The sequence below is a fragment of the Paraburkholderia sp. Tr-20389 genome, from assembly GCF_017104565.1.
Classification (GTDB): Bacteria; Pseudomonadota; Gammaproteobacteria; order Burkholderiales; family Burkholderiaceae; genus Paraburkholderia.
Window position 1 is genome coordinate 56206 of record NZ_JAAGPD010000038.1, and the last position, 57671, is coordinate 113876.

Sequence of the window (57671 nt, forward strand, 5' to 3'; positions counted from 1 at the left end):
AACGCGTTTGTGCGATCACCGGAACGAGATTCGAAGGTACCGAACGGAAGGGGAAAGTTCGATTCGGCCGAATGGCCAAAAAAAAGCCCGGCTGCGTGAGCCGGGCAAAGTCTGCGTAGAAAGGGAAAGAAGCCGCGTCAGTTCCCGCTGCCGCGCGCAACGCGCCGCTGCTTGACGGCATCCGCGAGACCTTCGAGCACGGCGACGCTGTCGTCCCAGCCGATGCACGCATCGGTGATGCTCTGGCCGTACGTCAGCGCGCAGCCGTCCTGGAGATCCTGGCGGCCCGCGACGAGGTGCGACTCGACCATCACGCCAACGATGCGTTCGTCACCGGCCGCGATCTGGCGGCCGATGTCGGCGCACACGGGAATCTGATTTTCGTGCTTCTTCGAGCTGTTCGCGTGGCTCGCGTCGATCATCAGGCGCGCGGCGAGGCCCGCCTTGCCGATGTCGCTGCACGCGGCGTTGACGCTGTCCGCGTCGTAGTTCGGGGTTTTGCCGCCGCGCAGGATGATGTGGCAATCCTCGTTGCCCGCCGTCGAGACGATGGCCGAATGGCCGCCCTTCGTCACCGACAGGAAATGGTGCGGCTGCGAGGCGGCCTTGATGGCGTCGACGGCGATCTTCACATTGCCGTCCGTGCCGTTCTTGAAGCCGACGGGGCACGACAGGCCCGACGCGAGTTCGCGATGCACCTGCGATTCAGTCGTGCGCGCGCCGATCGCACCCCACGAGATCAGATCGGCGATGTATTGCGGGCTGATCATGTCGAGGTACTCGGTGCCCGCGGGGAGCCCCAGCTCGTTGATCTTCATGAGCAGCTCGCGCGCAGTGCGCAGGCCGTCGTTGATCTTGAAGCTGTTGTCCATGTACGGGTCGTTGATGAGGCCTTTCCAGCCCACCGTCGTGCGCGGTTTCTCGAAGTACACGCGCATCACGATTTCCAGTTCGCCCGCGAAGCGCTTGCGCTGCTCGATCAGGCGACCCGCGTATTCCAGCGCGGCCTTCGTGTCGTGAATCGAGCACGGTCCGACGATGACGATCAGCCGGTCGTCCATGCCGTGCAGAATCCGATGCATCGATTGACGCGCGTTGAAGATCAGGTCCGACACCTTCTCGTCGCAGGGGAATTCACGGATCAGGTGCGCGGGCGGCGTCAGTTCTTTCAGTTCGCGGATACGGACATCGTCGGTGTTGTGCGGGGGCATGGTTTTCTCCTCGATTCTTTGTGCGGTTCGGGCGGTTTGCTGCGATTCAACGACGGCGCCGCGGCGAACAGGTCAACAGGCTAAAAAGGTCAAAATCAAAGTTGTCAGGGGCGAAAAAAAACCGCCAGACTCGCTGGCGGTTTTTTCGGGAATTTCAGGTGCCTATGTACGTTCACACCCCTCTCGATCCGCCAGCGGTCTGAGATGCCCAAAAGAAATAAAAATAAAACTTGGCGGACATGGCGAAAAAGGGATGGCTCGTCAAAAAGGTTGATTGGCTTTATAACCCGAGGTTTGCTCGGCTGGCAAGCTGGAGGCGCCAAAAATGCGGAAAATCCGCACGAATCGACGTTGTCATGCGCGATTCGTGCGTGTGGTGCGAAATCACACCGTGCCGCCGACCGTCATTTTGTCGATGCGCAGCGTCGGCTGGCCGACACCGACGGGCACGCTCTGGCCTTCCTTGCCGCACACGCCGACACCCGTATCCAGCGACATGTCGTTGCCGATCATGCTCACGAACTTGAGCGATTCGGGGCCGCTGCCGATCAGCGTCGCGCCCTTGACGGGATACGTGATCTTGCCGTTTTCGATCATGTACGCCTCCGACGCCGAAAACACGAACTTGCCGTTCGTGATGTCGACCTGGCCGCCGCCGAAGTTCACCGCATACAGACCATTCTTCACCGATTCGATGATTTCCTGCGGATCCTTGTCGCCGTTGAGCATGTACGTGTTGGTCATGCGCGGCATCGGCAGCGCGGCGTACGATTCGCGGCGCGCGTTGCCCGTCACGGGCATCTTCATCAGGCGTGCGTTCAGCGTGTCCTGGATATAACCCTTCAGGATGCCGTCTTCGATCAGCGTCGTGCACTGCGTCGGGTTGCCTTCGTCGTCGATGTTCAGCGATCCGCGGCGGTTCGGCAGCGTGCCGTCGTCGACCACCGTCACGCCCTTGGCAGCGACCTGCTCGCCGATGCGCCCCGCGAATGCCGACGAGCCCTTGCGGTTGAAGTCGCCTTCGAGGCCGTGGCCGATCGCTTCGTGCAGCAGCACGCCGGGCCAGCCCGGTCCGAGCACGACGGTCATCGCGCCGGCGGGCGCCGGACGAGCGTCGAGATTGACGAGCGCCGCGTGCACCGCGTCATCGACGTATTTCGACAGGATGTCGTCAGTGAAATAGCCGTAGTCGAAGCGTCCGCCGCCGCCGCCGCTGCCGATTTCGCGGCGGCCGTTCTGCTCGGCGATCACCGTCACGGACACGCGCACGAGCGGCCGGATGTCCGCGGCCAGCGCACCGTCGCTGCGCGCGACCAGCACGACGTCGTATTCGCCCGCGAGGCCCGCCATCACCTGCGTGATGCGCGGATCGCGGCTGCGCGCCATCTGCTCGATGCGTTCCAGCAGCTTGACCTTGGCGGTCGCGTCGAGCGAATGCAGCGGATCGGACGGCAGATACAGATCGCGCCCGGACACGCCCGTCAGCGTCGAAGCCGCCTTGATCTTCTGCTTGCCGCCGCCCGCCTTCGCGATGGCGCGCGTGGCGATGGCCGCCTGGCGGATCGCTTCGGGCGACAGGTCGTCCGAATACGCGAACGCCGTGCGGTCGCCCGACACGGCGCGCACGCCGACGCCCTGGTCGATGCTGAAGCTGCCCGACTTGACGATGCCTTCCTCGAGGCTCCACGCTTCGCTGCGCGTGGTCTGGAAGTAGAGGTCGGCGTAATCGACGCGATGCGTAAAGATTTCGGCGAGCGTGCGGGTCAGCACGGCTTCGTCGAGGCCATAGGGCGTGAGCAGCACGTCTTTGGCCGTCGCGAGATTACGGATGCTGGGTTCGATGATGTTCATGCGAAGTTCGCTCGATTCAGGGTATTCGGTTGGTGCACGTCGCCTACATGGGTAGCGGCGGCGGCACTTTCAATGCGTGCGATTCAGGTCAAACGCTTTCAGCTCAGCACGCGGTGACGCCAGGCCGGCAGGCTTTGCCGGACTTCGTCGATGCGTGAGCGCTCGATATTGCCCACGACGACGCCCGCGCCTTCGTCGCGCACGTCGATGATTTCGCCCCACGGGTCGATCAGCATGCTGTGGCCCCACGTGCGCCGACCGTTCTCATGCTTGCCGCCCTGCGCCGCGGCGAGCACGTAGCACTGATTCTCGACGGCCCGCGCGCGCAGCAGCGTTTCCCAGTGCGCGCGGCCCGTCGTGTACGTGAATGCGGACGGCACGACGATCAGCGCGCAGTCGCCCATGCGCCGGTACAGCTCGGGAAAGCGTAGATCGTAGCAGACGGACAGACCCACGCGCCCGAACGGCGCATCGAACGTGCGGACCGTGTCGCCGGGGCGGATCGTGCGCGCTTCGTCGAACGATTCTTCGCCTTTCTCGAAGTTGAACAGATGGATCTTGTCGTAGCGCGCGGCCTCGTTGCCTTGCGGGTCGAACACGAGCGTCGTGTTCAGCACGCGGGTTTCTTCGGGCGCCTTCAAAGGCAGCGTGCCGCCGATGATCCAGACCCGATGGCGGCGCGCCGCATCCGCGAGAAAGCGTTGGATCGGGCCGTCGCCGTAGGTTTCGCGCACCGTGAGCTTGTCGGTGTCCTTGAAACCCATGAAGCAGAAATACTCGGGCAGCAGCACGAGCTGCGCGCCGTCGGCGGCGGCTTGTGCGATCAGGCGTTCGGCATCGGCGAGATTGCGGTCGCGATCCGGCGTGCTCACCATCTGCAGCGCGGCGACGCGGAACGGACCAGCGTGGGAAGGGGACTTCGCGGACTGCGTGTTCAGGTCGCTCATAAGCGTTCGAAAGACTCCTGCATAAGCAGTGCGGACAGCGGGTATGGAACAGCGACGGCGGACATCGGGCGCTCGATGCCGCGCTGCACGGAGCGCGCCGGTTGCCGCCCAGAGCCGAAGTGAACTCAGTTCGGCGCCGCGATGGCGGCCGGCGCGTTCATATTACCGCTATCTCCGTGGACCCGCTCGACGTGCGGTTTGGCCCACGAACCCGTGATCGAGTAATCGCGCGCGAATGCATGTTCGATCGAATGCGACAGCGCGAGATCGCCGATCAGCGCAGCGAGCCCCAGCAGCGGATTGATCACGGCCGCCACGACGACGCCCGTGCCCGCGCTGACAGTCGGCACGATATGCACGTTCAGGTTCTGCGTTTCGTGGGCCAGATCGACGGTGCCTTTCATTTCGGCGCGCGCGGGCGCCGTCACCATCTCGAAGTTGTTCGTGGAGCCGATGCCGTTCACCACCAGCGCGGTGCCCGTCACGTGCTCGAACGGCAGGCCTTCGCCGATCACGTCGCGGAAGTTCATCGATGCATAGCGCGCGAGGCTTTGCAGGCTCAGCACGCCAAGCAGCTTCGCGACGCCGGGATCGACCTTGAGGATCTGGCCGTGCCGCAGGTCGACGGCAAGATTGCCGTTGAGCGTCGGATAGTCCGGCTTGGTGGGGCCGCCGCGCCAGCCGAGCTTGCCCGACAGCGAGCCTTCGCCCGCCTTGAGCGTGCGCGGCAGGCCGGCGCGCTCGAGCAGCAGGCCGGCGTCCTTGATATCCAGCTTGAAATCGAGTTCGGTGCTGCGCTCGGCTTCGTCGTCCTGGCTCGGACCATAGTTGCGGCCCGTGCGCCAGTTCGCCGTCGCCTTCAGCACGGCGGCCGGGTTGTTGATTTCGAGCGAATCGAGTTGCCAGACGGGCGTGCCGTTGTCCTCGAAGTTGTGTGCGCTGACTTCGAGCTTGCCGAAATTGCGCTCGCGTACGATCAGTTCGTTGACGACGAGATCGATCGACGGAATGTTCTGCGCCGGCTGGTTGATCGCGGGGCCGAGCAGATCGTTTTCAGTGGCGGACGGAATCACGAGCCGCGCGAGCCGCGCCTGCAGCGTGCCCGGCGAACCCGGCTGCGCCCCAGGCAGCCACGACACGTGACCCGACACCTGGTTCGACGCGATGTTCGCCTGCCACTGCTTGTCGATGTGCGATGCGCCGACCACCACGCTTTCCCAGTGACGCTTGAGCAGCGTCAGTGTGCCGATGTGGATCGCGAAGCGGTTCGGCAGGAACTGCGCGGCCGTCGCGCTGGGCGGCACGGGCGCGACACCTTCATTGGCCTTGCGCATCTGCAGGAAGAGGGCGCGCCACGCATCGGCGTCGAGCGCATCAATGTCGACGGCGGCAATCACGCCTTCCGATGGCAGGTCGGTGGTCCGGTTCACGCCGATCGCGCCGCGCACGACTTCGGGCGGTTGGCCGGGCGTGCGCCGCAACAGATACGTCGCCGCGATCGGGCCGAAGGTGAGGTCGGCGCGTTGCAGGACGTCGCTGTTCGCGCTGTCGCCGCCGCCCGTGGTGGAGCCGCTGTTCGCGACCGCGCTGCCGCTGCTGCCGATGGTCGGTTGGAAGGTGAAAGCAAGCGGCATTGGCGTGCCGATGGGCTTGTTGAACGGCGCCGGGAAGTTGAGCGCGAGCCCCGTCAGGTCCGAATGAACGGCGACCTCCGGCAAGCCGCCCTTCGCGCCGTGCACGCTGATGTCATAGGGCGCGGTGCCGTTCATCCGCGTCAGCACCTGCGCGGGCAGGCCGCGCAGATTCAGGTCGCGCGCCGCGTCGACGGCGAAATGGCCGGACACGTCGAGCGCATAGGCGCCTTTCTGGTTCAGCCCGCCTTTGGCGTGGATGTCGCCGCCCATGAACTGTCCCGTCAGCCCGTCGATCTGCGCAGTATGGTCGGTGAAGCTGACCTTGCCGCGAAGTTGCGACAGCGGCGGCACGTTGTCCATCGCAAGCCGGTCGTTCTCGAACGCCAGCGAGCCCTCGACGGCCACGTGCGTCTTCGGCGGCGCGACGCCCGGCGGCGTGGGTGGATTGCGCGGTACCGTCAGCTTCAGCGCGAGCGCGGCGGGTCCGTCGACGTGCAGTTTTTCCGTCTGGTGTTTCGCCAGCCCGCCGAGCGCACTGTTGTTCACATAGTCGAGCATGTCGGCGAGCGGCCCATGTCCGTCGCCCGTAATCACGAGGCTCGATGCCCGGTTACCCATGTCGTCGATCTTGCCCGTCACCTTGCCGAGCGCGACGCCCTTGTAGTGCGCGCGGTCGACGTCGAAACGCAACAGCTTCTCTTTCAGCTGGAAGGTGCCGTCGATGCCGTCGAGCGCCGGCCACACGTTCGGTATGCCGTTCTTCATCGTGCGCGGCGGGTACGGCGACGGATCGAAGCGGCCGCCCTTGAACGGGGCGACGATCCTGAACACGCCCGCACTCGGGTCGCGCGAGTACGGGAATTTCTCGAGATTGCCGTGAATTTCGATCGTCGCGCCGTGCGACATGCCCGCCTGCAACCCGTGCGTCAGATAGATGCGCAGTCTTTCGCTGATGCTGGTCGGCAGGTAGCGTGTGATGCGCGTGACCTGCGCGCGCTCGAAGTCGGCTTTCAGATCGAGCGAGCCGCGCCCGCTGCCGACGTTCGAATAGCTGGCCGTCGCCCGCGCGGCCGTGTCCGCGTTCGATACCTTCAGTTCCGATACATCGACCTTGAACGCCTTGTGCCGCTGACCGGGTTCTATGGTCGACGCGATCGTCCACGCGCCCTTGCCGCTCAGGTGATCGAATGTGAGGCGCGGATCGTCGAATACGCCGGGCAGCGTGAGCGCGGCGTTGGACGTGTCGATGGCGATGGTGCCGTGTTTTTCGTCGGCATCGACGCTGCCCCACAGATTCTCCACGCCCGGAATGCCCGCGCGCGGGTGATTGCGCGCCGTCAGCCCCGGCGGCGGTTCCTGCGCGGCGACGCTGATGCCTTGCAGGTCGGCCTTGAAGCGATAGCGGACGATCGGCTCCGCGCCCGGCTCGCGATGTTCCGTGGCCGCTTCGCCCGAATCCGGCTTGCCACGTTCGACTTCGATCGTGTAGTTCGCCACGAGTCCGCGCGGGTTGAAGCGCACGAGGCCGTTGAGCAGCCGCTTCGGCAGCGGCAGCGCGCGGCTGAACTCGGCGAGGATGCCAAGATCGACGCGGTCGCCCGAGATGCTGATCAACTGGCCATGCTGCACGCTCGGCATCCGGTAGCGGCTAGACAGCGTGTGCAGCGCGAGAATGCGTGCGACGGGCGTGCCGTCGTCGAGCGGCGGCTGGCCGAGTTCGGCGCGCAGATCGTTGAGATCGAGCGTCCACTCGTCGCCGTCGTGCGCGACGGCCCACGAAAACTGCGCGACGGGCACATCCAGCTTCGGCTGCGTCGGCTTCACGCGCAGCGCGATGTTGTTGCCCGACGACTCGCCCGACGCCGAGCGCACGCGGCCTTGCGAAAACTGCAGCCAGATCTTGTTGGCGACGCGGCCCGCATAGGTTTCAATCGGGAAGTCCATGTAGCGGGCGAGCATCGGGAGATCCACGGAGCCCGTCGAGATATAGGCTTCGCCCGTCCAGTTGACCGGCTTGCCCATTGCCGCGAGGCGCGCGTGACGGAAGTACGCGCGGAAGTCGAGCGGCCCGAACAGCACCTTGCCATCGGGCGGCGCCTGCAGCGCGAGCCGGTGATCGTAGCCGTCGCTCAGAATGGCGAGGCGGATGTTCTGCAGCGCGATTTCGGGCGCGTCGCGTCGCGCGTCGTGCCAGCGCAGCGTGCCGCCGCGCAGGACCATGGCCTGCTGACGCAGCAGCCAGGTGCTGAACGTGTCGTTGCCCGAGTGGGTGGTCGGCACCATCACGCCCGCGACGGTCAGCGAGCCGTCCGTTTCGCGCTCGATCAGCAGGTCCGGCTTGTCGACGATCACGCTCGACAGGATGGGCGCGAGCTTCCAGATGGACGACCACGACACCGTTGCGCTCGCATGCGGAATGGTCAGCGCGGCCTTGCCTTCGCGGTTGGTGATGGTGACGTCGGTGACTTCGAGGCCCGGCTGGAAGCCCGTCCAGTGGGGCGCGATCTTGCCGATCCTGAGTTGTGCGTGAATTTTTTCGGAGACGGCCGACTCGATTTGCGGACGGAACGAATCGACGCGCGGCAGCACGACATAGCGCAAGCCGAGTACGGCCAGCACGACGACGAAGTACAGGAACAGCGCGATGCCGAGCAGGACGCGCAGCGTGTGACGCAGCACTGCATGATCGCTTCCGCCTACGGGCTTGACGCGTCCGGCTTCGGTCGGGTCGGCGGATGAGTTTCGCTCGGACATGCTGCGACGGGGTGGGCGTATGGTAGTTTTGCGGTCTAACGACGAAATGTATCACACGGGCCCGCCGCCACGAACCTATGGTCCGGCCTGTGTGCACAAGGCCACACGGGGTGTCGGCAGCATGCGCGAGCATCGGCTGCGATGGCCCGAAGCAGTATTCAAGCAACGAGCGAGCCAGATCTTTGATGACCGAACCATCTCTGTTGAGTTCCAGCTATTCGCACTACGCGTCCCGTGCCTATGCGGCACAGCCCGATCTGGCGTCCCGTGTGGCGGCGCTGGCGGCGGCGCCCATCACCCGCGAGCGCATCGACGAACGGCTCGATGCATTGTTGAATGCGTTGCGCGCGACGCCCGAGGCGCCCCTTTCCGAAGACGCACTGAAGAAGGCGCTGCGCCAGCTTCGCGCGGAAGTGTTCTGCGCGGTGATGGAGCGCGACCTGTCCCGTGCCGCCGACGTCGCGGAAGTGACGGGCACGATGACCGACCTGGCGGAAGCGACGGTCCAGCGCGCGATGGCCGTGGTCTCCGCCGATCTCGAAGCGCTGTATGGCGAGCCGCGCGGCTCGCAGGGCGAACGGCTGTCGCTGGGCGTGGTCGGCATGGGCAAGCTGGGCGGCCGCGAGCTGAACGTGTCGTCGGACATCGACCTGATCTTCGTCTATGAGGACGATGGCGAAACGACGGGCGGCCAGCGTTCGTCCATCGCGACACAAGATTTCTTCACGCGGCTCGGCAAGCGGCTGATCGCGGCGCTCGCCGAAGTCACGGCGGACGGCTACGTGTTTCGAGTCGACATGCGGCTGCGGCCGAACGGCGACTCGGGGCCGCTCGTGTGCAGTCTCGGCATGCTCGAAGAATATTTCTACGTGCAGGGCCGCGAGTGGGAGCGTTATGCGTGGATCAAAGGCAGGCTCGTCTCCGAGCACGCCACCGATTCGGCGCGGCGCCTGTCGAAGCAGCTCGACGCGATCGTGAAGCCGTTCATCTACCGGCGCTATCTGGACTTCGGTGTGATCAGCGCGATCCGCTCGCTGCATCTGCAGATTCGCCAGGAAGCGCAGCGGCGCGCATCGATGCGCCCGGACAAGGCCGACGACATCAAGCTCGGCCGCGGCGGCATCCGCGAGATCGAATTCAGCGCGCAGGTGTTCCAGTTGATCCGCGGCGGCCAGGACGCCGGTTTCCGCGTGCGGCCGACGCTCGCCGTACTGCGCCACGCGGCCGCGCGCGGGCTTGTTTCGCCCGGCGTGTGCGCGGATCTGACCAGCGCGTATCTGTTCCTGCGCGATCTCGAACACCGTCTGCAATATCGAAACGACGCGCAGACCCATGCGATGCCCGTCGATCCCGCCGAGCGCGCGCATCTCGCGCAGGCGATGGGCTTCGACGACTACGCGTCGCTGATGGCGAAGCTCGAAACGCACCGCGAACTCGTCGAGCAGCAGTTCGACCAGATCTTCGCCGACAAGGTGAGCGGGCAGGGCGGCTGTGGCGCGCGCGAAGACGGCGCGGCCGTGTGGGTGTGGAGCAGTGCGCTCGCCGACGACAGCGCCGACGACGCGCTGGCCGCGCGGCTCGTCGAACTGGGTGTCGAACGCCCCGCTGATCTGCTCGCGCGCCTGAAGGCCGTGTGGCACTCGTCGCGCTATGCGGGTCTCGCGGAAAGCAGCCGCCAGCGCTTCGACATCGTCGCGCAGCGCGCGCTCGAGGCCGCGCATACGCTGGAACCTGCCGAGCGGCGCGGCGATATTCTCGTGCGCCTGTTCGATCTGCTCGAAGCCATCGGGCGGCGCGGCGCCTATCTTGCACTGCTGACCGAGTACCCGCAGGCGCTGCATCGCGTGCTGTCGGTGCTCGGCGCGTCGCGCTGGGCGGCGGGTTATCTGATCCGCCATCCGCAACTGCTCGACGAACTGCTCGACGACGAAGCGATGGCCAGTCCGTTCGACTGGCCGGAGTTCAAGCGCACGCTGCGCGCGCGGCTCGCGGCGGCCGACGGCGTCGAGCATCAGATGGATCTGCTGCGGCACGCGCACCAGGCGGAAGTATTCCGCATTCTGCTGATCGACCTGGCCGGCAAGCTGAGCGTCGAGCATGTCAGCGACCGGCTGTCCGAACTCGCCGATGCCGTGCTCGACGTGACGGTCGAAGCCGTCTGGAATCAGCTCGCGAAGCGCCATCGCGAGGTGCCGCGCTTTGCGGTCATCGCGTACGGCAAGCTGGGCGGAAAGGAACTCGGCTATGCGTCGGACCTCGATCTGATCTTCCTTTACGAGGACGCCGACGACAACGCATCCGACATCTACGCAACCTTCACGCGGCGGCTGATCACGTGGCTCACGACGGCGACGGGCGCGGGCACGCTGTTCGACGTCGACCTGCGGCTGCGGCCGAACGGCGAGTCGGGCCTGCTCGTGACCGATCTCGACGCGTTTCGCCGCTACCAGTTGCGTGAGGGCGATGCGGCCAATACGGCGTGGGTCTGGGAGCATCAGGCGCTGACGCGGGCGCGCTACTGTGCCGGCGATCCCGCCATCGGCGCGCAGTTCGAGGCGATCCGCGAGCAGGTGCTGACGACGCCGCGCGAAGCGGCCACACTGTCCGCCGAGATCGTCGACATGCGCCGGCGCGTCGAAGACGGCCACCCGAACCGGACCGAACTGTTCGACCTCAAGCACGACCGCGGCGGCATGGTCGATATCGAGTTTGCCGTGCAGTACTGGGTGCTGCTGCACGCGGCGCGCGATCCTGAACTGATCCGCAACACGGGCAATATCGCGCTGCTGCGCGAGGTGTCGCGCTTCGGGCTGATGAGCGGCGAGGAGGCGGATACGGTGGGCGCAGCTTACCGGACCTATCGGAAGCTGCAGCACAAGCTGCGGCTGGACGGCATGGAGAAGGCGCGGGTCGAGCCGCAGACGGTCGAGAAAGAGCGTGAAGCCGTGCTGCGTCTGTGGCGGCGCGTGTTCGGATGACGCTGCATGAAGCGCGCGGGACGGGCTTGCTGTCCGTCCTGCGCGCTGGTTGAGCGCTTGGGCGCTACGCCGCCCTCAGCATTTCCTTCGCGTGCTTGCGCGTGGTGGCCGTGATCTCCAGGCCGCCCAGCATGCGCGCGACTTCCTCGATACGGCTCGACTTGTCCAGCGAAGTCACCGTGCTGATCGTGCCGCCCTTGCCGTTGCCGCTCTTCGCGACCTGGAAATGCTGATCGCCGCGCGCGGCGACTTGCGGCAAGTGGGTCACGCACAGCACCTGGCGTTGTTCGCCGAGTTGATGCAACAGGCGGCCGACCACTTCCGCCACCCCACCGCCGATGCCCGTGTCCACTTCGTCGAAGATGAGCGTCGGCGTCGGGCTGGCGGCGCTCGCGATCACCGAGAGCGCGAGGCTGATACGCGCGAGTTCGCCGCCCGAGGCCACTTTTGCGAGCGGCCGCAGCGGCACGCCGGCATGTCCGGCGACGCGGAATTCGATCTGCTCCATCCCGTGCGCGCCGCCTTCGGGCAGCGGGACGAGCGCGACCTCGAAGCTGCCGCCCACCATCGACAGTTCCTGCATGCCCGTCGTGACGGCCGCGCCGAGCGCTTTCGCGGCTTTCGCGCGTGCCTTGGACAGCACCTTCGCTTCGGCCGCGTAGACTTCTTTCGCTTTGGCTTCCGCGGTGCGCAATGCGTCGAGGTCGGCGGCGGCGTCGAGCTTCGCGAGCTGCTCGCGGCGCTCCTGATGTTCTTGCGGCAAGGTTTCCGGTTGCAGCCGGAACTTGCGAGCGGCCGAATGCAGCGCTTCGAGGCGTCGTTCGACCTGCGCGAGGCGGTCGGGATCGAGTTCGAGCCGCTGTGCGTAATGGCTCAGCGAATACGAGGCTTCCTGCAGCTGGATTTCGGCCGGTTCGAGTGCAGCGAGCGCGTCGTTCAGCTCGGGATCGATCTCGGCGAGGTCGCGCAGCTTCGAGATGATCGAAGACAAATGGCCGAGCATCGCCTCGTCCGATTCGGACAGCGCAGACAGCGCACCCTGCACGCCGTCGATCAGATTCGCCGAGTGCGACAGCCGCCGGTGTTCCGTGTTGACTTCTTCCCACTCGCCGGGCTGTGGCGACAGCTTGTCGAGTTCCGCCAGCTGCCACGCCAGGCGCTCGCGTTCGAGTTGCAGCTCGCGGTCCTTGCTCTGTGCGGTTTCGACCGCTTGCACGGCCTCGCGCCAGGCGCGCCAGGCGCGGTTGACGGCGGCCGTCGTGTCGAGCAGGCCGGCGTGCGTGTCGAACAGTTCGCGCTGCGCGTCAGGACGCATCAACAGCTGATGGGCGTGCTGGCCATGAATATCGACGAGCATCTCGCCGACTTCGCGCAGTTGCGTGAGCGTCGCCGCCGTGCCGTTGATGAACGCGCGCGAGCGGCCGTTGGCATCGACCACGCGGCGCAGCATCACGATGTTGCCGTGCTCCGTTTCGTCGGCGGCCAGCGCCTGTTCGTCGAGCCATGCATCGACGATCGGGTGCGTGTCGAACTCGGCCGTGATGTCGGCGCGCGCCTCGCCCGTGCGCACGATGCTCGCATCGGCGCGCGAGCCGAGCGCCAGCGCGAGCGCGTCGATGAGAATGGATTTGCCGGCGCCCGTTTCGCCGGAGAAGACCGTAAAGCCGCTGTCGAATTCGAGGTCGAGCGCGGCGACGATGACGAAGTCGCGTATCGAAAGGTGGCGGAGCATGGCTCGTGTGTCTGGCGTGGCGTGCGTGAGTTGGTCTGATCTGTTGCGGTGACGCTCGGCTTTGCCGACTGGCTGCGCCGCCTGCGTTCGGTTTGCGTTCAGTTGTCCGGGTCGTCTTCGTGCGACGGGTACTCGTTCCAGTGCAGCTTCTTGCGCAGCGTCGCGTAGTAGCTGTAGCCGACGGGATGCAGGAAAGGCACCGTATGGCGCGAGCGGCGCACGTCGATCGTGTCGTTCAGTTCCAGCGCGGTGAACGACTGCATGTCGAAGTTCACGTTGACGTCGCGGCCCGAAATGATCTGGATGCTGACCTTCGAGTCGTCGGGTATCACGATAGGCCGGTTCGACAGCGCATGCGGTGCGATCGGCACGAGCACGAGGCCCTGCAACTGCGGATGCAGGATGGGCCCTTGCGACGACAGCGAGTAGGCCGTCGAGCCCGTCGGCGTCGCGACGATCAGTCCGTCCGATCGCTGGTTGTACATGAAGCGCCCGTCCACGGATACACGCAGTTCCGCCATGCCCGAAAAACCCGAACGGTTCACGACGACGTCGTTGAACGCGAGCGCGTGGTAGATCGGCTGGCCGTCGCGCATGATCCGCGATTCCAGCAGCGAGCGCTCTTCCCGTTCGAAGCTGCCCGACAGCATCTGCGGAATGATTTCCCGCATGTCGGAGAACGGGATGTCGGTGATGAAGCCGAGCCGACCATGGTTGATGCCGATCAGCGGAGTCTTGTACGGCGCCAGTTGCCGGCCGATGCCCAGCATCGTGCCGTCGCCGCCGAGCACGATCGCCACGTCCGCGCGTGCGCCGATTTCCGCCGGCCGCAGTGCGGGCCAGCGCGAGACGCCGATTTCCTGCGCAGTTTCCGCCTCGAACGCGATCTCGAAGCCCAGCTTTTCGATGCACGTGGCGAGCGCGGTCAGCGGTTCCCCGATGCCCGGCGTATTGCTGCGCCCGACGAGCGCAACGGTCTTGAACTGGCTGTTAGCTTGCATGCCGGCATTACACCATAGGTGCGACCTGAAAAGAACCGTCGGCGGCGGCGGCGCGCCGGCCGGGGCGGATGCCCGGCTGCCGCGTGACGCCGGCCAGCCTTCGCCCGATTATCGTTAGAATGGTGAAGTCCTCATGACAGACGTGACGACTGTCTGGGTCAGGGCGATGCGGTTCGTGCGCGGGCGGGGTGCCGCGCAGGGCGCGTCGGGCGGCGAGGCCGCCTGGCAGCGCACCGCCGCGCGCTCGTCGCCATGTGGTGGTTACGCTAAAATTTTTCGCCATGCTAGATCCTCGCGCACAAACCCTCCTCAAAACGCTGATCGAGCGGTATATCGCCGAAGGTCAGCCGGTCGGCTCGCGCACGCTGTCGCGGTACTCCGGGCTCGAACTCAGCCCGGCGACGATCCGCAACGTGATGTCCGATCTGGAGGAACTGGGGCTCGTCATCAGTCCGCATACGTCGGCGGGGCGCATTCCCACGCCGCGAGGCTACCGGCTGTTCGTCGACACGATGCTGACCGTCGAGCCTTCCGCCGACGAGGACGCCGTGATGCGCGCGGTCAAAACCACGCTGCAGCCCGGCGAGCCGCAGAAGGTGGTAGCGGCGGCCGCGAGCGTGCTGTCCAACCTGTCGCAGTTCGCGGGCGTGATACTGACGCCGCGCCGCAGTCACGTGTTCAAGCAGATCGAATTCCTGCGCCTGTCCGACAAGCGCATCCTGCTGATCATCGTGACGCCGGAAGGGGATGTGCAGAACCGGATCATGGCGACGCAGCGCGACTTCACGCCGTCGCAGCTGGTCGAGGCGTCCAATTACATCAACGCGCACTTTGCGGGGCTGTCGTTCGATGAAGTGCGCCGGCGTCTGCGCGGGGAAATCGACGAACTGCGCGGCGACATGACGACGCTGATGCACGCGGCCGTCACCGCGAGCACGGACGTCACGGACACGGGCGAAACCGTGCTGATTTCCGGCGAACGCAATCTGCTCGAAGTGGCCGACCTTTCGTCGGACATGGCACGGCTGCGTAAGCTCTTCGATGTATTCGATCAAAAGACAAGCCTCCTTCAGTTGCTCGACGTGTCGAGTCACGCGCAAGGCGTGCAGATCTTCATTGGCGGCGAGTCGAACCTCGTTCCCATCGAGGAAATGAGCGTGGTGACGGCGCCGTACGAAGTGAACGGCAAGATTGTCGGCACGCTCGGCGTGATTGGCCCGACGCGCATGGCGTACAACCGCGTGATTCCCATCGTCGACATCACCGCGCGCCTGCTTTCGATGACCCTCAGCCAGCAGTAACCCAGCCGTTACCGGGAAGCTGCGCGAACGCCGCGATGACGTTCATCATGCGCGGCGTTTTTCGCCGTGCCAATTGGCCGAATGGCCAGGTATCGCCGGCAGAGCGCGCCGCTATAATGAGCTTTCAGTCCATTACGTGCCGCGCCTGTGCGCGGCTCTTGTCTTTTGCCTATGCGCTTCGATCTCGAGCGGCCCTTGCAGTCTGCTACGGCACATCGCGTCGCCGTGTTGCTGATCAACCTCGGCACGCCCGATGCGCCGACGCCTCGTGCCGTGCGGCGCTACCTCGCGGAGTTTCTGTCCGATCCGCGCGTGGTCGAGATTCCGTCGTTCGTATGGCAAGTCATCCTGCGTCTGTTCATCCTGCCGTTTCGCGGCGTGGCCTCGGCGAAGAAGTACGCGTCGGTGTGGATGCCGGAAGGCTCGCCGTTGCGCGTGCATACGCAAAAGCAGGTCGAGGGGCTGCGGCATCTGCTGCATCTGAACGACTACACGGTGATCGTCGAATACGCGATGCGCTACGGCACGCCCGACATTCCCGCCATGCTGAACCAGCTGAAGCTGGCGGGCGCCGAGCGCATCCTGCTGATGCCGATGTACCCGCAGTATTCGGCGTCGACGACGGCCACTGCGTTCGACGCGGCGTTCGTGGCGCTCAAGCGGATGCGCAATCAGCCGGAAATCCGTACCGTGCGCCAGTACGCGGATCATCCCGCGTACATTGCGGCGCTCGCGGCGCAGGTGAATCACTATTGGCATGCGCACGGCCGTCCCGACTTCGCGGCGGGCGACAAGCTCGTGTTGAGTTTTCACGGCGTGCCCAAGCGCACGCTCGACCTGGGCGATCCGTATCACGACCAATGTCAGCAGACGGCGTCGCTGTTGATGCATGCGCTCGGGCTGACGTCCGTCGAATGCCGCGTGACGTTTCAGTCGCGTTTCGGCAAGGCCGAGTGGCTTCAGCCCTATACGGCGCCGACACTCAAGGAATTGGGTGCGGCGGGCGTGCATCGCGCGGACGTGTTCTGCCCGGGCTTCACGGCGGACTGTCTGGAGACCATCGAGGAAATCGGCATGGAAGTGCGCGACGAATTCGTTCATGCCGGCGGGAAGGTTTTTCACGCGATTCCATGCCTGAACGCGGCGCCCGCATGGATCGCGGCGCTTGGCGAAATCGTCGCGCAGCATCTGCAGGGCTGGCCGGTTCAGGCAGCGACGCCGCAAAGCGCGTCTGTGGCTTGAATTCGCGTATCCGGCATGCAATCTGCATCCGTGTGACGGCGCGTGTCATGGCTCAAGGCTTCTGGGAACAGTTGAAGAAGGACTGATGAACTACAAGATTTCTACCGAACCGGGCGCTCGCTTGCGCATCGACAAATGGCTGTGGGCGGCGCGCTTTTTCAAAACACGTTCGCTGGCAGCGGATGCCGTCGAGAAGGGCCGCGTGCGGATCGGCGGTGCGACGATGAAGCCGGCCAAGGAAGTGCGGGTCGGCGATCTCGTCGAGATCGACATCGAGCGGATCGTGTGGCAGGTCGAGGTGCTCGGCGTGTGCGACGTGCGCGGGCCGGCGAGCGTCGCGCAGACCCTTTACGCGGAAACGGACGAAGGCAGGCAGAAGCGCCTAATGGAGAACGAGCGGCGCAAGACCCATCGCGAGCCGGCCGCCAGCATGCATGGACGGCCGACAAAACGCGACAGGCGCGTTATCGACAAAATTTCCAGTGGGGGTTGAACAGCTCTTCAATGGTCGCGTGAACGCCGCCGTATTCGGTCGTGTGTTCGTTGACTACCCCGGACATGCAGATGGTCGTGGTGCCCGCGACGAGTACCAAGGCGACCACCGATATAGCGAAGGTCAGTTTCACGGTACTCCCCTCGGAGATGACAAGCGGAAACGGGCTATTAAGCTGGTGGTAAGGCTGGCGTCAGGTTAGGGTTAACGTGCCTTTTCGGACGCTCAGGTTGAGTTTAGGACACTCGCGAAGCGCACTCAATCTCAATATGATGTCGCGCTCGAAATGCTTGTTACGCCAGATTTCCGGGCCCCTGCGAGGTGCAAAAAGCATCGGCGGAAGCCTTGAAATACGGCGTGTGCACCCTTACTTGCACCGTTGATGCGCGGCCGGCATGTTGTATCGGCACCACGCCCAGCGGGCGAGTCCCATTAAACTGCCGCCGTTTCTTGGCCTTCATTTTTTGAATTTCAGCGACATGGAAAACACGCAAGAGAATCCGACGAGCCAGAACCCCACGCCCGCCGACGAAGCCGCGCGCCAGGCCGCAGAGGCCGCATCGGGCGAGCCGCAGGGTCAGGCGCAGCAGCCGGCAGCGGCTGCAGGCGAACAACCGGCACAGGCACAACCGGCAGGCGCCGACGCCGCACTGGCCGAAGCACAGGCCAAGGTGGCCGAACTGCAGGAAAGCTTCCTGCGCGCCAAGGCCGAGACGGAAAACGTCCGCCGCCGTGGTCAGGAAGACGTCGCGAAGGCGCACAAATTCGCGATCGAAAGCTTTGCCGAACATCTGCTGCCCGTCATGGACAGCCTCGAAGCGGCAGTCACGCACTCCAGCGACGACCTCGCCAAGGTTCGCGAAGGTGTCGAACTCACGCTGCGCCAACTGACGGGCGCGCTGGAAAAGGGCAAGGTGGTCGCGCTGAATCCGGTCGGCGAAAAATTCGATCCGCACCGCCACCAGGCCATTTCGATGGTTCCGGCGGATCAGGAGCCGAACACGGTCGTCGCCGTGCTGCAAAAGGGCTATGTGATTGCCGACCGCGTGCTGCGTCCGGCGCTCGTCACGGTCGCAGCGCCGAAGTAAGCGGCACTGCCCGGTCATGGCCGCGATCCCCGTCGACAGTGCCGCATTCGCGGCCTTCGACATGCAGGAACTCACGGCGGATACCTTCGACGCCGGCCTCCAGTCGGCGGGCGACGATCTCGCAGTGGTGTTCTTCTGGGGGCTCGACTGCTTCAACTGCGAAATCGCGAAGAAGGCGATGCTCGCGCAGCCGGACGCAATCCGCGCGCTCGGCCTGCGCTGGTTTCACGGCAACGTTTATGAACATCGCGATCTCGGCCGGCGCTTCACGCTGCACGGCGTGCCGACATGGTTCTTCTTCCACCGTGGAAAGCGGCTGGGGCGAGCGACGGGCTGGCATGGGCTGGTGCAATTCGAGGCAGCCGTCGCCGCGGCTCGTGAGAAAATCCGCGCGGCCGGCGCCGGGGCAGACTTCGGGGCCGGATCGGGCAGCGGCAAAGCCGATTGAAAAAATTTAATGACCGCATCGCATAAGGGGTCTTGAAAACGATGCGGCTGCACTTATGTTGGGTGCAGGATGAATTTCAGGGGCGGGGCGCCCGGTGGCCGGAACGGCCAGCCAGCGATGCCCGCAGCGATCAAAGTCAGGAGATTAGTAAAAATGGGCAAAATCATCGGCATCGACCTCGGCACCACCAATTCGTGCGTGGCGCTGATGGAAGGCAATCAGGTCAAGGTGATCGAGAACTCGGAAGGTGCTCGCACCACGCCGTCGATCATCGCCTACATGGACGACAACGAAGTCCTCGTCGGCGCGCCCGCGAAGCGTCAGTCGGTCACGAACCCGAAGAATACGCTGTACGCGGTCAAGCGCCTGATCGGCCGCCGCTTCGAAGAAAAGGAAGTACAGAAGGACATCGGCCTGATGCCGTACAAGATCGTCAAGCACGATAACGGCGACGCATGGGTCGAAGCGCACGGCAACAAGCTCGCGCCGTCGCAGGTGTCGGCGGAAGTGCTCCGCAAGATGAAGAAGACGGCTGAAGACTACCTCGGCGAGCCGGTCACGGAAGCTGTGATCACGGTGCCGGCGTACTTCAACGACAGCCAGCGTCAAGCCACGAAGGACGCAGGCCGCATCGCCGGTCTGGAAGTCAAGCGCATCATCAACGAACCGACGGCGGCTGCGCTCGCGTTTGGTCTGGACAAGGCCGAAAAGGGCGACCGCAAGATCGCGGTGTTCGACCTGGGCGGCGGCACGTTCGACATTTCGATCATCGAAATCGCGGACGTGGACGGCGAAATGCAGTTCGAAGTGCTGTCGACCAACGGCGATACGTTCCTCGGCGGTGAAGATTTCGACCAGCGCATCATCGACTACATCATCGGCGAGTTCAAGAAGGAGCAGGGCGTCGATCTGTCGAAGGACGTGCTCGCGCTGCAACGCCTGAAGGAAGCGGCTGAAAAGGCGAAGATCGAACTGTCGTCGGGTCAGCAGACCGAAATCAACCTGCCGTACATCACGGCTGACGCATCGGGTCCGAAGCACTTGAACCTGAAGATCACGCGCGCCAAGCTGGAAGCGCTGGTCGAAGACCTGATCGAGCGCACCATCGAGCCGTGCCGCATCGCGATCAAGGACGCAGGCGTGAAGGTCGGTGAAATCGACGACGTGATTCTCGTCGGCGGCCAGACGCGTATGCCGAAGGTGCAGGAGAAGGTGAAGGAGTTCTTCGGCAAGGAGCCGCGCCGTGACGTGAACCCGGACGAAGCCGTTGCTGTCGGCGCGGCGATCCAGGGCCAGGTGCTGTCGGGCGACCGCAAGGACGTGCTGCTGCTGGACGTGACGCCGCTGTCGCTGGGCATCGAAACGCTCGGCGGCGTGATGACGAAGATGATCAACAAGAACACCACGATCCCGACGAAGCACGCTCAGGTGTATTCGACGGCGGACGACAACCAGTCGGCCGTGACGATCAAGGTGTTCCAGGGCGAGCGCGAAATGGCAGCGGGCAACAAGCTGCTGGGCGAATTCAACCTGGAAGGCATTCCGCCGTCGCCGCGCGGCGTGCCGCAGATCGAAGTGACCTTCGACATCGACGCGAACGGCATTCTGCACGTCGGCGCGAAGGACAAGGCGACGGGCAAGGAAAACCGCATCACGATCAAGGCGAACTCGGGTCTGTCCGAAGCCGAAATCGAGAAGATGGTGAAGGACGCGGAAGCGAACGCGGAAGAAGATCACAAGCTGCGTGAACTGGCGGATGCCCGCAACCAGGGCGACGCGCTGGTCCACAGCACGAAGAAGGCCCTCACCGAATACGGCGACAAGCTGGAAGCGGGCGAGAAGGAAAAGATCGAAGCTGCGTTGAAGGATCTTGAAGACACGCTGAAGAACAGCTCGAGCGACAAGGCTGCCATCGAAGCGAAGATCGAGACGGTTGCAACGGCGTCGCAGAAGCTCGGCGAAAAGATGTACGCGGACATGCAGGCGCAAGGTGCAGCGGGCGCGGCCGGCGCAGCGGGGGCAGCAGGCGCCGAAGCGGCTGGCGCGAGCCAGCAGCAGGCCGACGATGTCGTCGACGCCGAGTTCAAGGAAGTGAAGAAGGACTAAGCCGGGTTCTGTTCGACCGCAAGGCTGCGCATGGAGACGTGCGCAGCCCGGCTGCAAAAGGTTGCGCCTGATCTTTTCGGGCGATTGAACCGATCACGCGCCTGGCGAGCCTTTTTGGCTCTCCGGGCACATTTGTTTTATGGAGGGCAGGGCTTTTGACCCGTAATTGCGGGCAAGGTCCGGGCCTTACGAGTCGCGAGACTCCAGCATTCAAGAGGAGCCGCCGCGCCGCATCGCGCGGATGGCGTTGAACCGATATGGCGAAACGGGATTACTACGAGGTTCTGGGCGTCGCGAAGAACGCGGGCGACGACGAAATCAAGAAGGCTTATCGCAAGCTCGCGATGAAGTACCACCCCGACCGCAATCCGGGCAACAAGGATGCGGAAGAGCATTTCAAAGAGGTGAAGGAAGCCTATGAAATGCTGTCGGACTCGCAAAAGCGTGCCGCGTACGACCAGTACGGCCACGCAGGCGTCGATCCGAACATGGCGGGTGCGGGCGCGCAGGGTTTCGGCGGTTTCGCCGACGCATTCGGCGATATTTTCGGCGACATCTTCGGCCAGGCGGCGGCAGGTGGACGTGGCGGCCGTGGCGGTCCTCAGGTCTATCGCGGCGCCGATCTGCGCTACAGCATGGAAATCACGCTCGAGCAGGCCGCGCATGGCTACGACACGCAGATCCGCGTGCCGAGCTGGGTGTCGTGTGAAATCTGCCACGGCTCTGGCGCGAAGCCGGGTACGAAACCGGAAACCTGTCCGACCTGTAACGGCTCGGGCGCAGTGCGTATGTCGCAAGGTTTCTTCAGCATCCAGCAGACGTGTCCGAAGTGTCATGGCACGGGCACCTACATTCCCGAGCCTTGCACGCACTGCCATGGCGCAGGCAAGACCAAGGAAACCAAGACGCTGGAAGTGAAGATTCCGGCAGGCATCGACGACGGCATGCGTATCCGTTCGGCCGGCAACGGCGAGCCGGGTATCAATGGCGGTCCGTCGGGCGACCTGTACGTCGAGATTCACATCAAGGCGCACGCGGTGTTCGAGCGCGACGGCGACGATCTGCATTGCCAGATGCCGATTCCGTTCACCAAGGCGGCGTTGGGCGGAGAGATCGAAGTGCCGACGCTCGCGGGCCGCGCCAGCTTCACCGTGCCGGAAGGCACGCAGTCGGGCAAGACGTTCCGTCTGCGCGGCAAGGGCATCAAGGGTCTGCGTTCGAGTATCGCCGGCGACCTCTACGTGCATGTGCAGGTGGAAACGCCCGTCAAGCTCACGGATTCACAGCGTGATCTGCTGCAGCAGTTCGAAAAGTCGCTGGTCGAAGGCGGCGCGCGTCATAGCCCGCAGAGCAAGAGCTGGTTCGACCGCGTCAAGAGCTTTTTCGACTAACGCATTCTGAAGTTGGCGGTATGCATGGCGGCTCAAGCGACAGGCGGCGTGTTCGCGTTGCTGGACGACTGCGACTCGACCTCGAGTCGCCGGTCGAGCCGGTTATACACGGGCTTTCGGCACGAGCACGTCTGCACTGACCGAGCGCAGCTGGATGCCGTGTGCGATGCGGCTTCGGCCGATGTCGACAGCGGTCTTTTCGCGGTCGTGCTGGCCGACTACGAGTTCGGACAGGCTTTGCAACAGGAAACGCAGCGTGCCGGTGGCACGCTGCGTTTTTTGTTGTTCGAACAGTGTCAGAAGATGTCGCGCGACGAAGTCGACACCTGGCTTGCACTCTACGACAGCGCGGCGGTCGAGCCGTCGGTGGCGGGCATCGGCGGCATTCAGGCGAGCGTCGACGAAACCGCGTTCACGCGGGCCATCGACGCCGTCCACGAGGCGCTCCGTGCGGGCGACTCCTATCAGATCAACTACACCTACCGGCTGTACTTCGACGTGTTCGGTACGCCGGCCGCACTTTTCAGGCGGCTGCGCGCGCGGCAGTCGGTTCATTACGGCGCACTGATTGCGCTGCCGGGCGACCGCTGGGTCGTGTCGTGTTCGCCGGAACTGTTCGTCGAGAAGAAGGGCGCTTCGTTGCGCACGCGCCCGATGAAGGGTACGGCGCCGCGCGCGTCGAACGCGGAGCAGGACCGTGCGGCGGCCGAATTCCTCGCCCACGATCCAAAGAACCGCGCGGAAAACGTGATGATCGTCGATCTGCTGCGCAACGACCTTTCGCGGATCGCCGAAACGGGCACGGTGAAAACGCCGGCGCTCTTTTCCGTCGAGCCGTATCAGTCGGTGTGGCAGATGACGTCGACGGTGACGGCGACGCTGCGCCCGCGCACATCGTTCGCTGACGTTCTGCGCGCGCTCTTTCCCTGCGGCTCGATTACGGGCGCGCCGAAGCACAAGACCATGCAGCTGATCGAACAACTCGAATCCACGCCGCGCGGCTTGTACACGGGTGCAATCGGCTGGCTCGACGCACCGCCCGATTTTGGCGAAGCGGTCGGCAAGCAGTGCGAGGACTTCTGTCTGTCGGTGGCGATTCGCACGCTGACGCTCGGTGCCGCGACGCCGTTCGCGCCCCGGCGCGGCGAAATGGGCATCGGCGCGGGCATCGTGCTCGACAGCGTGGCGCAAGACGAATACGCGGAGTGCAAATTGAAAGCACGTTTCCTGACGGAAGCCGACCCCGGCTTCCAGCTATTCGAAACGATGTACGCGACGCGCGAGGGTGGCGTGCGGCATCTCGAACGCCATCTGGCGCGGCTTGGTCAAAGTGCACGCTGGCTGGGTTTCGCATTCGCTGACAACAGCGTGCGCGCACAACTCGCCGCGCAATGCGCGACGCTGCGCAACGAAACCCCGCACCGGATGCGGCTCACACTGGACAAGGCAGGTGCGACGGAAATCACGTTTGCGCCGCTCGTACCGCTGACAGAAGAGGTGGTCGGCGTACTGCTGGGCCCGGATCATGGGTTCGCGACGATGCAGGCAGCCGATCCGCTGCTGCTACACAAGACCACGCGCCGCGCGGAATACGATCGCGGCTGGCGCGAAGCCGAATCGCGCGATGCGTTCGACACGTTGTTCTTCAACGAGCGCGGCGAGTTGACCGAGGGCGGGCGATCGAATGTTTTCGTGAAGCTGGACGGACGCTGGTGGACGCCGCCATTGTCGTCGGGCGTGCTACCGGGCGTGATGCGTGGCGTGCTGCTCGACGATCCCGACATGCAGGCAGGCGAGCGTGTGTTGACGCGGAACGATGTGTTGAATGCGCAAGCGCTGATGCTCTGCAATGCGCTGCGTGGCGCGATGCCGGCGCGGATTATTGTTTGAAGGATTGAACCGGCAGCGCGAGGGCGGAAGGGCCCTGCATCAGGCGTGATGCCGATGAAGCAGGCGCCCGATCCACGCGCCCAGCCGCGCATGCCAGGTGGCGTCGTGTTCGCGGGCGCGGTGCGCATGGTCACGAATGCTCGTGACGTCGATCAGGCAAAAGGGGCTCATGGTCGTCTCTCCGTCGATGCGCGGCTCGCGCGCTGAAAGGAGAACGAAGATAGACGACGCCGATTACAGGGCGAACCGGACCCGTCTGAAAGATGTGTGATCGACCGAACGAAGCCTGAGCCGCAGCCGAAAACAAATGAAAAGCGGCGCTCGAAAGCGCCGCCAGGCCTGAATCAGAACGTGTGCTCCGGTCCAGGGAAGGTGCCGTCCTTGACGGCCCGCACATAGGCTTCGACGGCGGCGAGAATACTCGGCTGTCCTTGCATGAAATCCTTCACGAAGCGCGGACGCTTGCCGGGAAAAATGCCCAGCATGTCGTGCAGCACGAGCACCTGACCCGAGCAGTCGACACCCGCGCCGATGCCGATCGTCGGAATGCGCAACTGCTTCGTGACCTCGGCGGCCAGCAGCGTCGGCATCGCTTCCATCACCAGCAGTTGCGCGCCCGCGTCCTGCATCGCGCGCGAGTCGCGCAGCAGTTGGGCCGCGCCCGATTCCGTCTTGCCCTGCACCTTGAAGCCGCCGAAAGCGTGCACCGATTGCGGCGTGAGTCCGACGTGCGCGCAGACGGGCACCGAGCGCTCGACCAGAAAGCGCACCGTATCCGCGAGCCATTCGCCGCCTTCGAGCTTGATCATCTGCGCGCCTGCCTGCATCAGCTTGACGGCGTTCGCGTACGCATCGGCGGGCGTGCCGTACGTGCCGAAGGGCATGTCGGCGACGATCAGCGCCGACGGCTTGGCACGTGCGACGCAGGCCGTGTGATACGCGATTTCGTCGAGTGTGACGGGCAGCGTGGTGCTCTGTCCTTGCAACACATTGCCGAGCGAGTCGCCGATCAGCAGCGAATCGACGCCCGCGCGATCGAGCAGCGCCGCGAAGCTCGCGTCGTAGCAGGTAAGCATCGCGATCTTTTCGCCGGCGTCGCGCATCGCCAGCAGTTTCGGGACGGTGACGGCGCTGCGGCTCGTCTCCTGCAAGTAGGTCATGGGAAGTCCATTGGTAATGCGGCTACACGCTACAGCCAGATGCTATAGCGTGCCGCCTTTGACAAAGAATTCCTTGCGCCCGCGCATCGTTTCGATGCGTTCGACGAGCAAAGCAAGGTCCGCGTCGGATTCGAGCGGGTTCAGGTGTTCGGCGCTGACCGTGAGAACGGACGCGCCGTCATAGTGATAGAAGAAATCGTTGTACGCGTCGCACAGAGAACGCAGGTATGCATCCGAAATCTGCAGTTCCATCGGCACCGCGCGCTTCTGGATGCGCGAGAACAGAACTTCGGGGCTCGCCTGCAGATAGACGACCAGATCCGGCGACGGACCCGGCGTATCGAGCTTGGCCGCGAGCGCGCGGTATAGCTGGTACTCGTCGTCGTCCAGCGTCAGACGCGCGAAGATATCGTTCTTCTGCGTCATGAAATCGGTGATGAGCGGAGTGCCAGCCGTGCGCAGCGCGGCGATGTCCTGCGTCTGCTGCGCGCGCTGCAACGCGAAGCTCAGTTGCGTGGGCAACGCATGACGCGACGTGTCGCGATAGAAGCGTTCGAGAAACGGATTGTCCTGCGGGCGCTCGAACAGTTCGTGCATCGACCAGCGCTGCGCAAGCCGGCGCGCAAGCGAGGTCTTGCCGACACCGATCGGCCCTTCGATCGTCAGATACCCATGTGGCGGACGCAGATCGGGCGCCGTCACGGTGAGCGGCGGGGCGGTCATCGGCAGCGAACTCATCGGCAGCCGCCTTTGGGCGCGTCGTCCCTGTCGTCTGCCATGCCGATCGAGCCGGTTGCGGCGCTCGCGTTGGGTGCGAGGCACTGGCAGGTGGACTTCATCTTCTCGATGCGCTGATCGGCGACACCTGCGAGAAACGCATCGGCGCGGCCGCGTTGCGGAATGATCAGCGCCGGTTCGATTTCGACAAGCGGCACAAGCACGAACGCGCGCTCCGTCATACGCGGATGCGGCACGATCAGATCGGGTTCGTCGATGGCGTGTTCGCCGTACAGCAGAATGTCGAGATCGAGCGTGCGCGGCGCGTTGCGAAAGGGACGCTCCCGGCCGAAGTGATGCTCGATCTTGTGGCACAGCGCGAGCAGATGCCGCACGGGCATCGAGGTGTCGAGCTTGACGACGAGATTCAGATAGTCGTCGCCGCCCGCGTCGATCGGGGCAGTTCGATAAAGGCTCGATTTCGCGAGCACGGTGATGGTGTGCTGTTGTGCGAGGCACACCACCGCGTCTTTCAGGGTCTGGCGCGCGTCCCCGAGATTCGCGCCGAGGCCGAGATAGGCAACCGTCATGGCATAACTTCCTGCAACTTGCGTTCGACGGCGCGCGCCGGAAATGCGTCAGTCCTCATGCGGGCCGTCGTGGCTCGCATCGTCTGCTGCGTGGTTTCCTGAAGCCGTGCCGCCCTCCATTCCGTCGCCCTGTTTGCTGCGGTTTCGGCTATTGCTACGCCGCCGTCGTTTTCTGGGCGCCCGGTCCTTCCCGCCTTGCGAAAGCAGTGCTTCGCGCGCAGCGGCGTCTCCTTCGATGAACTCCGTCCACCACGAACCGACCGCTTCATCCAGTTCGCCCGATTCGCAGCGCAACAGGAGGAAATCATACCCCGCTCTAAATCTTTGGTGTTCCAGCAGCTTCAGCGCGCTACGGCCCGAACGCTTTTCGAGGCGATGCTGCAGGCCCCAGATCTCGCGCATGTCCGACGAGAAGCGCTTGTGAATGGCGAGCTTTTCGGTCTGCATGTCGAGCACGTCGTCCATCGCGCGATGCAGCGCAGGCACCGGGTATTCGCCGTTCGCCTCGTATTGCTGCCAGCGTTGCTGCATGTCGTGCCACAGCAGCGTCGCGAACAGGAAGCCCGGCGACACCGGCTTGCCGGCGCGCACGCGCGCGTCGGTGTTGTTCAGTGCGAGCGTGATGAACTTCTCGCCGTGCGGCTGTTCCAGCACGACGTCGAGTAGCGGCAGCAGGCCGTGATGCAGACCTTCCTTGCGCAGACGCTGCAGGCACGCGAGCGCGTGACCCGACAGCAGCAGCTTGAGCATCTCGTCGAACAGCCGCGCGGCGGGCACGTTGTTGATCAGGTCGGCGAGTTCGGTGATCGGCGCGCGGGTGGCTTCGTCGATTTCGAAGTCGAGCTTCGCCGCGAAACGCACGACGCGCAGCATGCGCACCGGGTCTTCGCGATAGCGCGTGGCGGGGTCGCCGATCATGCGCAGCAGGCGCGCGCGAACGTCGGCCATGCCGTTGTGATAGTCGAGCACCGTCTGCGTTGCGGGATCGTAGTACATCGCGTTGACGGTGAAGTCGCGGCGCGTAGCGTCTTCGTGCTGCTCGCCCCAGACGTTGTCGCGCAGCACGCGGCCGCTTGCGTCGACGGCATGCGTGCGCCGGTCCAGTTCGTCGCGCTTCAGGCGGCGAGGCGGGGGCGAGTCGGCGGGCGGCGCGTCCACGAGTGCGCGGAAGGTCGACGTTTCGATGATCTCCTGGCCGAACTGCACGTGCACGATCTGAAAGCGCCGGCCGATGATGCGCGCGCGGCGGAACAGCTTCTGCACCTGTTCGGGCGTGGCGTCGGTGGCGACGTCGAAGTCCTTCGGCGCGATGCCGAGCAGCAGATCGCGCACCGCGCCGCCGACGATGAACGCGCGAAAGCCAGCCTGCTGCAGGCCTTCCGTCACGCGGATGGCGTTGCGCGAAATCAGCGACGGGTCGATGCCGTGAATATCGGAGGAGATGATGACGGGCGCGTCGGGCTCGCTGGCGACAGCAGTGGCCGCGGCCGGCTTGCGGCGCGAGCCGCCTTTCGATGACCTGGGAGTCGAGCGGACCGTGTGCGGGCGCTCGTCGAAGGAGGAGTCGTCGGATTCCGTGGAAGGCGCGGCCTCGTCAGCGGGCTCCGCGTCCTGTCCGAACAGCTTGCGAATGAGTTTCTTGATCACGTGGGTTGAAAGAGTTCGAGGATGCGCCAGCCTTGCTTCTGCGCATGCGCGCGCAGGGTGTCGTCCGGGTTGGTCGCGATCGGGTCGGTGACCTTTTCGAGCAGCGGGATGTCGTTATGCGAATCGCTGTAGAAATAGCTGCGCTCGAAGTCCGACCATGATTTGCCCAGCGACGCGAGCCATTCTTCCGTGCGCACGATCTTGCCTTCACGGTAGCTCGGCGTGCCTTTCGGGAAGCCCGTGTAGTCCGATGCCGGATGGCCGTCGACCGTTTCCACTTCGCACGCGATCAGCTTGTCGATGCCGAACACTTCGGCGATGGGCGCGGTGATGAACTCGTTGGTCGCGGTGACCATGCAGCACAGGTCGCCCGCGTCGAGGTGCTTCTGCACGAGTTCCATCGCGGCGGGCACGATGGCCGGCTTGATCACTTCGTGCATGTATTGGTCGTGCCACGTTTTCAGCTGCGAGCGCGGGTATTTCGCCAGCGGCGTCAGCATCGCGACCAGATAGGCATGAATGTCGAGCTTGCCGGCCTTGTAGTCGGCAAAGAAGCGATCGTTTTCACGCGCGAAACTTTCGGCTTCGACAATGCCGAGTTTCACCATGAAGCGGCCCCATTCGTGGTCGCTGTCGGTGGGAATGAGCGTGTGATCGAGGTCGAAGAGAGCGAGATTAGCCATGGGGGACTATTTTACTTGAAGCGGATGACGAGGCTTGCAGAGCCGCGCGTCGCGGGCTGTCGCTGCTGCCGCCCGCATTATCGGGCGAGGCGAGCATCGTGCGCAGCAACGGGAGCGTGACGGCGCGTTTCTGTTCGAGTGAAAAGCGGTCCAGCGCGTCGAGCAAGGACATCAGGCTCGGCATGTCGCGGCGGAAATGCGTGAGCAGGTAGGCGGGCACGTCGTCGGCGAGATTGATGCCGCGCTCGCGCGCGGCACGCTTGAGCACGGCCGCCTTGCCTTCGTCGGCGAGGGGCGCGACGTGGAACACGAGGCCCCAGCCCATGCGCGTGCGCAGGTCTTCGCGCACTTCCAGGCCCATCGGCGGGGCGTTGCCCGTGACGACGAGCGCGCTGGTCGGATGCGCGCGCACTTCGTTGACGAGATTGAACAGCGCGATCTGCTGCGCGCCCGAAAGACGGTCGCACTCGTCGACGGCATACAGCGCGACGGTGGGATCGAACGTGAACGCGGCGAGGCTGCTCTGCGGGCCGGCATAGCGCGCATGGCCGGGCGGCGCTTCGTGTACGAGCGCCTCCAGCAGATGCGTGCGGCCGCTGCCCGTCTCGCCCCAGATATAGAACGTGCGGTCCGCGACGGGGCCGGCCGCGAGCGCCGCGTCCAGCTCGCGCAGGCGCGTGACCAGCTCGGCGTTGGCGCCGGCGAAGAAGTTGTCGAATGTCGATGGCGGCGGGGTGCCGAGATCGAGCGTCAGTTGGCGCGACACAATAGTTAAGCCGTAAATAAGCCCTAATAACCCGTTACGTGACCCGGTTGGCGATCAGTTCTTGTAAAGCGAACTCGACAGATAGCTCTGCCGCAGCTCGCGAAACGCGACCGAGAGTATCGCGCTGACGGGCAGCGCGAGCAGCACGCCAAAAAAGCCGAACAGCTGGCCGAACGCGAGCAGGGCGAAGATCACCGCGAGCGGATGCAGGCCGATCCGTTCGCCGACCAGTCTCGGCGTCAGGAAGAAACTTTCGAGTATCTGACCGACGCCGTAGATCACCGCGACGGCGCCGAAGCCGTACCAGTTGCCGAACTGCAGCAGCGCGGCGAGGAGCGCGAGCGCAAGGCCTGTCGCGAAGCCGAGATACGGGATGAACACAGCGAGTCCGGTAAAGATGCCCACGGGCAGCGCGATTTCGAAACCGGCGATATACAGCGCGGCCGCGTAGAAGACGGCGAGCACGCCCATCACGAGGAGCTGGCCGCGCAGGTATTGCGACAGCATGTGATCCATGTCGCGCGCGAGATGGATCGTCTTCGCGAACCAGCGGCGCGGGATGAAGCCACGCACGCGCGCGAGCATCGCGTTCCAGTCGTACAGCAGATAGAACAGCACGAGCGGCACCATCACCACGTTGCCGACCACCGTGAGCATCACGTTCGAGCTGGTGCGGATCGACGTCCACGCGTACAGCGCGACCGTCTGCGCGCTGCCTTCGAGCTGGCCCATCACCATGTCTCGGACGCTGGCGAAATCGAGCGAGTCGCTCACGCCCAGCACGGCGAGCTTCGGCGTGAGCCAGCCATGCAGGTGCGAGAAGAACACCGGCACCTGCTGCTTGAGCTGCGGCACTTCCTTCTGGATCACGCCCAGCACGAGCAGCCCGAGCAGCGTGACGATCGCGACGAAAAAAAGGATCATCAGCGACGCGGCGAGGCCGCGCGGCACGCGGCGGCGCGTCATCCACGCGACGCCCGGCTGCAGGATATAGGCGAGGATCGCGCCGAGCAGGAACGGCGTGAGCACGGGGCTCAACAGCCAGAGCAGAATGCCCACGGCAAGCGCAATGGCAAGCCAGATAAAGGCGCGGCGCTGGTACGGCGTGAGGATCGGACTGTTTTGCTGCAAGGCGGATTTCCCAGGTGTCGTGTCGGCGTCTCAAATTCCAGCCACGCGGCCGGCATCGGGTAAAATCGCATTTTACCGACCTTCGAGCACTCCCCCCATGAATCAACCGAAATCCGCTCCGAATTCACCTGATTCGGCCCAAGGTTTGTCGTATCGGGACGCAGGCGTGGACATCGACGCGGGCGACGCCCTGGTCGACGCGATCAAGCCCTTTGCCAAGAAGACGCTGCGCGACGGCGTGCTGGGCGGCATCGGCGGTTTCGGCGCGCTGTTCGAGGTGCCGAAGAAGTACAAGGAGCCGGTGCTGGTTTCGGGTACGGACGGCGTCGGTACGAAGCTTCGGCTGGCATTCCAGCTGAACCGGCACGACACGGTGGGCCAGGACCTCGTCGCGATGAGCGTCAACGACATTCTGGTGCAAGGCGCCGAGCCGCTGTTCTTCCTCGACTATTTCGCATGCGGCAAGCTGGACGTCGGCACGGCGGCGACGGTCGTCAAGGGCATCGCGCAGGGTTGCGAGCTGGCTGGCTGCGCGCTGATCGGCGGCGAGACGGCTGAGATGCCGGGCATGTATCCGGATGGCGAATACGATCTGGCGGGCTTCGCGGTTGGTGCTGTGGAGAAGAGCAAGATCATCGACGGCAGCAAGATCGTGCCGGGCGACGTCGTGCTGGGTCTCGCGTCGAGCGGCATTCATTCGAACGGTTATTCGCTGGTGCGCAAGATCATCGAGCGCGCGCAGCCCGATCTGAACGCCGACTTCGACGGCCGCACGCTGGCCGAGGCGCTGATGGCGCCGACGCACATCTACGTGAAGCCGCTGCTGGCGCTGATGCAGCAACTCGAAGTGAAGGGCATGGCGCACATCACGGGCGGCGGTCTGGTCGAGAATATCCCGCGCGTATTGCGCGAGGGCTTGACGGCTGAGCTGGATCATCGCGCGTGGCCGCTGCCGCCGCTGTTTGCATGGCTGCAGAAGCATGGCGGTGTGGCTGATGCTGAGATGCATCGCGTGTTCAATTGCGGTATCGGGATGGCTGTGATTGTTTCTGCCGCTGATGCCGATGCCGCTACTGGGCTTCTGGCTGCCGCCGGTGAGCAGGTCTGGAAGATTGGTACCGTTCGTCAGAGCAAGGAAGGTGAGGCGCAGACCGTCGTGGTTTGATGCGCTTTCTTCGGCGCGCGGGTTTGGTTTTTTTTCGCTGGCATCCGCGTGATGTCTCTGGTTTGCTGGCGTTGCCCCTGTGCGGGGCGGCACCTACTTTTCTTTGCAGCGGCAAAGAAAAGTAGGCAAAAGAAAGCCGCTCACACCGCCAGCTTTTGTACTTGCCCGCGGGCCCCCTACGGGTCCCGCACTCCACACGGCAACACTTTGTTTTGCTCCCGTTGCCAGCGCCTCGAACAGGCGCATCACCCACTCCAGTCACCCGTAGCGCAGCTAGCGGCAGCGATTCGTCTGCGCCGCCCAGGTGGCAAACGGTGTGTAGGTTGTCGCGCCGTATGCGTTGGCGATCCTACGACACCGATCTGTTTTTCAGTCCGGAGTGGTGCACTTCCATCGCGACAGCCTACACACCGTTTGCCACCTGGGCGGCGGTAGACGTCTGGTAACGCAGTCGGCGACGCGGGAGTATGAAGCGGGTGATGCGTGCAGGTAGCCCGCTGGCAACGGGCGCAAACAAGTGGGTTGCCGCGTGAAGCGTAAGAACCGTCGGGGGCCCGCAGGCAAAAACAAGGACTGGCGGTGTGAGCCCGCTTTCTTTGCTTACTTTCTTTGCGGCGGCAAAGAAAGTAAGTGCCGCCCCGCACAGGGGCAACGCCAGCAAACCAGAGACAAAACGCGGACGCCAGCGAAGAAAAAAAACCGGCAACGCCGCGCCGCAGGCAAAAAACGCCGACTGAGTCGCAGACAAAAACAAAAAACCTACCCAGCAATAACGCGCTCGATAGCCTGCAAGGCCAACCCAGTAACATCGCCTGCGCAGCAATCAACAACAACACGTTCGGGCATCGCCCGCAGCCAGGTAAGCTGCCGCTTGCACAGTTGCCGCGTCGCAAAGACGCCTTTATCCCGCATGGTGTCGTAATCGGTTTCGCCGTCGAGATATTCCCAGGCCTGCCGATACCCGACGCAGCGCATCGACGGCAGGCCAGGATGCAGATCGCCCCGCGCGCGCAGTCGCCTTACCTCGTCGATAAACCCATTCGCGAGCATCGCATCGAACCGCTGCGCAATACGAGCATGCAGCACGCTGCGATCGGACGGCTCCAACGCAATGGGCACAAACCGATACCGGCTCGCCAGATCATCACTGCGCGCGGGCGCAGCAAGCAACACCGACATCGGCTGCCCGGTCAGCATGAACACCTCGAGCGCTCGTTGAATCCGTTGCGAATCGTTCGGCGCGAGTCGCGCAGCCGTGATCGCATCGACCGCGGCCAGCCGCGCGTGCAGCGCCGGCCAGCCTTCGCGTGCCGCGTCGGCGTCTAGCGTCGCGCGTACCTCTGCGTCGGCGGCGGGCAGGTCGTTCAGACCTTGCGTCAGCGCCTTGTAGTACAGCATCGTGCCGCCCACAAGCAACGGCACGTTGCCGCGCGCCGTGATCTCGCCGACGAGTCGCAGCGCGTCGGCGCGGAAATCGGCGGCGGAATAGGCGTCCACGGGATCGACGATGTCGATCAGGTGATGAGGCGCGACGGCGCGTTCTTCCGCCGATGGCTTCGCAGTGCCGATGTCCATCTCGCGATAAACGAGCGCCGAGTCGACGCTGACGATCTCGACGGGCGCCCGCGCGGCGAACGCAAGCGCGGCCGCCGTTTTGCCGGAGGCGGTCGGGCCGAGGAGACAGGCGATGGGTTGCGGTGTGTGCTGCGTCATGAAAAACGTGAGCGGTTGAAAAAAACGGCGCCGCTCACTGTCCGCGCATGAACAGCCGGTCGAGATCGGCGAGCGTCAGCTGATACCAGGTCGGGCGCCCGTGATTGCATTGATCGGCGCGTTCCGTCGCTTCCATCTGGCGCAACAGCGCATTCATTTCATCGAGCGTCAGCCGCCGGTTCGCGCGCACGGCGTGATGGCACGCGAGCGTGCCGAGCAGTTCGTGCTGGCGTTCCGTCAGCACGCGCGAGCCGCCGTACGCATGCAGATCGGACAGCACCGCGCGCGCCAGCGCCTGCAAATCGGCGTCCTTCAGCAACGCGGGCACGGCACGGATCGCGATGGTCGTCGGCGACAAAACGGCAAGATCGAAGCCGAGTGCATCGAGCGTCTCACGCTCCTCTTCGACAACGCCGATTTCGACGGCATCGGCTGTCATCGACACGGGAATCAGCAACGGCTGCACCGCAATTGCGCGATCGGCGAGCGCATTCTTGAACTGCTCGTACAGGATGCGCTCGTGCGCCGCGTGCATGTCGACGATCACGAGGCCGCGCGCGTTCTGCGCGAGCACGTAGATACCGTGGATCTGGCCGAGCGCGAAGCCGAGCGGCTGTTCGTCATGTGGATTGAAGCTTTGCGGCGCGGCGGAAGGCTGGGTGGCAGCGAAGCCCGCAAAAGAGGGCGCGACGGCGCCGTCAGCCGTATCCGCGGCGTCGCGCAGTTCGAGCGAGGTCGTGCCTTGCGACGTACCCGCGCCCGCGTCCTTGCGGCCGAACAGCGCGTCATATAGCGCAAGCGGCTGCGCGACGGGCAACGTGCCTTGCGTCATGCGCGCCTGGCGCATCCAGGTGTTGCCCGGCTGCGAGCTGCCGCCGTCGCTGACCCGGAAGCCGCCGCCGAGCGGCGTCGAGCCGAACGAAGCAGGCGTGCCCGTCGAAAAAGACGATGCGGGCGACGCGGATGGCATCGGCTCGATGCGCGCCGCGTGACCGCCCGACGTCGTTTCCGGCGAAGCGCCCGCGTGCCTTGCGAGCGCGCGCTGCACGGCATGGAAAACGAACTGGTGAATCGAGCGCGAATCCCGGAAACGAACTTCGATTTTCGACGGATGCACGTTCACGTCGACGGCTTCGGGCGGCAGATCGAGGAACAGCACATACGACGGGTAGCGATCGCCGTGCAGCACGTCCTCGTACGCGGCGCGCACCGCATGCGTGAGCAGCTTGTCGCGCACGAAGCGGCCGTTGACGAAGAAATACTGCTGGTCGGCGCGTCCGCGGCTCGCGGTCGGCAGGCCGGCGCAGCCGTACACGGCAAGCGGTCCAGCCGATTCGTCGAGGGGCAGATGCGCGCCTGCGAACGTTTCGCCGAGAATCTTCGCGACGCGCGTCGCGGGATCGCTCGCGTTCCAGTGCTCGACGGCGCGCCCGTTATGCAGCACCGAAATCGCGACGTCGGGCCGTGCGAGCGCAGCGCGACGGATCATCTCAAGACAATGGCCGAGTTCCGTCTGTTCGCTCTTGAGGAACTTGCGGCGCGCGGGCGTGTTGAAGTACAGCTCGCGCACTTCGATCGTGGTGCCGCGCGTGCCCGCTGCGGGCGACAGCGCGCCCGTCTGTGCATCGATGCGCGTCGCGTGAGAAACAGTCTCAATGCGGCTCGTGATGTGCATTTCCGACACCGACGCGATCGACGCCAGCGCTTCGCCGCGAAACCCGAGCGTCGCGACGGCTTCGAGTTCGGCGAGCGAGCGGATCTTGCTCGTCGCGTGGCGCATCAACGCGAGCGCCAGTTCGCTTTCGGGAATGCCGCAGCCGTCGTCGGTGATCGAGATGCGCTTGACGCCGCCTTCGTCGAGCAGGATGCGCAGCGTCTTTGCGCCCGCATCGAGCGCGTTTTCCAGCAGTTCCTTCACGACGGACGCCGGCCGCTCGACCACTTCGCCCGCCGCGATCTGGCTGATCAACTGGTCGGGCAGCGGCTGGATGGCGCGCAACGGACGCGGCGTGAGGGCGTTTTCGGCTGCGCCGGCGTCGGGGCTCGCAGCCGCCGGAGCGGCGGGCGCGTCGGCGCGCGTTTCGGAAGATTCGGGGATCGCGGACATGGCGAAATTATAGCGATTCGTCGCAAACCATCTGAACGCGCAGATCGCGAGCGACTTTTTTTCAAGACGTCATGGCACTTTCGGTATCATGGCGCGGTCAATTTTCTGCCTACGACGCGATTCGTACCGTCATATCGCTCGCCAACAGCGCGGCGGGGCGCGATGCCCGTCACGCCAGCTATCTGCTTTTATAAGGACGACCTTTGGACACGCTGCTGCAATTCGTCAATCTTGTCCTGCACATCGACAAGTTTCTCGGAGTCTTCATTCACCAGTACGGCGCGTGGGTCTACGCGGTGCTGTTCCTGATCGTATTCTGCGAGACGGGTCTCGTCGTGCTGCCGTTCCTGCCGGGCGATTCGCTGCTGTTCATTGGCGGCGCTTTTTGCGCGACGGGCGAAATGAACATCGAATTGCTGATCGTGCTGCTGCTCGCAGCCGCCGTGCTCGGCAACACGGTGAACTACATGATCGGCCGCGCGATCGGACCGAAGGTCTTCAACTCGCACATACCCGTGCTCGAACGGTTCCTCGATCGCGAGGCGCTGCGCAAGACACACAACTTCTACGAGCGTCACGGCGGCAAGACCATCGTGCTCGCGCGTTTCATCCCCGTCGTGCGGACCTTCGCGCCGTTCGTCGCGGGCGCTTCGCAGATGAGCGTTAAACGCTTCCAGTTCTTCAACATCGCGGGTGCGCTGTTCTGGGTGCTGCTGCTCACGCTGCTTGGTTTCTTCTTCGGCAATATTCCGTTCATCCGCCAGTATCTGAATGTGATCGTGCTGGTCGGTATCGGCGCGGCCATCGTGCCCGTGGTGCTCGGCGCCCTGTGGAAAATGTTCCGCAGCAAGCGTCAGCCGTCGGGCTCGGCCGGCAATCGCACGGGCCATTGACGCACGCAAGCCGCGGGCATCCGTTCAACGCATTCAACGGATGCCCGCGCAAGGAATCGCGCAGAAGAAGGACCTTCAGGTCGCCGCGCGCCGCACCACGGGCGTTTCCGGCGTCGGATAGCCCGCTTCGCGGAAGGTATCGATGATCGCGCGGTTCGTATCGAAGTACACCTGCCAGTAGTTGTCGTTATGCGTGTAAGGCCGCACGCACAGGAGCGGCCCTTCCGGCGTGAACGACAGCACCTCGATATCCGGCGGCGGACTCTCCGAAACATTTGGAATCTTCGTGACGGCGGCGCGCAAGCGGTTCGCCGCATCGATGGGATCCACGCCGTTCGCGACCTTCGCCGTCAGTTCGACGCGCCGCACCGGTTGCGCGCTGTAGTTCGAGATCACGCCAGAAAAAATCGTGTTGTTGCCGACGATGGTCAACACGTTGTCGGGCGTGATGATCGTCGTGCCGAACAGGCCGAGTTCCTGGACCGTACCCGTCACGCCGCCCGCCGACACGAAATCGCCGACCTTGAACGGCCGCAGCACCTGCATGAAGATGCCCGCCGCGAAGTGCGCCAGCAGCCCGCCCCACGCCGTGCCGACCGCGAGACCGACGCCCGCGAGCAACGCCGCGAAAGATGTGGTCTGCACGCCGAACACCTGCAGGATCGCGAGTACCAGCAGCAGGTTCAGAAGGCCGGCGAGGATCGAGCCGAGATAGTGCGCGAGCGTCGGGTCGACTCTGCTGTTGCGCGCGAGCACTTTGCGCAGCAGGCCGATGATGAGTCCGATCACCCATCGCCCGACGATCCACAGAACGATTGCACCGAGTACCTTGATTCCGATGTCGATGCCCTGGGTCATCAGAAAGACGCGTACGGCTTCTATATCCACGATTCCCTCGCTTGAGTCGGTTGCGTATGACTGACTCGTGCATGCGACGACGCAGCGGATGCGAGGCGGATCAGCAAGGCGGACGCCGCGTCCATCGCGTGGTGCTGCACGATGTTCTTTTCCGGTACGGCGAACGGCTTGAACGGGCGGAGTTGCCCGAGATGCGAGAAACGGCGGCGCAGTTGCCGCAGCCTGCAATCATCGACTGTTATAGGTGATGGCGCGGCCCTGAGCAAGCTCTATTCCTGCTACCCAGTTGCCTGGAACGGCGGTGGCCGGTTGCACCTTGCCTAGGTGCCCACGACAGCGCGCGTGTCCGTGCGTTCGGCAGCTTTGCGGCTGCGCATGCGCGACAGGCCGATGGCGATTCCGCATGCCGTCAGATAAGCGGCGCTGCGCGTCGCGAAGGCGTCGGTCGTGCTGAACTTGCCGTAGCGCGCCTGCGAATCCGCGAACACGAGAAAGGTCAATGCCGCATCGAACAGCAGCGCGACCGCGACGAACGCAACGAACAGCAGGTAGCCGTTCGCGTAGGCGTCGGGCCTCATCTTGTTGACGACGCAACAGACGACCAGCAACGCGGCCAGAATGGCCAGGTTCGAAATCAGATCGAGCAGGAAATTGATCATGGCGGTGAGATGAAAGCGATCCTTGACGATGCCTCTCGCCATGTGCGATCGATGTGTGAAAGCCGACCCTGCGAGTAGCCGCGCGATCATTGCACGCCTTTTCATCTCGATAAATGCAAATATAGGGAGTCCGGAATAACACGTTGGCCGGGTACGACACGCTGTGATGGTTTATGACGTTTCGACGCTGCCCGGCACGCCAAATGTGAAAAAGGGTCTCCGGTTGCCCGGAGACCCTTTTGATTTCACGACGACGAACGTCTCGTTACGGTTTGACCGGCGCGGCGGGCGCGAAGTCTTCCGCGTCGACGTCGTAGCCCGATGGCTCCCAGCGGATCGCCAGCAGCGCGATGAGGCCGCACAGCGGCGCGGCCGCGATGATCCAGAACACGCGCGTATGCAGCGCTGCCGCGAGCACGGGGAAGAGGAACAGCGAGACCGTGGAACTGGCGCGCATCAGCGTCTGGTTGAAGCCGACGCCGACGCCGCGAAGCGAGGTCGGATAGCTCAAGGACGCGAACGTCATGCTGTGCGAGCCCGGCCCGAAACCCTGGCCGAACAGGAAGAGCGCGAGCATCGCGATCGCGATGGCGACCTGCGCGCCGCCGGCCGGTTTGCCGACGACGGCAAGACCGACCAGCGCGACGAGCTGGCAGGCGTAGCCGAGCACCGTCAGCTTCCACGCGCCGACCTTCGGCACCGTGCGCACCGCGATGATGCCGCCGACGAACGCAAATGCGAGGTTCAGCACGAGCGATGCGAGGATCGTCGTGAGCATCGACTGCGCGAGGAAGCTCGAGATGATGACGGGCAGACCGAACGCGACCGCGTTATAGGCGAACGACGACGCGATCGCGATCACCGTCGCGAGCACCGTGCGCTTCAGATAGACGCCTTTGAGCAGCGTGCCGTAGTTCTTCCACGATGCCGTGCGCACGTGGCTGCGTTGCGCGGCCGCGGCGGCATCCGGCGCGACGTCGGCATCGATGCCATATGAGCGCTTGAGAATCTGCGCAGCGCCCTTGAGATCGCCCTGATTCGCGGCCCAGACCGGCGATTCGCTGATATAGCGGCTGCGGATCGCGATGATGACGATGGCGGGCACGGCGCCAAAGCCGAGAATCAGACGCCATAGCAGAGGCTGGTGGCTCTCCGGCAGCGTCGCGTAGAACGCAAGCACGAGCAGATAGGACACGCTGATGGCCGCGTACCAGACGGGACACCACATCGCCACGCGTGCGGCCTTGTTGCCCTTGCCCTGCAGCCGCGAGAATTCGGCGAGAAACGCCATCGCGACGGGCAGATCGATGCCGACGCCCAGTCCCATCACGAAGCGCGCGCCGCCGAGCACCCATGCATTCGGCGCGAATGCGCAGGCGAGCGCGGCGATCACGAAGAAGAACATGTCGGCCATGAACACGCGATAGCGGCCGATACGATCCGTCAGAAAGCCGCCGAGACACGCGCCGACGATCGCGCCGAACGTGATCGCCGAAGCGACGAAGCCCGTGCCGGCGGGCGTCAGCGAGAATTCGCGCCCGACGTCCTTGAGGCCGAACGCAAGCGCGCCGAGATCGTAGGCATCGAGGAAGACGCCGCCGAGTGCGATCGCGACGACGATGCGCGCGTCGCTGCCGACGGCGGCGCCCTGGTTGACGAGTGCCGAGACGTCGGCGGCGGAGCGGATGACAGGCTTGTTATCGGCGCGGGGCGATGCCTGCGCGACGCCTGCTTCGGGCGCGAGAAGAGTGGTGGACATGCGGCGTGTGCGCGCAAAAACGCGCAAAAGGGCGAATCGTACTGGCGCCCATTCACCGCGATCAACGTTATTTTTGTTATTAGCTCATGCACACCGTCATGCGGGACGCATCACGGTGGACATGTAAGCAGGCTCGCGTCTTCAATTTTTGGTGATGCTGTGCCGATGCGCTGCGCGATAGTCGGTGGGGGAAATGGACAGGCGTTTGCGGAAGATCTTCGCGAGTCCGTCGCCGCTGCGCACGCCGCAGCGGCGCGCGATACCGTCGATCGACATGTCGGTCTCCGTCAGCAGCAGACAGCTCGCGTCGAGCCGCGCGCGCAGCAGATATTCCGACGGCGTGAGCCCGACTTGCGCCTTGAAGCGTCGCAGGAAGTTGCGCTCGCTCATCTTGGCTACTTCGGCCGCTTCCGCGACCGAGATATGCCGCGTGTAGTTCTCGCGGATCCAGTGCGCGGCCGTCGTGATCTTTCGGCTGATGCCCTTTTTTTCGTCGTCGTCGAGAATCGCGTCGAGCCGGCGCGATGCGCCCGACAGCGCGCGCTCCGACACGATCCGTGCGATCGGCGTGCCGTGATCGCGCTTGATCACGGTCAGCGCGGCCGCGATCGAACGCACGGGTGCGTCGACGTCGATGGAGGCGCCTGCCTCGATCTGCCATTGGGTTTCGTGGGCGACGGGTGCGACGGGCCTGCCCGAGGCGTCGGTTGCGCCCGGCATGCTGCGCCAGCCGCGCCGCTCGAAGGCGATATCGGCGGCGGCCAGCACGCCGAGTCCTTCGTCGAGCGCCTTGACGACGCGAATCTTCGGCGCGATTGCGCGCAACCTTCGGATCAACCGCTCGTTCGCTTTCGCGCGCGACGCGCCCGGACCGCCGACGATGAACAGCGTATCGAAGCCGTTCAGCAGCGGTCCATTGAGGCTCTCCGTCCACACGCGCAGCGAACAGCTGCTGACGACGCTGCCGCCCATTTCGGACAGCATGACGATCGAATAGGACGGTTCGACACCCGAACCCTCGTCGCCGGATTGGTCGGCTTGTGCTTCATTGGCGAGTCGAAATGCGTCAGCGAGCAGGCAAACGTCGCTAAGCGGAAATCGTTCAAAAACGAGAATACCGATGCGTTTGACCATGTGCCCGAGGTTGACGACTGCGCTCGACGAGGTTGAATCCATCCACCGACTCACCGCGTGCTCATATCGCATCGTCTGTCTCCAGTGCCGAGGACGGCGAAAGAATAAAGGTCTGCGTGCCTTGGCTCCATCATAGGCCTACGTTTTTGCTGGCTGAACGCTCAAGTCGGAAATAAACGAGAAGTTGGCAGATCGGCTCGATATTCGCGGAATACGCTGGCGTATGGATGCTTATCAATCAACTCAACGAAGAGGCGCGAGCATGCTCAGCATACGCAAGGCGGTGTTCCCCGTGGCCGGTCTCGGCACCCGATTCCTCCCGGCGACGAAGGCAAGCCCCAAAGAAATGCTGCCCGTGGTGGACAAACCGCTCATCCAGTACGCAGTCGAAGAGGCGATCGCCGCGGGCATCACCGAAATGATCTTCGTCACGGGGCGCAGCAAGCGTGCGATCGAAGACCATTTCGACAAGTCGTACGAGGTCGAGTGCGAGCTGCTCGCACGCGGCAAGCTCGCGCTGCTCGAACTGGTGCAGAACATCAAGCCGAGTCACGTCGAGTGCTGCTACGTGCGCCAGCCGGAGCCGCTCGGGCTGGGCCACGCGGTGCTCTGCGCGGAAAAGCTGGTGGGCGACGAACCGTTCGCCGTGATCCTCGCGGATGATCTGCTCGACGGCGAGCCGCCCGTGCTTTCCCAGATGGTGAGCCTCTTCAATCACTATCACTGCTCGATCGTCGGTGTCGAGGAGATAGGGAAGCAGGAATCGCGTTCGTACGGCGTGATCGACGGCAAGCGTTGGGACGACCGGCTCTTCAAGATGTCCGGCATCGTTGAAAAGCCCGCGCCGGAAGACGCGCCGTCGAACCTCGGCGTGGTGGGCCGCTATGTGCTCATGCCTGCCATCTTCGATCGGCTGCGGCGCCAGCATGCAGGCACGGGCGGCGAGATCCAGCTGACGGACGCCATCCAGGCGTTGCTCGGCAGCGAGCAGGCGCTTGCGTATCAATATCTGGGCAGGCGTTTCGACTGCGGCAGCAAGCTCGGCTATCTGAAAGCGACCGTCGAATTCGCGTTGCGTCATCCCGAGGTCAAGGACGCGTTCGATGCGTATCTGCGCGAGCGCATGCAGGACGGACGCGTCGCGGACGGCGAGGGCGCGAAGGAAGAACTGGCCGAGTTATTGAGCCGGGTGTGAGCGCGCAGTGGTTTCGACAAGCGTTTCGACAAGGCGCGGCGGGCAGAGTCCGCCGCGCTTTTTTCATCCAGGCACCGCCGCACGCGTGCGGACTCAGCGGAAATAGGCCTTGGTATTCTCGTGCACGTCGTCGCGCGCGAGCAGCGCTTCGGGCGTGAGCCAGATATAGCGGCTGTGCTGATCGAAGCGACCCACGGATGCGGTATTTTCCAGCGTCAGGAAATAGGCGAGCACGACATAGTGCGTGGAGATCGCGTCGGCGCCGGCGAAGTTGTCCTTATAAAGGTGTTCGAACAGTCCGCCAAAACGCGCGGCCGATCGCTCCATGCCCGCAATGCCCAGTTCCGCATCGACGATGCGCGTGAACGCCGCGTCGAGCCTTTCGTTCTTGCAGATGCGCCCGCCCGGCACGAACCACGTGCCGAGCGCCGGCCGGTTGCGTCGATGCCCGACCAGCACGCGGCCCCCGTAATCGGACACGATCAGGTCGATCGACACGAGCGGCGTCATTCGCACGACCTGAAGAAAATCGTCTGCTTCGAGAAAATCCGCGCACGTAGCGGCCATGTCTCTCTCTCGCCTGTTGTCTTGTTTAATGGGTGCAGCGCAGTGCCGCTTCATAGGCCGGCCACGCGGCCGGCGCGCGATCGGATGCGCAACCGGCATGCCTCGTCTATTGATCGCGGTCGTGGGTGAACAGACGCGACGAGGTGCCGAACAGAAAGGCGATGACGACGGCGATCCCCACGCACAGGAACAGCGCGGAGGCCAGTATTGCGACCAAAATCACCATGATCCAGCCCAAACCGGTCATCCCCACTGCTCCGTCGTCGTGGCCTCGCGTGCTTGCGTGCGCTGCGCTCCGTGCCCGTGCCGCGAGGCTTGCGGCATTGCAGAGAGTCTAGTCGTAGCAATAAATGGCGGTTCTGTCGTCTGACGCCTAAATCCCGTCTCGTATGGCCAATTCGCGACAGATGCGCACGCGCGCTGGGCGATCGGTCGCGAGAGGACGAGAGAAACCATCAAGGCCGCTTCGTCATGGCGCGACGTAGCCCGCAGGCGTCGTCACGTTGGCCTTCATCACAGCGGCATTCGACGACACCACATACACAGGCGTCTCCGTCAGCGCGAGCGTCACGTGGCCGTCCTCGTAGGGCAGGCTCGACGGATTGCCCATCATGTCGAACACCGTTACCTTGCCCGACGTGCCCGGCGCATCGACCTGCAGCCGCCACGTCACGCCTGCTGTCGGATCGAAGTGGGTCGACTTGTTCCACTTCGCGTTGTCATGCGTCCAGGCGGCCGTGATCACCTTGCCGTTGTTCAGCCGCTGGAACGCGTACGCGTAGACGCCCGCCGGCGTGCGCTTGATGGGGCCGAGCGTCGCCGTGCCGTCGATCAGGCGCGTCATCGCGACGATCGCGGATGCAGCGGGTTTCGGACTCACCGTGTTGGGTCCGAATGCGCCTTTGGGATGATCGAGATCGAAGAACACGCCGTAGCCCGGCGTCGCGGCAGGCGAGTCGTTCGAATAGAAGATATAGGTCATGTCCGCGCCTTCGCCGAGCAGGATCAGATGCGTGCGTGCGACGACGGCGCCTTGCGCGTACAGCACGTCGTTGGGCGGATAGTGCGGACCGTATTGCTCGCCGACGTCGTAGCTGATGCCCGTCTCCGTCGCGAACAGTTTCGCACCGGGCTTGTACTGCTCGGCCATCACACGGCGCAGCGCGCGCATCGCGGTCGGCAGCGCGTATTGCGCCTGTTGCGGATCGCTCGCGTTCATCAGCCGCTCCGGCGGATGTGACGGGCTGTTGCCGCCGGGATCGTAGTAGCCGTGAATCGCGATTCCATCGACATACTTCGGTAGACCGAGGGGCGCGAGACGCTTGAGCCATTCGACGTTGCCGACCACCGAGCCATACGTCGGTCCCATCACGACGGCATTCGGATCGGTCGCATGAATGCCTTCATGCACGGCTTTATAAAGCTCGACGAAATTCGCATCGGTATCGCGCCACGGTAGCCCGCCTGCCGCATCGGGTTCCCACGTCACCTGGTAGTAGTTGCTCTGCTGCGTCGGAAACACCGCGCTGCGCACGTGGCTCGATTCGGTGCCGACGCGCTGCATGTATTCGCGCAACGCGCTCGTCGACTTCGGCAGATAGCTGTGCGTCTGCTTGCCCGTGGGACTTGCCCAGCCAGGAATGCCATCGAGCTGGATCAGCCGCAGCAGGTCGCCCTTGCGGAACCACGACGCGAGTTGCCGCGTGGCGGGACTGAAGGTATCCGGACGGTCGGGCTCTTCCTTGTACCAGTTGCGGTTGTCGTTGACCCATGTCAGGCCGAGCTGCGTGTACATCGGCCGATAGCCGTCGCCGTCGCAGCAGTGCTCGCCGGGCGCGACGAACGCGCCGCCCTGGCCGCCGAAGCGATGCAGGTCCGCGTGTGCGAAATGCACGGGCGGCACGCTCGCCGACACATCGGGCAGCACGCCGAAGGTTGCAATGCCTTGCGGACGGGTGCCGCGTGCGGGCAATTGCGCATGCGTCTCTTCAAGCGACGCCGACAACGCGAAGTAGCCGGCTAATGAAGACTCACAATTCAGTTTCGCCTGACGCGCGCCTTTCGCTACGTCATACGTGCCGCTGGCCTGCACGGTGCCCCACGCATCGCGGATCTTCCACGCGAGCTTGTCGTCGCGCGCTGCGCGCGTGGTGATGACAATCTGGAACGAACGGTCGCGCGGAAAGAGGCGCGTGCCGTCGCTGCCGGGCGTATCTGCTTCGACGGGATCGCCCTGTGGATTTGCTGCCGTCGTCTCCGCCGGCTTGTTGCAACGGAGTCCTTGAGAGTCGTTCGCACGCGGTGGCGCTTTCATCGGCCAGTCGTTGTCGTCGGAGGACGTGCGCGTGGACGCGGCGGCCGTCGCGGTCGTCGCTTTGGCGGAAGCGGAAGGGGCGGCTTCGTCGTTCGCGCCTGCGATCCAGCATTGCTTGAGTTCACCGGGCGCGGGATCGCCGAATATGGCGTTATTGCAGGGCGTGCCGTTCGTCAGCGACTTGACCGTGTTGTGCGACTCGCTGCCATAGCGCACGTCGCGCGTGCCGTTGAAGCTGCATGTGCCGCGTTCGTCCGCACATTTCGTCCAGCTGTCGTTATCGGCCGATGCATCGTCACAGCCGCTCGCTATCGCGATGCATAGCGCGAGCGTCGCAGCTCGCAAGGTGAGCGAAGTATTGCGCGAAAGATGTAACTGCGCACGTGATGCGCACGTCTTACCGAGACCATTGTCGCCATCAGTCATTCTTTCTCCCATACGGTATGGATGACCGGGTTAGCGCATTGCGAGCGACCAAGATTACACCGGCGAGTTAGCAGGAATTCGACGTTTCCTAGTACCTGGACGCAACTTCGATGGCGGATCGATACGAATGTTGCGTCGTTGCGACGCTGAATCGTGGCGAATAGAGGCTAATGCACGAAAGCCGCTTCGCGCAACGGTTTGCGACCGTGCGACAAGGCGTTTGAATGTCTGAAGACGAGAGAAAAGGGTGTGCAGGTACCGCTTCGACTGCACCTGGTTAGCGCTGCGGCGCCTCGCGACGGGGCCCGATGTTTCGCGTTTGAAACATTAATCGATTTATTTATGGCCGCACTCAAAAACGAAAAGAAGAAATTATTTGGCGTGGCTTTTCCGTTCTTATAATTCCTAATTCGTGCCATTGTGTGCGCGATTTCATCATATCAATCGCGCTTTCATTTCATATTAGCAAAATGGCATTTTGATCGGGAATTGGGATAACCAGGTATGCGTTCGGGTAAGTATTGCGGACCCTGATTTTCAATCCGAAAAAATTGCTGCGGCATTAGTATGAAGAAACTGTCATTGCAACAATTTGTAAGTCTTTGTGTCAAGCCTGGCGCGGTGTTTGACGTACTGCTTACTTCGTCTTATGAAATGGCGAATTAGCTTGGAAATGCGGGCCCCGATAATCGTTTAATGGGATTGTTAAATGCGGCCTGAAAGCCCGTTATCATCCAACGGACCGAATACGCCAATACATCGTCAGTTTCAGTCAGTAGCCGCCGGGATTGTTTTTTTAATGCGTATGATGCACTGCACATCGCATGCATTTATCTAGTTCTTTCCACGCCGGAATGGTCAAGGGGGAAGAGTCATGGCGTATGCAAGTCTTGAATCTCCGATGGTGGGTTGGGTGCGAGCGCCGGAGCGCAGCGCGCACTACGCAGCCGCCACTCGGCACATTGCAATCTTGCTGTTCGACGGTTGTTCGCTGCTTGGCGCGGGCATCGTCGCTGAGGTCTTTCATGCCGCTAACGAACTGTCTTCATCCGCCAGTCACAACTGGATCTACGACGTGAGCTTCCTCTCGGCTGCCGGCGGCAACATCACGTGCTCGTCGTCGATCCGCGTGTGGACGGATGGACTCGATGCGCGTCATTACATGGGTTTCGATGCGCTGTTCGTGGCGGGGGGCAAGGGTGCGCATTCCGCGGCCCGCGACGAACGGCTCATCGCCTGGCTGCGACGTGTGCATGCGAACACGAGCACCGTGCGTCCTATCGGCGAAGGACGCTCGCTGCTCGAGGCGGCCTGCATCAACGGCATCCAGCAACGCGACTTCGGCAGCTACACGGTGCGCGAAGAACGCGAAGAACGTAACGGCAGCGAAGCGAACGACCGCCTCGAGTCGATGAAGAGCGCGCTGATGCTGATCAAGCGCGATCTCGGCATCGACGTCGCGCGCAACGTGGCCGAACGCCTGATGCCCGACGCCGGCGACAGCCTGATGTCGCTGCTCGGCGACAGCACGGGCAAGAGTCCAGCGGACAAGGTGCGCGCCGCGGCGCGCTGGTTACAGGAGAACTGCCAGCGGTCGATCTCGATCGCGGATGCGGCCCAGGTGGCCGCGATGAGCGAACGCAATTTCCTGCGTCGCTTCAAGATGGAAGTGGGCGTCACTCCGTCCGATTACCTGCTGCACGCACGGCTCGCGATTACCTGCAGCCTGTTGACCGATTCCGAACTGCCCGTCGACAAGATCGCGCGGCGCACGGGGATGGGCAACGGCGATCGCCTCGCCAAGATCTTCCGCAAGCGGATGAAAGTCTCGCCGACGGAATACCGGATGAAAACCCGGCGCGAAGCCGGCATCTAGCCGACCTCGATCCCGCAGTGGTTGTCGGGCCTTCATGCCAGGCGTTCAGTGGCAGACATTAAGGAGTGCGTAAATGCTGACGGACCAGAACAATCCGACGAATGCCGCAGAACCGGCAAGCGCGTTGCCCGCCTGCACGCATATCGTGCCCGTGATTCTGGCAGGCGGATCGGGCACGCGCCTGTGGCCGATGTCGCGTGAAAACTTTCCGAAGCAGCTGATCGGCGTGGTCGGTTCGGAGTCGCTGCTGCAGGACACCGTGCATCGGATGGAAGGCTTTCCGAGTGAATGGGACGTGTCGCGGGCGCCCATCATCGTCTGCGGCGAAGAACATCGCTTCGTGATTGCCGAGCAGTTGACGCACAACGGCTGCACGCCACGCCTCGTGGTCGAGCCGGCGCGCCGCGACACGGCGCCCGCGCTGACGCTGGCGGCCGCGCTCGCATGCGCGAACGGCGACGACGCGATTCTCGTCGTGATGCCGTCCGATCATGCGATCGCCGATGTGCCCGCCTTGCAGCGCGCGCTCGAAGTCGCCGCGCGTCACGCCCAGCGTGGGTCGATTGCCACGCTCGGCGTGCCGCCGCGCGCGCCTGAAACGGGCTTTGGCTATATCCGTGTCGGAAAGAAGCTCGACGACGAGGCGCGCGAGATCGACGGCTTCGTCGAAAAGCCCGCAGCCGAACTCGCGAAGCAGTATCTCGCGCAAGGCACGTACTGGTGGAACAGCGGCATCTTCATTGTGCGCGCAAGCGTGTGGCTCGCGACGCTGCAATCGCTGCAGCCCGACATGCACGCAGCGTGTCTTGCCGCGTTCGTGCAAGGGCAATCGGACGGCGCCACGTTCCGTCCCGCAGCCGACGCGTTCACGCGCTCGCCCGCCGATTCGATCGACTACGCGGTGATGGAGCGCCTCAATGCTTCGGCGGGCTGGACCTCGGCGGGCGTGGTCGTGCCGCTCGACGCAGGCTGGTCCGATCTCGGCTCGTGGGATGCCGTGTGGGCCGCGCAGCCGAAAGACGAAAACGGCAACGTCGCGCGCGGCCGCGTGATGTTCGAAGGCGCGGTGTCGAGCTACGCGCATTCGGAAGGACGCCTCGTTGCGTGTGTCGGCACGACGAATGTCGTCGTCGTCGAAACGGCAGATGCCGTGCTCGTCGCCGACCGTTCGCGCGTGCAGGACGTGAAAGGGCTGGTGGCGCGCATCAAGGCGCAAAAGGCGCCCGAGGCCGACGCGCATCGCAAGGTGCGGCGGCCGTGGGGCTTCTACGACTCGATCGATCAGGGCGACCGCTTCCAGGTGAAGCGCATCGTCGTGACGCCGGGCGCGAAGCTCTCGCTGCAACTGCATCACCATCGCGCGGAGCACTGGATCGTCGTGCGCGGCACGGCGCTCGTCACGCGCGGCGACGAACAGTTTCTGCTGAGCGAAAACGAATCGACCTACATTCCGCTCGGCGTGCGGCATCGGCTGGAGAACCCGGGCAAGGTGCCGCTCGAAATCATCGAGGTGCAGTCGGGCTCGTATCTCGGCGAAGACGACATCGTGCGCTTCGACGACACCTACGGACGCTGCGGGCCGACGAGTTAGGGCGCGCGGCGGCGAAAGACGCAACACCCGTAGAGCAGGTAACGAACGACGAACGGCAGGGTGAACGACATGCGGGACTTACAGGACTTTTTCGCGCGGGTGGCCGACGTGGCGCTGATTCTGCTGGGCGCCGTCGTCGCATCGCAGATCCGCTTCGACGAATTTTCACAGCGCGGCTTCTACGACGCGTTCGTGCTGTTCTCCGCGGCTTTTGCGCTGGCGATGTTCCCGGCGTTCGGCGTCTATGCATCGTGGCGCGGCCGCTCGAAGCTCGCGCTCGCCGGCCAGGTTGCGCTGGCGTGGCTCGTCGTGCAGGGCTGCGCGCTCGCGCTGATGTATTCGCTGCATCGCATCGATATCGTGTCGCGCCTCTGGTTCGCGTACTGGACGGCGATGGCGGGCGGCCTGCTGATCGCGTGGCGGCTGATCGCGCACGCCGTGCTGGCGCGTGCGCGCCGCGCCGGCTGGAACCTGCATCAGGTGGCGATCATCGGCAGTGGCGGGCATTGCGACCAGATTCTGCGCCGCATCGAATCGCAGCCGGCCACGGGCTTTCGCGCCACGGCCGTATTGAACACGCATCCGGAGGATTCGCCGCTGACCAACCAGCGCGTCACGTGTTTCGATTCGCAGCAGGCTTTCGCCGAATACGTGCGCAGCAACGACGTGCACGAACTGTGGCTCGCGCTGTCGCTGACCGACGAGCGCACGATCTTTCGCATCGTCACCGAATTCCGCAACGACCTGGTGAACATCCGTTTCATGCCGGACGTGCGCAGCCTCGCGCTGTTCGACACCAGCAGCGTGATCGAGCTGCTCGGCGTGCCCGCGATCAACCTCGTCGCGTCGCCGCTGTCGTCGCGTGCGCTGTTCAAGAAGGATCTGTTCGACCGCGTGTTCGCCGCGGCCGCGATTCTCGGGCTTGCGCCGCTGCTGATCGCGATTTCGATTGCCGTGAAGCTGTCGTCGCCGGGACCCGTGTTCTTCCGGCAGAAGCGCAAGGGCGCCGACGGGCGCGTCTTCACGATCTACAAGTTCCGCTCGATGCGCGTGCACACCGAGGAAGCCGGCAAGGTCAGCCAGGCGACCAAGGGCGATCCGCGCATCACGAGGGTCGGCGCGTTCCTGCGCCGCACGAGCCTCGACGAGTTGCCGCAGTTCTTCAACGTGCTGCGCGGCGACATGTCCGTGGTAGGGCCACGCCCCCACGCACTCGAACACGACGATCTGTATCAGAAAGTCGTGGCCGGCTATATCCACCGCTACAGGATCAAGCCGGGCATCACAGGTTGGGCGCAAATCAACGGGTTTCGGGGCGAAACCGACCGCATCGAAAAAATGGAGCGGCGCGTTGCGCACGATTTGTATTACCTGGGGCACTGGACGTTCTGGCTCGACATGCGAATCATCGGCGCCACGATCGTCAAGGGCTTCATTCATACCAACGCGTATTGAGACGGGAAGCAAGCCAGTGAAAAAGGACCAAGCTCCCCTGCTAGGAGGAACTGCCATGAAGCAGCGATTTGGATTGGGTGTAGGTGCACCATTACTGCTGTCGGTTTCAGTGCTGCTCTCTGCATGCAGCATCGTGCCCGGACAACGGATGGTCTCCCCGCCCACGCTGCCCGAGACGGGCGGCGAGTACAGCAGTGATCCTGAACAGAATGTTCAGATCCCTGTTACCGACATCAATCTCAAGCTGGTGCGTGACATGAAGGGCCAGACGACGGAACTGAACCAGCAGATCGCTGGCCTCTTCAGTACCAAACCCCCCTCCTACAAGCTCGGGCCGGGCGACGTGCTGCAGATCACCGTGTGGGATCACCCTGAACTGGCGGCCGCTCTCGGCCAGCCGGCGCAGAACGTGAACAAGGGCGATCCCGGTCTCGGCTTCCTCGTGGATGCGGACGGCAACATCCAGTTCCCGTACGCCGGCACGATCCACGTGGGCGGCAAGGATGCGACCACGGTGCAGAAGGAGTTGTACAAGAAGTTGAGCAACGTCTATTCGAAGCCCGAGGTGACGGTGCGTGTGTCGTCGTTCCGTTCTTCGCAGGTGTATGTGGACGGCGAGGTTCATGCGCCAGGGCCCGCGCAGGTCAACGACATTCCGATGTCGCTGACTGAGGCGATCAACCGTACGGGCGGCTTCACGCCGAACGCCGATCAGAGCCACGTCGAACTCACGCGTGACGGCCACACGTACAACATCAACGTGCCTGACCTGATCCGCCGCGGCAAGGCGCCGACGTCGATCTATCTGCAGCCGGGCGACCTGCTGCGGGTCGGCGGCCGCGATGAATACGGCGTGTATCTGATGGGCGAAGTGAACCGGCCGGCGACCATCCTGCCGATGCGCGACGGCCGCCTGTCGCTTGCCGAAGCGCTGTCGCAGGCGGGCAGCGTGAATCCGAACACGGCTTACGCGAAGCAGCTCTTCGTGATTCGCAACTCGATGGGCGAGAAGCCGGAGATTTACCACCTCGATGCCACGTCGCCGACGTCGATGATCCTTGCGAACCAGTTCAACCTGGAGCCGAAGGACGTCGTCTACGTCGACAACAACGGTCTCGTGAAATTCAACCGCGTGTTGTCTCTGCTGTTGCCGGCGATCAACGCTGGCGTGACGGCAGCGCTGCTCGCGAAGTAGTAAGAGGCGGGGCATGCGTTGCGCGCTTTGCATCAGCGGGGATAAGGGCGCGCAACGCTTTCAAGAGTGTTGGTCTTTGATGGATCACGCAAATGGCTATCAACTTTGACAATCGCTATACGGACGTCAGCTCGGACGAGATGCATCTGACGGATTATCTGCAGGCCATCGTCGCGAACTGGCGCTCGATTCTGCTGATCACACTGGCCGTCACGGCACTGGGCACCGCTTACGCCTTCCTGGCGACGCCCGTCTACCGCGCGGACGTTCTGTTCCACGTGGTCGACAAGTCAGAAAACAACAACAAGCAGGACGGCCTCCAGCCGCTCACCGGCATGTTCGACACGAAGCCGTCCACGGCGGCCGAAATCGAACTGATGAAGTCGCGGCTCGTGACGGAAGAGACCGTCAAGCAGCTGCACCTCGATATCGCCGCGCGGCCGCATACGCTGCCCTTCGTCGGCGGACTGCTGGCGCCGCTGATGAACGGCAAGTGGGGCATCAAGCTGCCGCCGTCGATGCAGTTGCCGAGCTACGCGTGGGGCAACGAGAGCATCAAGGTGTCGCGCTTCGACACCGCAAAGGACATGTACGACAAGGACTTCACGCTGATCGCCGGCCAGAACGGCGACTTCGTGCTGAACAACCCCGACGGCGTCGCGATTCTCGAAGGCCGGGTCGGCGAAAACGTCGTGCGCGAAACGCCGGCTGGCCCGATCACGCTGCGTGTCGACGAGATCGTCGGCGCGCCGGGCACGCGTTACGATCTGACGCGCGCTTCCACGCTGACGACCGTCGAGCGCCTGCAGAAAGCGATGGATATCGGCGAGTCGACGCTGCAGTCGGGCGTGATCCGCGCGAGCCTCGAAGGCCAGAATCCGAAACTCACGGCCGACATCATGAACAGCATGGCGCGCGAGTTCATCCGCCAGGACGTCGAAAGCCGTTCGTCGGAAGCCGAGCACATGCTGGCGTTCCTCGACCAGCAACTGCCGCAGTTGCGCAAGGAACTGGATGCCGCCGAGCAGCGCTACAACACGTTCCGCAACCAGCACGGCACCGTCGATCTGAGCGAGGAAAGCCGGCTGCTGCTGCAACAGATCGTCGACAACAAGACCAAGCTCGTCGACCTGCAGACGCAGCGCGCGGAGATGTCGCAGCGCTTCACCGCGAATCACCCGGCCGTGGCCGCGCTCGATGCGCAGATCGCTTCGCTGCAAGGCAATCTGTCGAAGATGGGCAAGAGCGTGCAGACGCTGCCCGACACCGAGCAGACGGCACTGCGTCTGCTGCGCGACGTGCACGTCGACACCGAGCTGTACACGAACCTGCTCAACAGCGCGCAGCAGTTGCGCATCGCCAAGGCCGGCCAGGTGGGCGACGTGCGGATCGTCGACTTCGCCGAAGCCGCCGACGACCCCGTGCGTCCGAAGCGTCTGGTCGTGATCCTGATCAGCTTCGGCGCGGGTCTGTTCATCGGCATCGTGTTCGCCTTCGTGCGCAAGACGCTGTATGGCGGCGTCGAACGTCCGGACGAGCTGGAATCCGCCCTCGGCGTGCCCGTCTTCGCCGTGGTGCCGCGCAGCGAGCAGCAGATTCGCCTTCAGCAGGACGTGATGATGCGTCGGCGCGGCCTGCACGTGCTCGCCGAACAGGCGCCGCAGGACATCGCCGTGGAAGGCGTGCGCAACCTGCGCACCTCGCTGCAGCTGACCGTCGACGACAAGCAGAACAACGTCGTGATGCTGACTGGCTCGCGTCCGGATGCCGGCAAGTCGTTCCTGTCGGTGAACCTGTCGGCGCTCGTCGCATCGACGGCCAAGCGCACGCTGGTGATCGACGGCGACATGCGGCGCGGCGACGTGCACTCGCACTTCGGCCTGCAGCATCAGCCGGGTCTCTCCGACGTGCTGCGCGGCGGCGATCTGCAATCGTCGATCCAGCGCGAAGTGCTGCCCGGCCTCGACGTGCTGACCAAGGGCTCGCTGCCCTCGCATCCTTCGGAGCTGCTGATGAGCAAGCGCTTCGAAACGATGCTCGAAGAACTCAAGAACCAGTACGACCTGATCATCATCGATACGCCGCCCGTGCTCGCCGTCACCGATTCGACCGTGATCGGCAAGCACGTGGGGACGACGTTGCTCGTGATTCGTCACGGTCGCCATCCGGTGAGCGAACTCGCGGAAACCGCGAAGCGCTTGCGCAATGGCGGCGTGAATTTGCAGGGGGTGTTGTTGACCGACGTACCGCAGGCGGGCGCGTTCATCGGCTCGGGTTATCGAGGCGGCTACTACGGCTACGAGAGTATCGCAGGGTAGGAGCAGCGCATGTCCGGCCGGGCGGCAAGGGTGCGCCCGCGGACATCTATACGAACTGGTGCATGGGCTGGGGGCCGCGCACAGGCCACGACCCCGGCCGACACAGGAGAATACGATGACTCAGAAGGTTGCCTTGATTACCGGCATTACCGGCCAGGACGGCTCATACCTGGCCGAGTTGTTGATCGACAAGGGCTACGAGGTGCACGGCATCAAGCGTCGCTCGTCGTTGTTCAACACCGACCGGATCGACCACCTTTACCGCGATGTGCATGACCCGGACCAGCGCCTGCAACTGCATCACGGCGACCTGACGGATTCGACGAGCCTGCTGCGCATCATGCAGCGCGTCGAGCCCGACGAAGTCTATAACCTCGCGGCGCAGAGCCATGTCGCCGTGTCGTTCGAGGAGCCGGAATACACGGCCAATGCCGACGGACTCGGCACGTTGCGTCTGCTCGAAGCGATCCGCATCTGCGGCTTCGAGAAGAAGACGCGCTTCTATCAGGCATCGACCTCCGAACTCTACGGCCTCGTGCAGGAAGTGCCGCAGCGCGAGACCACGCCGTTCTATCCGCGCAGCCCGTACGCCGTCGCGAAGCTGTTCGCGTACTGGACCACGGTCAACTATCGCGAAGCGTATGGCATCTACGCGTGCAACGGCATCCTGTTCAATCACGAGTCGCCCGTGCGCGGCGAGACCTTCGTCACGCGCAAGATCACGCGCGCGATTGCGCGCATCGCGGTCGGTCTGCAAGACCAGCTCTATCTGGGCAACCTGTCCGCGCTGCGCGACTGGGGCCACGCGCGCGACTACGTCGACATGCAATGGATGATGCTGCAGCAGGAGCAGCCCGAAGACTTCGTGATCGCCACGGGCGTGCAGTACAGCGTGCGCGAGTTCGTGCAGCGCGCGGCCGCCGAACTGGGCGTCACGGTGCGCTTCGAAGGCAGCGGCGTGCATGAAGTGGGCATCGTCGAACATGTCGAGCGCCGCCATCGCGCCGAAATGCGCGTGCAGCCGGGCGACGTGATCGTACGCGTCGATCCGCGCTACTTCCGTCCGACGGAAGTCGAAACGCTGCTCGGCGATCCGTCGAAGGCGCATGAGAAGCTCGGCTGGCGGCCCGCCACGCCGTTCGAGGCGCTCGTGAAGGAAATGGTGCTGTCGGACTACCAGATCGCGCGGCGCGATGCGCTCGTCACGCTGGCTGGCTTCAAGGCGCTTGAACATCACGAGTGACGCCCATGGACAAAAACGCACGCATCTTCGTCGCGGGACATCGCGGGATGGTCGGCTCGGCACTCGTGCGCAAGCTCGAGACGAGCGGCTATCGCAACCTCGTCACGCGTACGCATGCAGAACTCGATCTGACCGATCAGGCCGCCGTGAACCGCTTCTTCGAGCGCGAGCAGATCGACGTCGTGCTGCTCGCGGCGGCGCGCGTCGGCGGCATTCTCGCGAACGCGACGCAGCCCGGCGAGTTTCTCTACGAGAACCTCGTGATCGAAACCAACGTGATTCACGCGGCGTATCGCGCGAACGTCGACCGCCTCGTGTTCTTCGGCTCGTCGTGCATCTATCCGAAGCTGTGTCCGCAGCCGATCCTCGAATCGTATCTGCTGACATCGGAACTGGAGCCGACCAACGACGCGTACGCAATCGCGAAGATCGCCGGCCTGAAACTCTGCGAGGCGTACAACCGCGAGTACGGCACGCGCTACGTCGCGCTGATGCCGACCAACCTGTACGGTCCGAACGACAACTACGACCTGAAGAACAGCCACGTGCTGCCGGCGCTGATCCGCAAGGCGCACGAGGCGCGCCTGCACGGCGATCGGTCGTTGACCGTGTGGGGCAGCGGCACGCCACGCCGCGAGTTTCTGCACGTCGACGATCTCGCGGCGGCCACGCTGTTCGTGCTCGAACACGAGGTGAACACGGGCGTGTTCAACGTCGGCGTCGGCGAAGACCTGAGCATTCGCGAACTCGCGCAGACGATCTGCGACGTGGTGGGCTTCGAAGGCGATCTGCAGTTCGACGCGAGCAAGCCCGACGGCACGCCGCGCAAGCTGCTCGACGTGTCGCGGCTGGCGGCGATGGGCTGGCGCGCGAGCATCGGGCTCGCGGAAGGAATCGGCAATACCTATCGCGAGTTTGCTGCGCGGTATGAGGAGAGGTACGGAGACAAGCATGGGGAGAAGCGCGCCGCGCCTTCGTTCGCGATGGCCGCGCGTGTCTGATGAGCCGCTCCTGGTGACGGACGTTGCCCGGGACCGGGATTAGGGCGACGTCCGTTCTTTTTTCAAGGCAACCGACAGATTCGACAGAATGAGGACTGTAAGAACATGAGCGCGTCAGTCACGATCTTCCACAACGTTGTGTGGTCACGGCACAAGGGAGCCGTGTTCTCCGCGTTGCACAACATCTCGGCATCGGGGGCGATCAGCTATTCGATGGTGCAGATCGCGGACACGGAACATGACCGCATCGGGTTTTCGGACGTCGACTATTCGTTTCATCGTTATCCGATGCACAAGCTGTTCGACGGCTGCTACGAGGACGTGCCGCGCTGGCGCCTGACCGTGCGCCTCGTGTGGGAAGTCCTGAAGGCGAAGTCGGATCTGATCGTGCTGCCCGGCTATCACCGCCCCGAGTACTGGGCGATGCTCGCCGCGTGCGTCGTGACGGGCAAGCGGCGCGCCGTGTTCTGCGATTCGACGGCGCGCGACCGTCCGAAGCGGCTCATCACGTCGATTCCCAAGCGCGTGTTTTTCTCGCTGTGCGACGGCTACTTCGGTTTCGGCGAGCGCAGCCGCGATTACCTGATGTCGCTCGGCGCGAAGCGCGAGAAGATCTTCATTCCCTGTCAGGCGGCCGCGCTGCCCGTCACCTTTTCGCCGGAGCGCGCGCTCGCCGAGCGCGTGCGGTATCGCGCGGGCAACCCGACCGTGTTTCTGTACGTCGGGCGGCTGTCGGAAGAGAAGGGCATCACGACGCTGATCGACGCGTTCGCGGGCATCGCGAAGCGCCTGCACGATCCGCAACTGCGCATCGTCGGCACGGGGCCGCTCGAACGCGACTTGCGCAAGCGGGTGACCGAGCTGGGCCTCGACGGAGCGATCACCTTCGTCGGCAGTCTTCAGGACGAGCCGCTTTCGCGCGAATACTACGGCGCGACCTGCATGGTGCTGCCGAGCCGCAGCGAACCGTGGGGGCTCGTCGTCAACGAGTCGCTTGCGCATGGCTGTCCCGTCGTCGTCAGCGAGAGCTGCGGCTGCGTGCCGGAACTCGTGCATGAAGGCGAGAGCGGCTACGCGTTCACGGCAGGGGACGTGGCGGGCCTGCAGCGTACGCTGCTGAAGGCAACGGAAGCATTCGCCGATGCCGAAGCATCGGCCCATCGCTGCATGGACGTGATACGGCGTTTCGATCCGCCGTCAGCGGCGGCCAACATCGCGCGCGGCTGCGCGCTGATGCTGGGTACGTGAGATCGAGGGCACGCGCGGTTCCGGCTCGAGCATACCGGGCCGCGTCGGGAACGGGGTAGGCGTAGCGCTGTCCGCTGCCGCATGACGGACACTCGTCGTGGAAGTCCAATATGAAGATCCTGATTTATGGCCTCAATTACGCGCCCGAACTCTCAGGCACGGGGAAGTACACAGCTGAGATGGCGCAGATGCT

General features: G+C 64.0%; 45 protein-coding genes (1 of these 45 running past the window's edge). 23 read left to right on the forward strand and 22 right to left on the reverse strand.

What is annotated here, in order from left to right:
* Positions 1–137 precede the first annotated feature (137 nt).
* The 4 genes from aroG to G3N95_RS28920 form a co-directional block, all read right to left on the reverse strand.
* Positions 138–1211: a 3-deoxy-7-phosphoheptulonate synthase AroG gene (gene aroG, locus G3N95_RS28905; RefSeq protein ID WP_205973512.1), complete on the reverse strand. Its 1074-nt coding sequence runs from the start codon at positions 1209–1211 to the stop codon at positions 138–140.
* A gap of 384 nt (positions 1212–1595) precedes the next feature.
* The gene (tldD, locus tag G3N95_RS28910) at positions 1596–3062 is read right to left on the reverse strand and encodes a metalloprotease TldD (protein WP_205973513.1); all 1467 of its coding nucleotides are present in this window, start codon (positions 3060–3062) and stop codon (positions 1596–1598) included.
* Positions 3063–3160: 98 nt separating this feature from the next.
* A complete protein-coding gene (locus tag G3N95_RS28915) occupies positions 3161–4009 on the reverse strand; it encodes a carbon-nitrogen hydrolase family protein (RefSeq protein WP_205973514.1) in 849 nt (282 codons plus the stop codon).
* A gap of 125 nt (positions 4010–4134) precedes the next feature.
* Positions 4135–8397 (reverse strand): AsmA-like C-terminal region-containing protein, encoded by a 4263-nt coding sequence (locus G3N95_RS28920; protein ID WP_205973515.1) that lies wholly within the window; start codon positions 8395–8397, stop codon positions 4135–4137.
* A gap of 185 nt (positions 8398–8582) precedes the next feature.
* Between G3N95_RS28920 and glnE the strand changes: the two genes are divergently transcribed.
* The gene (glnE, locus tag G3N95_RS28925) at positions 8583–11375 is read left to right on the forward strand and encodes a bifunctional [glutamate--ammonia ligase]-adenylyl-L-tyrosine phosphorylase/[glutamate--ammonia-ligase] adenylyltransferase (RefSeq protein ID WP_205973516.1); all 2793 of its coding nucleotides are present in this window, start codon (positions 8583–8585) and stop codon (positions 11373–11375) included.
* Positions 11376–11439: 64 nt separating this feature from the next.
* Here the strand turns inward: glnE and recN are convergent, their stop codons facing one another.
* Positions 11440–13107 (reverse strand): DNA repair protein RecN, encoded by a 1668-nt coding sequence (gene recN, locus G3N95_RS28930; RefSeq protein ID WP_205973517.1) that lies wholly within the window; start codon positions 13105–13107, stop codon positions 11440–11442.
* Positions 13108–13205: 98 nt separating this feature from the next.
* Positions 13206–14108 carry an NAD kinase gene (locus G3N95_RS28935; protein WP_205973518.1) on the reverse strand — a complete coding sequence of 301 codons (903 nt, stop codon included), beginning with the start codon at positions 14106–14108 and terminating at the stop codon, positions 13206–13208.
* A gap of 281 nt (positions 14109–14389) precedes the next feature.
* Here G3N95_RS28935 and hrcA point away from each other — a divergent pair, with 281 nt between their 5' ends.
* From hrcA to G3N95_RS28980, 9 genes are all read left to right on the forward strand, one after another.
* Entirely contained in the window at positions 14390–15409 is a 1020-nt protein-coding gene (gene hrcA, locus G3N95_RS28940; RefSeq protein WP_205973519.1) for a heat-inducible transcriptional repressor HrcA, read from the forward strand.
* A gap of 171 nt (positions 15410–15580) precedes the next feature.
* Positions 15581–16651, forward strand: coding sequence for a ferrochelatase (gene hemH, locus G3N95_RS28945; protein ID WP_205973520.1), 1071 nt, complete (start codon positions 15581–15583; stop codon positions 16649–16651).
* Between the two features lie 85 nt (positions 16652–16736).
* Complete coding sequence (locus tag G3N95_RS28950) at positions 16737–17144, forward strand: RNA-binding S4 domain-containing protein (protein ID WP_205973521.1); 408 nt, start codon at positions 16737–16739, stop codon at positions 17142–17144.
* 479 nt (positions 17145–17623) lie between these two features.
* Positions 17624–18232 (forward strand): nucleotide exchange factor GrpE, encoded by a 609-nt coding sequence (gene grpE / locus G3N95_RS28955; protein ID WP_205973522.1) that lies wholly within the window; start codon positions 17624–17626, stop codon positions 18230–18232.
* A gap of 16 nt (positions 18233–18248) precedes the next feature.
* Positions 18249–18680, forward strand: a complete 432-nt coding sequence (locus G3N95_RS28960; protein WP_205973523.1) for a thioredoxin family protein — start codon at positions 18249–18251, stop codon at positions 18678–18680.
* A 153-nt stretch (positions 18681–18833) separates the two neighbouring features.
* On the forward strand, positions 18834–20786 hold the full coding sequence (gene dnaK, locus G3N95_RS28965) for a molecular chaperone DnaK (RefSeq protein ID WP_205973524.1): 1953 nt from the start codon (positions 18834–18836) through the stop codon (positions 20784–20786).
* A gap of 257 nt (positions 20787–21043) precedes the next feature.
* Entirely contained in the window at positions 21044–22177 is a 1134-nt protein-coding gene (dnaJ, locus tag G3N95_RS28970; RefSeq protein WP_205973525.1) for a molecular chaperone DnaJ, read from the forward strand.
* Positions 22178–22201: 24 nt separating this feature from the next.
* Positions 22202–24067, forward strand: a complete 1866-nt coding sequence (gene pabB, locus G3N95_RS28975) for an aminodeoxychorismate synthase component I (RefSeq protein WP_205973526.1) — start codon at positions 22202–22204, stop codon at positions 24065–24067.
* Positions 24068–24121: 54 nt separating this feature from the next.
* A complete protein-coding gene (locus tag G3N95_RS28980) occupies positions 24122–24274 on the forward strand; it encodes a hypothetical protein (protein WP_205973527.1) in 153 nt (50 codons plus the stop codon).
* A 137-nt stretch (positions 24275–24411) separates the two neighbouring features.
* Here the strand turns inward: G3N95_RS28980 and panB are convergent, their stop codons facing one another.
* From panB to G3N95_RS29015, 7 genes are read right to left on the reverse strand one after another with little or no spacing between them, the layout of a single operon-like run.
* On the reverse strand, positions 24412–25227 hold the full coding sequence (gene panB / locus G3N95_RS28985) for a 3-methyl-2-oxobutanoate hydroxymethyltransferase (RefSeq protein WP_205973528.1): 816 nt from the start codon (positions 25225–25227) through the stop codon (positions 24412–24414).
* A gap of 42 nt (positions 25228–25269) precedes the next feature.
* Positions 25270–25950 (reverse strand): deoxynucleoside kinase, encoded by a 681-nt coding sequence (locus G3N95_RS28990; RefSeq protein WP_205973561.1) that lies wholly within the window; start codon positions 25948–25950, stop codon positions 25270–25272.
* Between the two features lie 11 nt (positions 25951–25961).
* Positions 25962–26534: a 2-amino-4-hydroxy-6-hydroxymethyldihydropteridine diphosphokinase gene (gene folK / locus G3N95_RS28995; protein WP_205973529.1), complete on the reverse strand. Its 573-nt coding sequence runs from the start codon at positions 26532–26534 to the stop codon at positions 25962–25964.
* 48 nt (positions 26535–26582) lie between these two features.
* On the reverse strand, positions 26583–28181 hold the full coding sequence (pcnB, locus tag G3N95_RS29000; RefSeq protein ID WP_205973530.1) for a polynucleotide adenylyltransferase PcnB: 1599 nt from the start codon (positions 28179–28181) through the stop codon (positions 26583–26585).
* Positions 28178–28864: an HAD family hydrolase gene (locus tag G3N95_RS29005; protein WP_205973531.1), complete on the reverse strand. Its 687-nt coding sequence runs from the start codon at positions 28862–28864 to the stop codon at positions 28178–28180. The genes pcnB and G3N95_RS29005 overlap by 4 nt, the downstream gene beginning before the upstream one ends.
* Positions 28857–29630, reverse strand: coding sequence for a DnaA regulatory inactivator Hda (gene hda, locus G3N95_RS29010; RefSeq protein WP_205973532.1), 774 nt, complete (start codon positions 29628–29630; stop codon positions 28857–28859). Before hda ends, G3N95_RS29005 begins: the two co-directional genes overlap by 8 nt.
* A 54-nt stretch (positions 29631–29684) precedes the next feature.
* On the reverse strand, positions 29685–30761 hold the full coding sequence (locus tag G3N95_RS29015) for an AI-2E family transporter (protein WP_205973533.1): 1077 nt from the start codon (positions 30759–30761) through the stop codon (positions 29685–29687).
* Between the two features lie 97 nt (positions 30762–30858).
* On the opposite strand from G3N95_RS29015, the gene purM reads away from it, so the two are divergent.
* Together purM and G3N95_RS29025 are read left to right on the forward strand one after the other, a co-directional pair.
* Entirely contained in the window at positions 30859–31926 is a 1068-nt protein-coding gene (gene purM, locus G3N95_RS29020) for a phosphoribosylformylglycinamidine cyclo-ligase (protein ID WP_205973534.1), read from the forward strand.
* A 581-nt stretch (positions 31927–32507) separates the two neighbouring features.
* Positions 32508–32663, forward strand: a complete 156-nt coding sequence (locus G3N95_RS29025; protein ID WP_205973535.1) for a hypothetical protein — start codon at positions 32508–32510, stop codon at positions 32661–32663.
* A gap of 22 nt (positions 32664–32685) precedes the next feature.
* On the opposite strand, the gene miaA is transcribed toward G3N95_RS29025, so the two are convergent.
* Complete coding sequence (gene miaA / locus G3N95_RS29030) at positions 32686–33639, reverse strand: tRNA (adenosine(37)-N6)-dimethylallyltransferase MiaA (protein ID WP_205973536.1); 954 nt, start codon at positions 33637–33639, stop codon at positions 32686–32688.
* Positions 33640–33673: 34 nt separating this feature from the next.
* On the reverse strand, positions 33674–35746 hold the full coding sequence (gene mutL, locus G3N95_RS29035) for a DNA mismatch repair endonuclease MutL (protein WP_205973537.1): 2073 nt from the start codon (positions 35744–35746) through the stop codon (positions 33674–33676).
* Positions 35747–35949: 203 nt separating this feature from the next.
* On the opposite strand from mutL, the gene G3N95_RS29040 reads away from it, so the two are divergent.
* Positions 35950–36639, forward strand: coding sequence for a DedA family protein (locus G3N95_RS29040; RefSeq protein WP_205973538.1), 690 nt, complete (start codon positions 35950–35952; stop codon positions 36637–36639).
* Positions 36640–36714: 75 nt separating this feature from the next.
* Here G3N95_RS29040 and G3N95_RS29045 read toward each other — a convergent pair whose 3' ends face one another.
* From G3N95_RS29045 to G3N95_RS29060, 4 genes are all read right to left on the reverse strand, one after another.
* Positions 36715–37527, reverse strand: a complete 813-nt coding sequence (locus G3N95_RS29045) for a mechanosensitive ion channel family protein (RefSeq protein WP_205973539.1) — start codon at positions 37525–37527, stop codon at positions 36715–36717.
* A gap of 290 nt (positions 37528–37817) precedes the next feature.
* Positions 37818–38198, reverse strand: coding sequence for a hypothetical protein (locus G3N95_RS29050; protein WP_241019013.1), 381 nt, complete (start codon positions 38196–38198; stop codon positions 37818–37820).
* Positions 38199–38421: 223 nt separating this feature from the next.
* Positions 38422–39915, reverse strand: a complete 1494-nt coding sequence (locus tag G3N95_RS29055) for an MFS transporter (RefSeq protein ID WP_205973541.1) — start codon at positions 39913–39915, stop codon at positions 38422–38424.
* 141 nt (positions 39916–40056) lie between these two features.
* The gene (locus tag G3N95_RS29060; protein ID WP_241019014.1) at positions 40057–41091 is read right to left on the reverse strand and encodes a helix-turn-helix domain-containing protein; all 1035 of its coding nucleotides are present in this window, start codon (positions 41089–41091) and stop codon (positions 40057–40059) included.
* A 220-nt stretch (positions 41092–41311) separates the two neighbouring features.
* Between G3N95_RS29060 and galU the strand changes: the two genes are divergently transcribed.
* Positions 41312–42244, forward strand: coding sequence for a UTP--glucose-1-phosphate uridylyltransferase GalU (gene galU, locus G3N95_RS29065; protein ID WP_205973543.1), 933 nt, complete (start codon positions 41312–41314; stop codon positions 42242–42244).
* Between the two features lie 93 nt (positions 42245–42337).
* Here galU and G3N95_RS29070 read toward each other — a convergent pair whose 3' ends face one another.
* From G3N95_RS29070 to G3N95_RS29080, 3 genes are all read right to left on the reverse strand, one after another.
* Complete coding sequence (locus G3N95_RS29070; RefSeq protein ID WP_205973544.1) at positions 42338–42811, reverse strand: GDP-mannose mannosyl hydrolase; 474 nt, start codon at positions 42809–42811, stop codon at positions 42338–42340.
* A gap of 106 nt (positions 42812–42917) precedes the next feature.
* Positions 42918–43058 carry a hypothetical protein gene (locus G3N95_RS29075; RefSeq protein ID WP_167528654.1) on the reverse strand — a complete coding sequence of 47 codons (141 nt, stop codon included), beginning with the start codon at positions 43056–43058 and terminating at the stop codon, positions 42918–42920.
* Between the two features lie 222 nt (positions 43059–43280).
* Positions 43281–45551 carry a hypothetical protein gene (locus G3N95_RS29080; protein WP_205973545.1) on the reverse strand — a complete coding sequence of 757 codons (2271 nt, stop codon included), beginning with the start codon at positions 45549–45551 and terminating at the stop codon, positions 43281–43283.
* Between the two features lie 874 nt (positions 45552–46425).
* Here G3N95_RS29080 and G3N95_RS29085 point away from each other — a divergent pair.
* The 9 genes from G3N95_RS29085 to G3N95_RS29125 form a co-directional block, all read left to right on the forward strand.
* Complete coding sequence (locus G3N95_RS29085) at positions 46426–47427, forward strand: helix-turn-helix domain-containing protein (protein ID WP_205973546.1); 1002 nt, start codon at positions 46426–46428, stop codon at positions 47425–47427.
* A 73-nt stretch (positions 47428–47500) separates the two neighbouring features.
* The gene (locus G3N95_RS29090) at positions 47501–49018 is read left to right on the forward strand and encodes a mannose-1-phosphate guanylyltransferase/mannose-6-phosphate isomerase (RefSeq protein ID WP_205973547.1); all 1518 of its coding nucleotides are present in this window, start codon (positions 47501–47503) and stop codon (positions 49016–49018) included.
* A gap of 69 nt (positions 49019–49087) precedes the next feature.
* The gene (locus tag G3N95_RS29095; protein ID WP_205973548.1) at positions 49088–50473 is read left to right on the forward strand and encodes an undecaprenyl-phosphate glucose phosphotransferase; all 1386 of its coding nucleotides are present in this window, start codon (positions 49088–49090) and stop codon (positions 50471–50473) included.
* Positions 50474–50528: 55 nt separating this feature from the next.
* Positions 50529–51668 carry a polysaccharide biosynthesis/export family protein gene (locus G3N95_RS29100; RefSeq protein WP_205973549.1) on the forward strand — a complete coding sequence of 380 codons (1140 nt, stop codon included), beginning with the start codon at positions 50529–50531 and terminating at the stop codon, positions 51666–51668.
* A 92-nt stretch (positions 51669–51760) separates the two neighbouring features.
* On the forward strand, positions 51761–53986 hold the full coding sequence (locus G3N95_RS29105) for a polysaccharide biosynthesis tyrosine autokinase (RefSeq protein WP_205973550.1): 2226 nt from the start codon (positions 51761–51763) through the stop codon (positions 53984–53986).
* A 115-nt stretch (positions 53987–54101) separates the two neighbouring features.
* Entirely contained in the window at positions 54102–55229 is a 1128-nt protein-coding gene (gmd, locus tag G3N95_RS29110; RefSeq protein ID WP_205973551.1) for a GDP-mannose 4,6-dehydratase, read from the forward strand.
* 5 nt (positions 55230–55234) lie between these two features.
* Positions 55235–56230 carry a GDP-L-fucose synthase gene (locus tag G3N95_RS29115; RefSeq protein WP_205973552.1) on the forward strand — a complete coding sequence of 332 codons (996 nt, stop codon included), beginning with the start codon at positions 55235–55237 and terminating at the stop codon, positions 56228–56230.
* A 105-nt stretch (positions 56231–56335) separates the two neighbouring features.
* Positions 56336–57478 (forward strand): glycosyltransferase family 4 protein, encoded by a 1143-nt coding sequence (locus tag G3N95_RS29120; RefSeq protein WP_205973553.1) that lies wholly within the window; start codon positions 56336–56338, stop codon positions 57476–57478.
* A 110-nt stretch (positions 57479–57588) separates the two neighbouring features.
* Positions 57589–57671, forward strand: the 5' portion of a protein-coding gene (locus G3N95_RS29125) for a glycosyltransferase WbuB (RefSeq protein WP_205973554.1). Its footprint extends 1225 nt past the window's final position; 83 of the gene's 1308 nt are visible here — the first part of the coding sequence; the start codon lies at positions 57589–57591; the stop codon falls past the right edge of the window.

Bases quoted from the DNA above. Each gene is read 5' to 3' on its own strand.
- pabB (WP_205973526.1), top strand. From the start codon at position 22,202: ATGGCGGCTCAAGCGACAGGCGGCGTGTTCGCGTTGCTGGACGACTGC.
- G3N95_RS29085 (WP_205973546.1), top strand. From the start codon at position 46,426: ATGGCGTATGCAAGTCTTGAATCTCCGATGGTGGGTTGGGTGCGAGCG.
- G3N95_RS29115 (WP_205973552.1), top strand. From the start codon at position 55,235: ATGGACAAAAACGCACGCATCTTCGTCGCGGGACATCGCGGGATGGTC.
- G3N95_RS29080 (WP_205973545.1), bottom strand. From the start codon at position 45,551: ATGACTGATGGCGACAATGGTCTCGGTAAGACGTGCGCATCACGTGCG.
- G3N95_RS29100 (WP_205973549.1), top strand. From the start codon at position 50,529: ATGAAGCAGCGATTTGGATTGGGTGTAGGTGCACCATTACTGCTGTCG.
- dnaK (WP_205973524.1), top strand. From the start codon at position 18,834: ATGGGCAAAATCATCGGCATCGACCTCGGCACCACCAATTCGTGCGTG.
- G3N95_RS29060 (WP_241019014.1), bottom strand. From the start codon at position 41,091: ATGGATTCAACCTCGTCGAGCGCAGTCGTCAACCTCGGGCACATGGTC.
- G3N95_RS29070 (WP_205973544.1), bottom strand. From the start codon at position 42,811: ATGGCCGCTACGTGCGCGGATTTTCTCGAAGCAGACGATTTTCTTCAG.
- panB (WP_205973528.1), bottom strand. From the start codon at position 25,227: ATGACCTACTTGCAGGAGACGAGCCGCAGCGCCGTCACCGTCCCGAAA.
- glnE (WP_205973516.1), top strand. From the start codon at position 8,583: ATGACCGAACCATCTCTGTTGAGTTCCAGCTATTCGCACTACGCGTCC.
- recN (WP_205973517.1), bottom strand. From the start codon at position 13,107: ATGCTCCGCCACCTTTCGATACGCGACTTCGTCATCGTCGCCGCGCTC.
- hrcA (WP_205973519.1), top strand. From the start codon at position 14,390: ATGCTAGATCCTCGCGCACAAACCCTCCTCAAAACGCTGATCGAGCGG.
- G3N95_RS28960 (WP_205973523.1), top strand. From the start codon at position 18,249: ATGGCCGCGATCCCCGTCGACAGTGCCGCATTCGCGGCCTTCGACATG.
- hemH (WP_205973520.1), top strand. From the start codon at position 15,581: ATGCGCTTCGATCTCGAGCGGCCCTTGCAGTCTGCTACGGCACATCGC.
- G3N95_RS28990 (WP_205973561.1), bottom strand. From the start codon at position 25,950: ATGACCGCCCCGCCGCTCACCGTGACGGCGCCCGATCTGCGTCCGCCA.
- G3N95_RS28980 (WP_205973527.1), top strand. From the start codon at position 24,122: ATGAAGCAGGCGCCCGATCCACGCGCCCAGCCGCGCATGCCAGGTGGC.
- tldD (WP_205973513.1), bottom strand. From the start codon at position 3,062: ATGAACATCATCGAACCCAGCATCCGTAATCTCGCGACGGCCAAAGAC.
- G3N95_RS29095 (WP_205973548.1), top strand. From the start codon at position 49,088: ATGCGGGACTTACAGGACTTTTTCGCGCGGGTGGCCGACGTGGCGCTG.
- aroG (WP_205973512.1), bottom strand. From the start codon at position 1,211: ATGCCCCCGCACAACACCGACGATGTCCGTATCCGCGAACTGAAAGAA.
- G3N95_RS29075 (WP_167528654.1), bottom strand. From the start codon at position 43,058: ATGACCGGTTTGGGCTGGATCATGGTGATTTTGGTCGCAATACTGGCC.
- grpE (WP_205973522.1), top strand. From the start codon at position 17,624: ATGGAAAACACGCAAGAGAATCCGACGAGCCAGAACCCCACGCCCGCC.
- G3N95_RS28920 (WP_205973515.1), bottom strand. From the start codon at position 8,397: ATGTCCGAGCGAAACTCATCCGCCGACCCGACCGAAGCCGGACGCGTC.
- G3N95_RS28935 (WP_205973518.1), bottom strand. From the start codon at position 14,108: ATGCAAGCTAACAGCCAGTTCAAGACCGTTGCGCTCGTCGGGCGCAGC.
- mutL (WP_205973537.1), bottom strand. From the start codon at position 35,746: ATGTCCGCGATCCCCGAATCTTCCGAAACGCGCGCCGACGCGCCCGCC.
- folK (WP_205973529.1), bottom strand. From the start codon at position 26,534: ATGACGGTTGCCTATCTCGGCCTCGGCGCGAATCTCGGGGACGCGCGC.
- galU (WP_205973543.1), top strand. From the start codon at position 41,312: ATGCTCAGCATACGCAAGGCGGTGTTCCCCGTGGCCGGTCTCGGCACC.
- G3N95_RS29050 (WP_241019013.1), bottom strand. From the start codon at position 38,198: ATGGCGAGAGGCATCGTCAAGGATCGCTTTCATCTCACCGCCATGATC.
- dnaJ (WP_205973525.1), top strand. From the start codon at position 21,044: ATGGCGAAACGGGATTACTACGAGGTTCTGGGCGTCGCGAAGAACGCG.
- G3N95_RS29120 (WP_205973553.1), top strand. From the start codon at position 56,336: ATGAGCGCGTCAGTCACGATCTTCCACAACGTTGTGTGGTCACGGCAC.
- G3N95_RS29055 (WP_205973541.1), bottom strand. From the start codon at position 39,915: ATGTCCACCACTCTTCTCGCGCCCGAAGCAGGCGTCGCGCAGGCATCG.
- G3N95_RS28915 (WP_205973514.1), bottom strand. From the start codon at position 4,009: ATGAGCGACCTGAACACGCAGTCCGCGAAGTCCCCTTCCCACGCTGGT.
- G3N95_RS28950 (WP_205973521.1), top strand. From the start codon at position 16,737: ATGAACTACAAGATTTCTACCGAACCGGGCGCTCGCTTGCGCATCGAC.
- G3N95_RS29005 (WP_205973531.1), bottom strand. From the start codon at position 28,864: ATGGCTAATCTCGCTCTCTTCGACCTCGATCACACGCTCATTCCCACC.
- G3N95_RS29090 (WP_205973547.1), top strand. From the start codon at position 47,501: ATGCTGACGGACCAGAACAATCCGACGAATGCCGCAGAACCGGCAAGC.
- purM (WP_205973534.1), top strand. From the start codon at position 30,859: ATGAATCAACCGAAATCCGCTCCGAATTCACCTGATTCGGCCCAAGGT.
- gmd (WP_205973551.1), top strand. From the start codon at position 54,102: ATGACTCAGAAGGTTGCCTTGATTACCGGCATTACCGGCCAGGACGGC.
- G3N95_RS29105 (WP_205973550.1), top strand. From the start codon at position 51,761: ATGGCTATCAACTTTGACAATCGCTATACGGACGTCAGCTCGGACGAG.
- miaA (WP_205973536.1), bottom strand. From the start codon at position 33,639: ATGACGCAGCACACACCGCAACCCATCGCCTGTCTCCTCGGCCCGACC.